Here is a 57,671-nt window from a genome sequence, read left to right as displayed (position 1 = left end):
CAATACATTCTGCAAAAGGTTTAGAATATGATAATGTATTTATCATTGACCTAATTGATGGAGAATTTCCACAAAAGAGTGTATTAAATTCTTTTGATGAAAAATTATTGGAAGAAGAAAGAAGATTGTTCTATGTTGCAATGACAAGAGCGAAAAAAAGATTGCTCCTATTTACAATAAAAGAAAGAAATAATCTACCTGTTGACCCTTCAATTTTCTACAATGAATTAAAAAACAAATGTTAAAAAAGGAGCTAAGCTCCTTTTTTGTGTATAAATTATTTGTTTTTTGCTGCATTAGTTCCTGCTATAATTCCAAAAACTGTTATATCTGCAATTGATACAGAACCAAGTCTATTATTACCATGAATACCACCAGTAGTTTCTCCTGCAGCATATAATCCCTTTATTATTTTTCCGTTTTTATCCAATACATTTGCGTCTTTATTTATCTTAAGTCCACCCATTGTATGATGAACTGCAGGAACAGCTTTTAAGCAATAGAAAGGTGCTTTATCTATTTTAAAACCTAATCTTCTAAGATTAAATAATGTATCTTTTCCATTTTCAGAATCTTCATTAAATTTATTTATTGTCGCTTTTAAATTTTCTTTATCTATTCCAAAAAAATCTGCCATTTCATCAATTGAATTCACCTTGCAAAGTTTTTTACCTTCTATTAAATTGTTATATTCAACTTCATGAGTAGGCAAAATATTTGATTTTTTCATGGATTCTTCGTCCCATATTTGATATGCAACATTATCTGTTTGAGACTTAATTCCCATTGAAATTTCTCTTCTAGTCCCTAACTCTTCTACAAATCTTTTTCCTTCTTTATTTACTAGTATTGCACCACCAACGAGTCTTGTATCTCCGGTATATAAAAGTTTACCTGTTTCAACATCACAAACTGGATATAACTGAATTTTATTTAAATCTATGACATCAGCTCCAATAGCTTGTGCCATTTTTATACCATCACCTGTTGATCCTGCAGAATTTGTTGAAAGAATTTTATCATCAACTTCTTTATCATTATCGTTAAGCATTTTTTTGTTTGCTCCAAAACCACCTGTTGTTAAAACTACTGATTTTGCATTTACAATCAATTCTCCAGTCTTTATTTTAGCTTTAACTCCTGTAACAGCATTATCCTTTGTGATAAGCTCAAAAGCATTAGTTTCTGTTAAAATTTCTATTCCCAACTCCTCAGCTTTTGCATGTAATTTATTAATCAATTCTTTTCCGGATTGTCCTTTAGGAATTAAAGACCTCTTTACTGAATGACCTCCAAAAAACATAAGTTCATCAGTCCACTCAACATTAACATCATCTCTTAACCATTTTGCACCATCAAGTGCATTATTGGCTAAAACATCTATAAGTTCCTTATCTCCTCCTGCTTTTTCGACATCTTTTTTAAATAAATCAATACTATCCTTTATATTTTCTTTTTCCTGCAACCAATTCATTGGAGCTGAATACTCAGCACCGGAAATTAAAGTATTCCCACCTATTAACGGCAATTTTTCTAAAATTACAACATTAGCTCCTGCTTGTTTAGCTTTTATTGCTGCAATTAATCCCGCTCCACCTGAACCGACAACAACTACATCAACATTCATTTCCTTCGTTTCAAATTTTTCATTCATAGTAGGATTGTTTTTAAGAATTTTTTTATAGTCAAGACCGGATTTTTTTATTGCATCTGCAAGAGCCTTTATAAAAGCTTTTGAAGAATAAGTCGCTCCTGTTACTTCATCTAAATTGAAATCTCCTGAATTAACTTTTTCAATTAATTTTTCAATAGCAAGTTTTCCTACATCTTCCGTTTCAACACTTTCTTTTAGTGATACTTTTTTTATTTTATTATTTTCAAAACTTACATCAATAACAACATCTCCATTATGGCCTCTAGCTTTTCCTTCATAAGTTCCATTTACTGCAGATTTACAAGAAGTTAAAAATAATACAAAAATAAGTAAAAATGATAAGACTCTAAATAATTTTTTCATAACATCCTCCAAGACTCACTAGAATAATCACAGTGAAAATAAATATTCCTATTTAATTAAAATTATTTTTATATTCATTTAATACATAAAAAATTTCGTCAATATCAGTTAAAGTATTTATAGTATTTTTCACTTTGTTTGAATCTTTAAAACCTTTCAAATACCATAAAATATTTTTTCTCATCTCTCTTATAGCTATTCTTTCAGGTTTAAATTCCAACTCCAATTTATAATGTCTTTTTATAGTGTCTATAACCTCTTCCAAAGTTGGAGAATAATATTTTTTAGTTAAATTATAATCCTTAATTTGTTTAAAAATAAATGGATTTCCAAGAGAATGTCTTCCAATTGCAACTGCGTCAGCTCCTGTTTCTTCTTTCATTCTAACATAATCCTCCACACTACAAACATCTCCATTACCCACAACTTTTATAGGAACATGATTTTTCAAAATTTTTATAGAATTCCAATCAGCTTTCCCAGAATAAAACATTTCTCTAGTTCTAGCATGTAATGTAATCATATATGCTCCTGCTTCAACAATAGCATCTGCAACTTCTAAAAAATTTTTATTGTTGTCATCAAAACCCAGTCTGATTTTAACACTTACAGGAACTTTAGAATTTTTTACCATAGCTGAAACAATACTCTTCACCTTTTTAGGGTCTTTCATCAAGTAACTTCCCTCGTGATTTTTAACAATTTTTGGAGCAGGGCATCCTAAATTCAAATCAAGTTGATAAATATCATCTCTTTTATTGAATCTAGTTTGTATTATTTCTTCCATGATATTCTCATCACTTCCAAAAACTTGTAATCCAACAGGGCCTTCTCTTTTATCAATATAAGTTATAATTGAAGTTTTGTCATTATCATAGTATAAACCCTTTATTGAAACCATCTCTGTAAAAGTTAGACTTGCTCCCATTTCACTTGCTAAAATTCTAAATGCAACATCACTAACTCCTGCAAGTGGAGCTAAATAAATATCTCCGCCCAGCATATTATAACCCCTTTTTCATCTTATAGATTTCAAGCATTCCATCGAGGGTAAGTTTTTTATCTATAATATCTATTTTATCTATACCTTTAGAAATCAAACTGGAATATCCACCTGTTGCAACAACTTTTAACTTAGAAACATCAAAATTCATCTCTTTTACGACTTCATCAATTAATTTTTCAATAAGTCCAATATAACCAATTACCATACCAACTCTGATATTATCCATTGTATTTTTAGCAACAATCCTGTCAGGTTTATAAAGTTCAACTCTTGGTAGTTTTGCAGTTTTTAAAAATAGTGCTTCAGATGAAATTCCAATACCTGGAATGATAGCTCCACCTTGATAGACCGAATTTTCATCAACTACATCAAAAGTAATTGCTGTCCCAATATCTATAATTATCAAAGGAACTCCATATTTTTTTATTCCTGCAACAGAATTTACAATTCTATCTGCCCCTATAGTTTTAGGATTATCATGATTTATTTTAATTCCTAAATCACAATTATCATCAATAATTATAGGCTTTAAATTAAAATATTTTTTTATAGCATTTTCAATTGAATGCATAACATCAGGAACAACAGATGCTACAACAACATCATCAATTTCAGCTTTTTTAATATCATTAGCATGTAATATCTCTGTAATGGACATCGCATACTCATCACTTGTTTTATTTTTTATCGTGTTGAGTCTAAAATCACAAATTAGTGAATACCCTTCATAAACTCCCAAAACAATATTTGTATTTCCAACATCTATAACTAATAACATATATTTCTCCAAATCACTAATAAATTTTTTCAATTACTTATTTCAATCTAATTTTAACATTTTTTGTATTTTATTACAATTATTTTGAATATCAATTTTCAATTCCTAGTCCATTGCAATCAAAAAACGACTAAGATTAAATCTTAATCGTAAAAGTTTATAAAATAAATATTAAATTACAATCCGCGTTTGAAAAATTTACGAAATTCTGATACTTCTGCTCCACTTTGTGTAATTGCAACTGAATACTTCGCACCTTTTCCAATTCCCGGCTCATATGTTATAGGTTCAAATTGATAATGAACATTTTCTTTATCAGCAATACAATATCCAATAGCTGTTTTTATAGTTGAACCATTTTCTTTATTAAAAAATTCTGGTTCTGAATATTCTGTCAAAGTGGCATTTACATTTATTATAACAACTTCGCCTTCCTTGTAACCTACAATAAAATTGCTATGTTTGGTAACTTCTACAATAACTGCATTAGTATAATTTTGCATATGACAATATATTAATTTATATTCATCACCATTTGGAACACAAGAATTAAAAATTTCACGCATTCTAGCCTTGTTCTTTCTATTATCTTCATCACTTGCTCCCGTTAGAGCTTTTTTAACTATATCGAATAATCCCATTTTTACCTCCTAAAAATTGTATTTAATAATTTTCCAACTAAATTATATCATTTTATAAAATTTATTTCCATAAAAAATAAGAAACAAATATAAATCTGTTTCTTATTTAATATTAACTATTTATTTTTATTTTTTATAGATGCCTTTATAAATCCATCAAATAACGGATGAACTTTATTTGGTCTTGATTTAAATTCCGGATGGAATTGACAAGCTACAAAATAATCGCTACCAGTGTATTCGATAATTTCAACCAAGTCAAGTTCAGGATTTATGCCTGAAAAAATAACGCCTGCTTTTTCAAGCTCTTTTCTAAATTTATTATTAAATTCATATCTATGTCTATGTCTTTCTTGAATAATTTCAGAATTATAAAGTTCTCTAGCTTTAGTATTCTTTAAAAGTTCACAATCATAATTTCCAAGTCTTAAAGTTCCCCCTATATTTTCAACATCAAATTGATTTTCCATCAAATCTATAACAGGATATTTTGTAGTATCATCTTTTTCAGTTGAATCTGCTCCTTCAAGATTTGCAACATTTCTAGCAATATCTATAATTGCAATTTGCATTCCAAGACATATACCAAAATAAGGAATGTTATTTTCTCTTGCATATTTGCTTGTAGCAATCATTCCTTCAATTCCTCTACCTCCAAAACCGCCTGGAACTATAATTCCATCAAGTCCTTTAAATACTTCTTTAGAATTTTCTGCAGTAACTTCTTCAGAATTTATCCAACGAATATTAATCTTATGAACATTTTTATATCCTGCATCTATTAAGGCCTGGGAAACAGAAAGGTAAGCATCATGAAGCTGAACATACTTACCAACAAGTCCAATTTCTAATTCTGTTTTTACTGTTCGATAAGAATCAACCATTTCTTTCCAATTATTCTTTATTATTGGTTTTCCTTCCAGACAAAGTTTATGTAAAACATAATCATCTAAACCTTGTTCATGTAATCTAACAGGAACTTCATAAATAAAATCAACATTTTCAGATTGAACAATTGCACTCTTTGGAACATCACAGAAAAGACTGATTTTATTTTTTATCTCATCAGAAATTTTCTCAGGACTTCTAACGACAATTATATTTGTCTTTATTCCTTGACTCATAAGCTCTTTAAAAGAATGTTGAGTTGGCTTAGTTTTTAATTCGTCTGACCCCGGTATTGTTGGAACTAGTGTAATATGAATAAATAAAACATCTTCTTTTTTGTTTTCAGCATGAATTTGTCTAATAGCTTCTATAAAAGGAAGTGATTCAATGTCTCCTACAGTTCCTCCTATTTCAGTTATTATTATATCAGCTTTACTCTCTTCAGCAGCCTTATAAACATATCCCTTAATTCTATCAGTGATATGAGGAATAACTTGAACTGTTGAACCGTTATAATCTCCTCTACGTTCTTTTTGAATTACTTCACTATAAATTCGTCCTGTAGTAACATTACTTCTTTGAGTAAGTTCTTCATCAATAAACCTTTCGTAATGTCCTAAATCCAAATCAGTTTCTGCACCATCTTTTGTTACAAAAACTTCTCCATGTTGATAAGGACTCATAGTACCCGGGTCAACATTAATATAAGGATCAAATTTTTGCATAAAAACACTAAATCCTCTATCCTTTAAAAGTCTTCCCAAACTTGCTCCACATATTCCTTTACCTATTCCAGAAACAACTCCTCCTGTAATGAAAATAAATTTACTCATCATATCCTCCTAATTTAATACTCTAAACATTTCTTCATAAGTTGGTATATCCCAATTTTCTCTTGAAACATTTGATTCAATTTCATCACTGATTTTCCTAATTTCTTCCAAATTTTTTGGAACGAATTTATGTAAACTAATTACTCCATCAATTCCTTTTTTACTTATAACTGTTTTTTCAAACTCTTTAAATTTTTCAAGTTTAACAAATAATCCTTCAAGTAAATTATTTAGTTTGTTTACTCTTTCATTAAGCTTTGCATTTTTTATTTTCTCATTTAAAATCATTTCAAAGTTAAGTTCTTTTATACAAGATGGAATAACATCTTTATTAATCATATTAACCAATGTTTTCATCTCTAACATATAAGTATTTTTAATATCTTGAATACAAACATCATAAACAGCACCCAATTCTAAATCATTTAAAATATCATTTTTCAAAAGAACTTCATATTCTTTACTTTCCTTAGCATATAACAAAGCATCTAAATACGTTCTATTATTTTTTAACCCTCTTTTTTCTGCCTCTTCAATCCATTCTTTTGAATAATTATCTCCAGAAAATAAAATTCTTTCACTTTCAATAAAAATTTCTTTTAAAATATTTTTACAAGCAGAAATTCTCCCAGTCTTATCTTTAATATTCTCAACTTTTTCCAAAATATTTTTAAGCTCTGATCCTACAATTGTATTTAAAATTATATTACAATCTGCCGCACTTTGCATTGATCCTAACATTCTAAATTCAAATTTTCCACCTGTATAAGCAAATGGCGATGTTCTATTTCTATCATCAGTATCTCTAGGTGCAAATTCCAAATTACTGATATTAAAATCATTTAATTTAATAGAATTTTTAACTTCCATTTCTAAAATATCGTATAAGACATTTTCAATTTCATTTCCTAAATATACAGATACTATTGACGGCGGAGCTTCATCTCCACCAAGCCTTAAATCATTTCTAACACTAGAAGATGACACCCTAAGTAGTGAAGAATATTTATTTACGGCAGAAACTGTAGCAACCATAAAAATTGCAAAAATTAACCTATCTATTTCATTATCATCTTTTGGTAAATTTAGTAAATTTTTACCATAATTTGTAACTAAAGACCAATTATTATGTTTACCACTTCCATTAACATTTTTAAAAGGCTTTTCATGTAATAAACAAACTAAATCATGCTCATAAGCCGTATTTCTTAAAACTTCCATGACAATTTGATTGTTATCTACTGAAACATTTACCGTATCATATAAAATTGCAACTTCAAACTGTCCCGGAGCCACCTCATTATGTTCAGTCTTTGAATTTATTCCCAATTCCTCTAATTTTTTATTAATACTATTATAATAATTCATAACCCTTTTAGGAATCGAACCAAAATAATGTTGTAATAGCTCTTGATCCTTAGGTGGCATTTCTCCAATTAATGTTCTTCCTGTATTTATAAGGTCAACTCTTTGTTCATAAAATTTCCTATCAATTAAGAAAAACTCTTGCTCTAAACCAACTTTAATTCTAACTCTAAAAATCTTTTCATCTGAAAATAAATTATATAAATCTGTAGCTTGTTTTGATAAAAAGTCCATACTTTTTAAAAGAGGAGCTTTTTTATCCAAACTTATTCCATCAAAGGAAACAAAAATTGAAGGAATATATAAAATATTGTCCATTATAAAAGCATTAGCAGTACAATCCCAATATGTATAACCTCTAGCTTCAAATGTAGATCTCATTCCACCATTTGGAAAAGACGAAGCATCGGGTTCACTCTTTAAAAGTTCTTCTCCTGAAAATCTAACTATAGGCAAATTTTCATTTGATTTACTTATGAAACTCTCATGTTTTTTTGCTGTATTACCATTCAATGGTTGAAACCAGTGACAATAATGTGTCGCGCCCTTTTCAATCGCCCACTCTTTCATTGCATGTGCAATTATATCAGCACTGTCTTTATCCAACAATTCTTCCTTTCTAATTGCATTTTTCCACTTTAAATATATCGGATATGGCAGTTTTCTTTTCATTGCACTTTTGTTAAAAGTAAATTTTCCAAAATCTTCAATTCTGCTCATAATTTCCTCCTATAAAAAAATTGGTCTTCTTTTTACCTCTAAATAGAGAAAAAAAAAACCAATTTACTAAATTTTTTATTTATTTAATTATATCTTTGTCCGACTCACACTAATATAATAGAATATTTTTTAATTAATGTCAAGTACCAAAGCAAAATTATTTTAAAAATTAAATTCTTGATCTCAACTTTAGTATTTTGTTAAGTCTTAAAACAGAATAAATATAAGAAGCAAGTCTCATTGTTACACCATATTGATTTTGTATTTTTATTATTTCATTATATGCAAGCAACATTTTATATTCTACTTTATTCAAAACATCATCTTCAGTCATATCAATACCGGATATATTTTGAACCCACTCGAAATATGAAGCAATAACTCCACCTGAATTTGCCAAAATATCTGGAATAACTACAACATTTTTTTGTATTAAAATTCTATCTGCTAGATAATTTACTGGACCGTTCGCTCCTTCAACAATTAATTTAGCTCTTATTTTTTGAGCCTCTTCTTCAGTAATAGAATTTTCCAAAGCACATGGAATAATTACATCTACATCTAAAGAATAGAACTGATCAATAGAAATATGTTTAGCACCTTCAAAATCATATAATGTATGATTTTTTGAAAAATGATCAATTAATTCTGAAACATTAAAACCATTTTTATTATAGATTGTATAAACGCCTTTTTCTTTATCATATTCTGAAATTGATAAAATATTTCCACCCATTCTTTCTAAATGTTTTGCTGTATTAGACCCTACATTTCCAAAGCCTTGAATAGCAATTTGTGATTCTCTTATATTTATCCCCATTTTTTTAAGAGCTTCTCTTGTCATTACAGCAACTCCTACTCCTGTTGCTTCTTTTCTCCCATAAGAACCACCAAAACCTAATGCTTTCCCTGTAAAAGTTGCAAGAGTATTGTTTCCGGTTAATTTTATATACTCATCTAACATCCAAGCCATAACTCTTTCATTAGTATTTACATCCGGAGCTGGAATATCAAATCTATCTCCAATATATTTATACAATTCTTTTACATATCCTCTTGAAAGTCTTTCAAGTTCATTTTCGGATAATTCATTTACATCCACAATTATCCCACCTTTTCCTCCACCAAAAGGAAGATGAGTTGCAGAACATTTTAAACTCATCCAAATAGATAAAGCTTTAACTTCATCAACATTTACACTAGGATGAAATCTAATCCCACCTTTATATGATCCCATAACATCACAATGTTGTGAACGATAACCTTTAAAAATTCTAACTTTTCCATTATCCATCTTAACAGGGATATTTATTTCTATAGTTCTTTCAGGCTCTTTTAAAAGGTCATATAAACTATCATCTAAATTTAATAATTCACAAGATTTCTTTAAAATCTTTTGAACATTTTCTAACGGATTAACATTATTCATACTATTCTCCTACAAGTAATTTTCCCATTCTAAATATAAATTTTCTTTTTCTTTTATCAACTCAGATAAATCTTGACTAATCTCTAAAAATTTATCTTTATCATTAAAAATTTCCGGATTTTGAATATCTTTGTTACAAATTTCAATTTTCTCTTCAATTTCAAAAATTTTATTTTCAATTTCCTTTAATTTTTGTTTTTTTGCTCTTTCTTGTCTTTCTACTTCTCTTTTTTTCTTTTTCTCTTTCTCAATTTCAGTTTTTGAAATTATCTTTTCTTCCACTTCATCTTTTTCGTTTAACTTTTCTAAAAAATAATCATAATTTCCATAGAACTCAGTTATTTTACCATCTTCCAAATACCAAATTTTATTTACCACCTTATTTAAAAAATACCTATCATGAGAAATGGTAAGAACAGTTCCAGAATAATCTACAATTGCCTTTTCCAAAACCTCTTTACTTTCAATATCTAAATGATTAGTCGGTTCGTCTAAAAGTAAAAAATTGGATTTGGATAACATAAGTTTTAAAAGCTCAAGTCTTGCTCTTTCTCCACCACTTAATTCTCCAACAGACTTAAATAAATCTTCATCATAAAAATTAAACTTTGCAAGATGACTTCTAACTTCAAAATTATTCATCTTTGGATATGCATCCCAAAATTCATCCATAACAGAATTTTGATTACTCAGAGTTTTTTGTTCCTGATCATAATAACCTACCGATACTCTAGCACCTAAATCACAACTTCCTTTTATAGCCTCTAGATTATTACAAATTATTTTAAATAAAGTTGTCTTACCAACTCCATTCTTTCCAACAAGACCAATCTTATCTCCCTTATAAATATTTAAATTTATATTATCAAATAAAATTTTGTCATTAAAACCCATTGATAAGTCTGAAATTGTCAAAACATCTTTCCCAGATTCAACTTCTGGAACAAGTTTTAATTTCATAGAATTTTTATAAATTTCAGGGTTTTCAATCAAATCAATTTTATCAAGAAGCTTACGTCTTGAACTAGCCTGCTTTATAAATCTATTATTTCCATAGTTTTCAAATCTTTGAATAATTTCTTTCTGCCTAGAAATCTCTTTTTGTTGTTTTTCATAAAGATGTCTATTAATTTCAAAGTCTTTTTCACGTCTTGAAATATATTCATCATAACCACAATTAAAACTTTTTAATTTCTTATTTTCTATTGAAAAAATCCTATTACAAACAGCATTTAAAAAATATCTATCATGAGAAATTATAAGACAACTTCCTTTATATTCTCTAAGATAAGACTCCAAAAACTGGATTGATTCTATATCTAAGTGGTTTGTTGGTTCATCCAATAAAATTAAATTTGACGGTTTAAGCAAAATTTTTGCCAAATGTAATCTACTTTTTTGTCCACCACTCAAATTATTAACTGATTTAGAAAAGTCCTCCTCTAAAAAGCCAAGTCCAAACAAAACTCCTCTAACTTTTGAATTATACGAATATCCATTATTCTCTTCAAAATAATGTCTTTTATTCTCATATATATCAAAAAGTTTATGAATTTCTTCTTCACTTAAATTTTGATTTCCCATTTCAACTTCTAATTCTCTAATTTCTTTTTCAAGTTGTATAATATCTTTAAAAACTTCTAAACATTCCTCATAAACATTATTATCACTCTTATAAGAAATATTTTGTCTTAATATAGAAAAATTTACATTTTTTGCAAAATTTATTTCTCCACTATCAACGGATAATTCTTTAGTCAAAAGATTAAATAGTGTAGTTTTTCCACTACCATTATCTCCTACAATTCCAACTTTATCTCTATCAGAAATTGAAAAAGTCAAATTTTCTAATATATTTTCATTCAAAAACGACTTCGTTAAGCCGTTAATACTTAAAATAACCATAAAACACCCTTTTAGAAAAAGAACTTGGATTCAAAAGTACTAACCTTTCCAACTGCTAGTAAAACACTAAAATAAATATAAGCAGTTTGATGCCAAAGTATTGTAACATCCAACATTCCATGTAAAATTACAACAACAGTTAAAGAAACAATTAGTCTAAACAAGTTTCTTTTTCTTATGCTGTAAACTTTCTTAAATATTCCTATAAAAAGAGGAAGAATTATAAAATTTCCTATAATACCAAAATTAATTAGTAAGTCAAGCAAAATATTATGGGCATGATTTGCTGGATGTGTAACCCAACTTGTGTTTTGATAAGCCATAGGTCCACTTCCAAATAAAAAAGTATCTTTAAATAATTTTATTGAATTTTCCCAAATAATTTTTCTAGTTCCTAAAGAATTCCCTATAAATTCATATCTAGGAAAAATTCTATTTGAAAATATCATAAGAACAACTATAACAATAGTAAATACTCCCAAAAATGCAAATACCTTCTTATTGTTTTTTGTTAAGGAAAGCACCAGTGTTGCAATTAGTATTGTCGGCAAGGCTGTTCTGTTTTCAGTTAAAAATAAAACGATAAATGCAAGTGTACTTACACACAAAAAATACAATCTATTATTTTTATTTTTATTAGATAAAAAGTAATACATCGCAATTATAATTATAAACTCACAGATTGTTGCATAATAATTCGTATTGAAAAATGATGAAATCGGTCTATGTAGAGCCATATATTCAATAAACTCATACATTTTTAAATTCATACTGAATTTTTTATATAAAACTGAAAGAATCGTTAAAATAAAACAAAATATCGAAACAATCATATATAAATTTATAATTCTTGAAAATAGCTTTCTATTAATAACGGATCTATAATACATAAAAAATATAGAAAATTCAAATATAATTATTGATACTCCTATACCATATAAATTTTGTTTAATAATTGATACACAAAATATAAGCCCTGTAAATACCAAAATATTTTTAACATAAGGAGTTTCTTTTAAAACAGGAATAATTTTTCCACTAACCAATAAATAAAAAAATAGAGCATTAAATGAAAAAACTAAAAAATAAAATGGTAAAAATACAGTAAATGAAACTATTAAAATTAAAAGTTCATCTATATTCAGGCCATATTTTTCTAAAATTCCATTAATATAATTCATATATCTTAAGCCTTTCATAAGACAGTTTAGCAATATTGAAAAATTGTAATAACTTTTAACTCAATTTATCTGCAAAAAGTTATACCCTTTAATAAAACTTATTCCAATTATAGCATAAAACAAAAAAAAATCAAGGTTTTTTAAATACACCTTGATATACTATAGATTTATCTTACACCAGGATAATCTTTTAAGCTATTCATATAATATGTAAGAGTCAAAAGACTTCCGTCTAAATGAACATTTTCAAGAACAACATTTCTTGGTAATTTTAAATCAATTGGAGCAAAATTCCAAATTCCTTTTATCCCACAAGCAACTAATTTATCAGTAATTTCTTGTGCAGGTATTGCAGGAATTGCTAAAATTGCAATATCAACTTTTTCTCTAGTAACAACTTCTTCTAATTCTGAGATATCTTTTACAACGACATCATTTTGTTTGCTTCCAATAATCTCTGGTGAATTGTCAAAAATTCCTACAACCTTAAAACCTTTCTTTTTAAAACCGCTATAGTTTAACAATGCACTACCAATATTACCAAAACCAACAATAGCTACATTATAAGGTTTATCAACCCCCATAATTTTTTCTAATTCAATTTTTAACTCTTCTACATTGTATCCATACCCTTGTTGACCAAATGCGCCAAAGTGATTCAAATCTTGTCTAATTTGTGATGCAGTCAAGCCAGTAATTTTACTTAGTTCTTGAGAAGATACTCTAATAATTCCCTTATCCCCAATAAGTTCTAGATATCTATAATACTTAGGTAAACGTTTTATAACTGCAACAGAAATTTTTTCATCCAACATAATAAACCTCCTACCATTTTTGTTTTCAACTATTTGTATTAATATGTAAAATTAAAAAACGTAATCTCGTTTTAAGTATTATAACACCTATTCAAATTTATTGCAATATTTTTTACAAAGTTTTTTAGAATGTATAACAAATTTCTTTAAACTTTATCACTTTCTTCTCACCACAATAAAAATTTTTCATAAATTATAAACAAAATATCTTGAAAAATGTAAAAAAAAGTTCTAAAATATAGTTAATAAATTTTAGGAGGTCAACTTGAATAACTTTGAAATAATAAAAGAATGTCCGATATTTAAGGACTTTTCAATAGACGAAATAATAGAAATATTTTCAGTAGTATCTTTTTACGAAAAAAATTATAAAAAAAATGATATTATACTCGCTGAAAATACAAAAATAGAATATTTTGGAATAATTACAAATGGAAAAATAGCTTTATCAAATTTCGACTACTTTGGAAATAGAAATATTTTAAATGTTTTTGAAAAAGAAGATTCCTTTGCCGAGGCTTTGGTTTCATTAGAAATTCAAATCCCCCATGAAGTAATTTCTCTAACAGATTCATCTATTGTATGGATTGAATATAAAAGTCTATCAAAATCTCTATATTATCAAAAAATTTTAAATAATCTTTTAAATATAATCTCTACAAAAAATTTAATTTTAAATAAAAAATTACAAATACTATCAAAGAGAACTACTAGAGAAAAAATTTTAGAATATCTTGCAACTCAAAAAAAGTTACTATCAATAGATAACAACTTTGAAATAAATCTAAATAGAAATGAAATGGCAGACTACCTTGCACTAGACAGAAGTAATCTTTCAAGAGAACTTGGAAAATTAAAAAAAGAAGGAATCATAGACTTTAAAAAAAATAAATTTAAATTACTATAAAAACATTGTATATTAATAAATTAAATAATTTTAACCTCATCTATATATTGACTTTTTTACAAAAATATTATAATATTCTCTTTGTGATATTCATTATCGTAATGTAAAAATATATGGAGGTTTTATGAAAACAAAAAGAATTTTAAAAATATTTATGGTATTTTTATTTGTCTTTTCTCTATTAATACCAAATTTTTTGTCAATAAACAGTCATACTGTTACTGCAAATGATAATAGTATAAATGATGACTGGACAATTGACGATTTTATAATAGAAAATGACACTATTTACGGTTTTTCTAATAAAGGTGTTGAAAAACTTAAGAAGAATGGAAAAGTAATTTTACCTACAGAGAAAAACGGTATAAAAATAACAAAGGTAGCAAGTTTTGCTTTTCACCCAGATAAAAAGAAAGAAATTGAAGATTATATCGGTCGTGAAGGTAAGAATGGCGAAAAAAATAATAAAGATGTTGATGGAAATGAAATTCGTAATATAGGAGAATCATTTAACAATACACTTATTAAATCTGTTACTATTCCTGATGGATATAAATACATCGGACAAGATGCCTTTGATTTTAATGAGAGTTTAAATGAACTTAAACTTGCATCTACTATAACAAGAATAAGTGATTATGCCTTTGCACATATAGCATTAGACAAAAGTTTGGAATTGCCAAGTGAATTAAAAACTTTAGGCGACTCCGCATTTATGGAAAGCCAAATTACTGGAACTCTTATTCTACCAGAAAAATTGGAAAGTTTGGGAGAAAGAACTTTTAAAAACAATAAAATTTCAAATATTGAATTTAAAGGCGAAAAAATTGCTGAAATTGGAGAAAAAGTTTTTGAAGATAATAGACTAGAAAGCATTAATATTCCAAACAGTATAAAAAAAATAGCATCAGATGCATTTAACGGCAATTATGGAAATGAAGAATATAACTATATAGTTACACTTTGGACTGAACATAAAAATAATCCAAATAAATTATTCGGAGCTTCTTTTTATGTAGATCCATCTGATGATTTAAAAGTTAAAAAACCTGAAATAAATTATAAAGTTTGGGAAACTACCGATTTTAAAATTAATAAAAATGTAATTGAAGGATTTTCTAATAGAGGTCTTTTAAAAGTTAAAAAGAATAAAAATTTAAAAATTCCAAGTGAATATAATGGCATAAAATTAACAAAAATTGCAGATGATGCTTTTAGAAACATTAATTTTAAAAATGAAAGTCTTAAAAAATATGACTTGGAAAGTGTAACCTTACCTAATAGCATAGAAAAAATCGGAAATTTTGCCTTTCAGTCAAATTATATAACAGAATTAGATGTTCAAGACTGTGAAAATTTAACTGAAATCGGAAAAGGTGCATTTATGAATAATAAGATAAGTACACTAAATTTAAATGATGGCTTAAAACTTATTGATGATGCAGCTTTTCATATAAACAATTTAGAATTTGTATTTATTCCTAAAAATGTTGAGAAAATTGGAATTTCAGCATTTAGAAACAATAAAATAAATATGCTTTTGATGAATTCAGAAAAACTTTCAGAAATTGGAGAAATGGCATTTCTAGGAAATGCTATAGATAAAGTTGATTTAACTCAAACTCAAAATTTAAAAATCATAGGAGTTCAAGCATTTGCAGGTAATTTAATCACTTCAGTTAATTTACCTTATGGCATTGAAGAAATAAGAGAAGAAGCATTTAGGAAAAATTCAATAAAAGAAGTTATTTTCCCAAATTCACTAAAAAAAATAGCTTTTAATTCATTTGATGAAAATCCAGGAAATTTAGAATATAAAAAAGTTTTAGTTGAAATTACCGGTGGAAATATTAATAAAATTCCTGATGGAAATAATTTTATTGTAAATAAAAATACATTGGCCAAAGATAGAACTGAACTAAAAAAAACTATTGAAAGAATTGATTCTTTAAAATTAGATGAATTTCAAGAAAAAACAAAAAAATTATTTTTGGATGTAAAAAAAGAAGGAGAACTTCTCTTAGAAAAAACTAATTTAAGAGAAGGAGAAATGCTTAAATATATTTTTGAAACTAATTTTTTAATTGATAGATCAGATATTGATATTTTATTAAAAAAAGCTAAAAAAAGTCTTTCAAATGGTAATGAAAAATCAAAAAAATTGTTAGAAGACAAAATTAATTATGCTGAAAAATCATATAATAACAGTGCATTTGATACTAGAAAATTAAAAAGACTTAAGAAAGAATTAAAATTTCTTACAGACTTGGTAAATGGAGAAGGCGAAATATCAAAAACTGTTATGTTACAAGGTCATCATAAATTAAATAGTCCATTACCTATACCATCATATCATATAGGTGTTAATGTTTATTTTGACAAGAACGGTAAAATTTTATATGTTTTGGATATGAGCTACAATATAGGAAAAGGAACCTTAAATCAATATGGTACGGAAGTGGAAAATGTTGATGAGGATAACGAAGGATATCACAAGTTAGCATTGGATACTTTATCAGATTACGAAGGATTAGACTATAGAGAAATTTTGTCCGGAAATGTTGATTCAATTGGTAATATCCTAAAAGTTGAAAAAGCAAAATATCATAGAGAAGGCATGTTTGAAGCAATAAAAGATGCTTGTAAAGATTATAAAGAAAAAGTAATCCGAAACGAAGAATATGACATAACTGTAGTTTCGTTAGGAGAAACAAAATTTACAAATCTGAAGCTGAGTGTTGAAAAAATAAATTCAGACAATATAAAAAATCTACAAAGTAATTTTTCAAATGCCTTTGACATACAGTTTAAAAATTTGAATGATAAAACAGTTGATATGAATGGTAAGTTTAAAGTAATTTTAAATAAAAAATTTAATGATGTTAAAGCTGTTTATCACATTTCTGAATCCGGAGAATTAACTTCATGTAAATTTTCTCAAACTAAAGAAACTGTATCATTTGAAACGACACACTTTTCAAAATATATCATTGAATATAACAAAACAAAGGAAAAAATTTCTGAAGGCAATAACTCAGGTTTAGACAATAACAGCAATAATAATATTTCTAGAAATGATACTAATACAAAAGCTAATACAAAAAATATGGGTAACAAACTACCACAAACTTCTATTGAAAAAGCATCAATATTGGTAGTAATCTTAAGTATAGTAGTTTCCATTTGTATTTTTGTAAAATCAAGAAAATATAATTAGTGATAAAGAAATTAAAACTGACCTCAAAATTAAAAACAATTTTTTGAAGGTCAGTTTTTAAATATAAAACTATATATAAAATGTGTTATAATGATAAAAACATTCTTTTAATTGTGTTTATTTAATTGATTGAGAATTGCTTATATGGTGGTGTATGATGAATAAAAAAGAAAAAATAATTCAACTATGGTTTGATATGTGGATAAAACAAAAAGATTTAGGAATAGATGAAATTTTTACAGAAGATGTTATTTACACAGAAAGTTGGAGCCCCAAATATGAAAATCGTGAAACAGTAAAATTATGGTTTAATGAATGGAATAATCGTGGAATTGTAATAGATTGGACAATTAAACAATTTTTTCATAAAGGTAATCAAACTATTGTAGAATGGTATTTTAAGAATAAAATGAATAATGGAAGTATCGAAGATTTTGACGGGATTTCTCTTATTGTATGGACTGATGACAATAAAATAAAAGAATTAAAAGAATTCGGCTGTAATCGAAACAACTATAATCCTTATCAAAATGGAAAAATACCAAAATTTAGGGATGAAAAAACAAATTGGTTTTAATCATTTCCAACTCAAATAATTAAGAATAATTTAAAAGGAATGTCTCCTATTAATTGTGGATTACATTCCTTTAATAATTTCTGTATTTTTAAATCCAGTTCAATTAAATGACTGCTTTTTTTTATTTTAAGTATCAAAATCCTACATACTATAATTCTTTAACTTTTTCAATCCATTTGTTAAAGTTCGTCTTAAATATTATAGCTTTGCTATATGGAAGATATATCTCTGCATTACCAATAAATTCTTTAAGAGTATTTAAAGTTGTCTTAACATTAGTAGATCCAGATGTTGAAAAAGGAACCACCTTTTTTCCATCTAAATTATAATTCTTTAAATAATCTAATACAATCATTGGAGGTTTACTAAACCAAATTGGATAGCCTACTAAAACAACATCAACATCGGAAATATCTACTACTGGAGCTACATATTTTGCAGTTACGTCCTTTTTCTTTTCATCCATTGCTCTTCCAATAGCCTTAAAATATGAACCATAAGAAACCTCAGGTTCAATACTTATCATATCACAACCAAGACTTTCTTGTATTTTTGTTGCAACTTTTTTAGTTTTTCCACTATTTGAATAATAAAAAATAATAGCTTTCATATTTACCTCCTTATTTTCTGTTAAATTCAACTATTTGTAAAAACAACTTTACTATTTCTATTTACCTAAGATTTATAATTAAATTCAGCTAATATATACCCATATTTAAAATATTTTTATTCAAGTAGAGATTCTGAAACATGTTCAATATCTGGATAAATAAATCCTTTTGTTATTCCTAACTGTTCTAGTTCATTCCTAATTGCCCTTTTATCTCCACCATTAATTTTAATACAATTAAAATTAATCTCATATCTTTCCTTATTTTTTTCATCATACTTTTCAGTTTTCAAAACTAAATTAAGTTCGGAAATAGAATTACTTATTTCTTTTTGGATTTCTCCTAAACTTCCTTTTGAATTAGTATATTTAGGAAATATAAAAGCTCCTTGTTGTTGTCTAACTCTATCTGTTGTTTTAGCTGGAAGAACTAAATGAGACTTACTCAAGTCTTCAAAAATTCTTATTGGATAAATCAACTTTTCCTGAACCTTTGCTCTTTGGTTTAGAACTTCCATAAATTTTTTAACTGATTCTTTAACTTTATCATCTATATCAGATATTTGCATAAATTCATCTAAAGAAATATTACGCAATTTATTAAAATTCTCTTTAAGCGATTCACAAGCTAAAATAAAATCATCAATTAAAGATTGCCTCATAAAATTTAAAGCACATTTTATAGCGATTGTATGGCCTGTATCAAATTTTTCAGTTTCTGGATAAGCATGATAAATATAAATATATCCCGGTTCATTATCATCTTTTTCTACAGCAAAATAAAGAGCAATCAAAGGGCTTTTAGTAATATCTAACATTCTAGTTACTGCCCCATAATGTTGTAATTCAGATATCATTCTAACTAAAGAAGTGTTCTCGCCATAATCATCTTTTCCTAATTCATTTAACAATGTTCTATAATAATATTCACTTCCGTTTTTTACCAATTTTTCTTTTCTATATAATGTAGGAACACGATAATTATAGAATTTACTTTCTCCTCTAAAGTATAAATGCTCATCTTTTATCATATCTTCAACATTAATTTTTTTACCCTTTACTTTTTCGTTAGATTCCTCTAACTCTTTTTTTAAAAGCTTTTTATGTTGCAAAATATCTCTAAGTATAGTACTAACATTTCTTCTAACAATTGTAACATTTTTATCCATAAATAATCACGCTCCTTTGTTTAGTTTTTAATTTATTATTTAAAAGTTCCATCTACAATTCTTCTATAATTTTCTGGATTGGTATCTCCTTCGGTATTAATTAAAAGGATAACTGAATTTTCATCTATTCTAATTTTTTTCTTCATCTCTTCCATAGAAGGTTCTGCCAAAACTCCAAGTAATGCACCCATTGTTGAAGCACCTGATTCTCCAGAAATAATTTTTAAATCTTCCCCTTCATTAAAAGCATAGGCTCTCATTCCATCAACTGCCATTTCATCAGAACCGGAAATGTAAAAATCAGTATAATTCCATATAATTGGCCAAATAAGACTACAAGTTGTTCCGCAATTCAATCCTGCCATAATAGTTGTTGGAGCTCCACCTACAGAATAAGATTTTCCATCTCCTATCTCAGCAGAACGATAAATACAATCGGCAACATTTGACTCCACAATAGTAAATATAGGTTTGTTATTTTTATAATGTTCTACAAAATATGCAATCATTCCTCCAGCCATTGAACCAACTCCTGCCTGTAAAAAAATATGTGTAGGAATGACATTTAAGTTTTCTAACTCTTCAGTAATTTCATAAGCCATTGTGAGATACCCTTGAATAATCCATGTCGGAATTTTCTCATATCCATCCCAAGAAGTATCTTGAATTAATATCCAACCATACTTTTTACTAATTTCTAAAGCATATTTTACTGTATCATCATAACTTAAATTTGTAATCTCTACCTCTGCTGGTCCAACTTTACGAATTGCCTCTGCACGAACTTCTGCTGTTCCATAAGGCATATAAACATAAGCTTTACATCCAAATATTCCTGATGCCCAAGACACACCTCTACCATGATTTCCATCAGTACATGTTACAAACTCAATCTTTTCAAGTCTTTTTTTATACTTTTCAGATAACAAATCACTTAAACTTGTAGTATCAGGATTAAGACTTAATTCATCACATAAAATTCTAAACATTGCATAGCTTCCACCTAGCCCTTTAAATGCATTTAGTGAAAAACGCTTTGATTCATCTTTTACATAGATTGCACCAACATTCAACTTTGAAGCCAAATTAGAAAGACAAATTAGTGGAGTTTTCTTATATTCCTCAATTTGTTTATGAAATTTTAATACAGCCTTCGCCTGTTCTTCTCCATATAATTTTATATCCAATTCCTTTTTTGTATTTGAACTTTCAAGAACTTTTATCTTTTCAAATTTACTATTCATTGTAAAATAACTCCTTTTTTGTCAAAACATGCCATATTGTTTTGTTTTCAAAACCACATTTTAAATATAAATTTTCAGGATTACTTTTATTATTTATTTTCCCAGAAACAGTAACAAAATCTGCTTTTTTCTTTAATCTATACAATAATTCATTTACAATAACTGTTCCAAATCCTTTTTTTCTATAATCTTTTGAAACTTGAATCCAATCCAAATATCCCTCTTTTATTTCATCATCAAATTCAGCAATTCCTGTAGCAACTATTTTTTTATTATATTTATCAAAAATACAAATCCACAATTCCTCATCATATACTATACGATTTTTATAAGACTCTAATTCTTTAATTGTTATTCCCTCATCATCATAACAACTATTTATATGAATGGCAAATTCTTCAATACTAGATTTGTAAAAAATAAAATTCTCAGGAAGATTACATAAAATAATATTATTTAAGTTGTGAACTAATTTAAAATAAATATCATCATTAAAATCTTTTAATAGCTCTTTTGAAAAATACTTATCATTAATTATTTTCATATTATCTGGAACTTTGAATTTTTTACTTTTCCAGTATGACAAAGCAGAGTATTCAGTTGGGTTTTCTAAATATTTTTTCTCGCTCATTTTACCTCCTATAAAAATATTAAAGTATACATAGTATTATTCCTATTCTTATACCTTTTCAATCAAAACAACCACTTCACAATGTGCTGTTTTACTAAACATATCGCAAAGCTTTACTTTCCTTAAATCAAATCCACCGTCAATAAAAAGTTTTAAATCTCTTGTTAATGTTGCTCCGTTGCAACTTACATATACAACTTTTTTTATATTACTTTTGATAATAGTATCTACAACCTTTTTATCTAGTCCTTTTCGTGGAGGATCTACGGAAATTATATCAATATTATTATTTTTTAAGATTTCCTCAATCTTTTCTTCACTTTTTCCATATAGAAACTCAACATTTTTCACATCATTTAGTTTTAAATTTTCTTTAGCGTCTTTTACTGCATCTTTTACAATTTCTACACCGATTACTTTTTTAAAATTTTCTGAAAAATATATACTTGTAGTTCCTATTCCGGAATATAAATCCAACAAATTCTTATCTTTATTTTCTCCTAAAAATTCTTTAGCTATTTTATATAAATTTTCAGTTTGAAATCTATTTACTTGGAAAAAGCTCTTTGGGGAAATATTAAATTCATATTTTCCTATTTTATCAGTAAAATTTTTCTTTAAGAATATTAACTTACTTTCTTGTCCCATAATTATACTTGCTTTTTTAGGATTTATATTTATATATCCACTTACCAATTTTTCATATTCACTTAAACTTTTTACAAAATTTTGAGCTTCTACTATATTTTCTTTTACAACAACTGTAATCATAATTTCAGAATTGAAATTTGACCTTATACTGATATTTTTCAAAATTCCTTCGTCTGTATTTACATCATAGGATTTAATTTTAAATTGTTTTAATTTTGCTTGTAAAAATGATAAAAATTCATTTATGCTCTCATTACTTAATGGACAATTCTCAAGTTTAATTTTACTTTCCCCATTATCCACACAGTAACAAAGTTCAAAATTTTCATTTGTCTTTAATTCAATTTTATTTCTATAATTTAAGTTATTTTTATTCTCTAAAATTTCAACATCTTCTAATTCTATACCTGTATTTTTTCTAAGACTGTCTAAAAACATCTTTTTCTTTAATTCAAGTTCTTTTTCATATTTTAGATTTATAAAATGATAGATATCTGTTAGTTTTTCATCGTATAAATTTTCTCTATATTCACTATATTTCAAATATTTTTTTACATATCCGTTAGAAAATTTTTTCTTTTTTTGTGTTATTTCAACATCGACAATATCTCCAACAAGTCCACCTTTTACAAAAACTATTCCTTCTTCACTTTTTGCAACTCCAAGTCCCTCATTGGTATTATCAATTATTTCTAAATTTTTTAATTCCATTATTTTCCTCTTTGTCTTGTAATTTCATATAATCCAAGTTTTGTAAATCCGTGAAAATTCCAAATCTTATTGTCAAAGATTTGTATTTCCTTAATTTTTTCTTCTAAAATTTCTTTTTCTTTTGTTTTCATATTTATAAAATCTACAATTATTATCCCTGAAATATCTCTAAAAGAAATCTGTCTAATAATTTCTTCAATTGCTATTAAATTTACACTTAAAGCATTTTTACTTTTATTTATTTCACTTGTTTTTTTCTTTGAATTTACATCTATTACTGTAAGAGCTTCCGTTTTTTCTATAACTATATTTATATCTTCAACTTCAATTGTTTTTTTATTTAATCCCTCAAGATATACTCCAATATTGTAGTCATATCTTGGAGAATATTCATCATTGTATTTTAATTCATTTTTCAAAAATTTATTATCTTTAAAACTTTTATATAGCTCTTTATCATTTAATATACAGGAATATTTTTCATTTTCAAATAAAAAGTCCTCTAAAAAATTCTCCTTTTTGTAAATTAATTTAGGAACAGGTAAATTATTTAAACTATCCACTATTTCTTGCATTTTTTCTACATTTTTTCTTATATCATTCAATAAAGTATATTCATCGCAATCGACACTTTTTGTTCTCAATTTTACTGAAAAATTTGATTTTATATTTTTTATCTGCTCCAAGTCAAAATTATATTCTTTTAATTTTTTTGAAATCAAAATATCTTCTCTATTTTTGTAAGATATAACTGAAAACATTGAAGAAACAGAAAAATTCATTGAAACATTAGGTGCTTTTTCTCCTGCATTAATTTTGTAAATTTCAACAAATATTACATCTCCAACTTTTACTTCTCCAATAGTATCTTTGAAGTCTAAAAATCCATTTTTTCCATTTTTAAGTTCTACAAAAAAACATTGTAATGCATCAACTTTTTTTACAACCCTTGCTCTATATATGTCTCCAATTTCAAAATCACTAAATTTTTTTAAGAAATAGGCGTTTAATTTTGAATTTATAACTTTTCCATATTCAATTTTTTCTTCATCTTTGTATATAAATAAATAATCTTTCAAAACTTTCTCCTATTCAACATATTCAAAATTATTCTTTTTATATAGAATTTTTTTCATCAACCCACAAAAATATACACAAAAAATATAATTAAGCTGTGCGAGATTATAATTATACTCTAAAATTAAATTTCTATCTTCTCTTATATTTTTCTCTTCACTTAAAATCTTCAATTTTTTAAAAATTTTATTAAATTTATAATAATAAAAACTTTGATGTATCACTAAAATAGAAATACTAACTAAAAACATAATATTAAAAAATAATTTAATCATAAAAACTCCATAAAAAAAGAACTTGGTTTATCCAAGTTCTATTTTACCATAAATTTAACTATAAGTTAACTGCTTTCTACATATATCCCATTCCAGGATTCATTCCGCCAGGCATTTGTCCCATTGGTTCATCTTTAGTTACATCTGCAACTGCAGCTTCTGTTGTTAAAACCATTGATGCAACGCTTGATGCATTTTGAAGAGCTGATCTTGTAACTTTTGTAGGGTCAACAATTCCACTTTCAAGCATATTTACATATTTTTCACTTAAAGCATCAAAACCAATTCCAGCTTCCGCGTTCTTAACATTTTCAACGATAACTGAACCTTCTAAACCTGCATTAATTGCAATTTGCCTAACTGGTTCTTCAAGTGCTTTAACAATTATATTAACACCTGTTCTTTCATCTCCATTAGTTTCTTCAAGAAGTGCTTTAACTTTTGGAATTACATTTAACAATACAGTTCCACCGCCAGGAACAATACCTTCTTCTACCGCTGCTCTTGTAGCTGCAAGTGCATCTTCTATTCTTAACTTTCTTTCTTTAAGTTCTGTTTCAGTAGCTGCACCAACTTGAATTACTGCAACTCCTCCAGCAAGTTTAGCAAGTCTTTCTTGTAATTTATCTCTATCATATTCAGAATCGCTTATTTCTATTTGATTTCTAATTAAAGCAACTCTTTCTTCTATAGCTGATTGTTCACCTGCTCCATTTACGATAACAGTAAGTTCTTTTCCAACAGTTACCCTTCTTGCTTTACCTAACATTTCAATAGAAGTTTCTTTTAATTCATATCCTAAATCTTCTGAAATAACTGTACCACCTGTTAAAATTGCAATATCTTGTAGCATATCTTTTCTTCTATCACCAAAAGCAGGTGCTTTTACAGCTACACAGTTAAATGTTCCTCTTAATTTATTAACAACAAGTGTTGCCATTGCTTCGCCTTCTACATCGTCAGCAATAATTAAAAGTGGTTTTCCTTGTTGAACAATTTGTTCTAATACAGGTAAAACTTCTTGAATATTAGTAATCTTTTTATCAGTAATTAAAATATATGGATCTTCAAGTTCAGCTTCCATTTTTTCAGTATTAGTTACCATATAAGGAGAAACATATCCTCTATCAAATTGCATACCTTCAACAACTTCTAAAGTTGTTCCCATACTTCTGGATTCTTCAACTGTGATAACACCATCTTTTCCAACTTTTTCCATTGCATCAGAAATTAATTTTCCAACTTCTTCATCAGCTGCAGAAATTGATGCTACTTGAGCAATACTTTCTTTTGTTTCAACAGGTTTTGAAAATTCTTTAATTCCTTCAACTGCCTTTTCAACTGCCTTTTTAATTCCCTTTTGAATAATCATAGGATTTGCTCCGGCTGCAACATTCTTTAATCCTTCTCTAATAATTGCTTGAGCTAAAAGTGTTGCTGTAGTTGTACCATCACCTGCAACATCATTTGTCTTAGTTGCAACTTCTTTAACAAGTTGAGCTCCCATATTTTCATAAGGATCTTCCAATTCAATTTCTCTTGCAATAGTAACACCATCATTTGTAATAAGTGGTGAACCGAATTTTTTATCTAAAACTACATTTCTTCCTTTAGGTCCAAGAGTAACTTTAACTGTATCTGAAAGTTTATTAATACCAGCTTCCATTCCTTTTCTTGCTTCTTCATTAAATTTAATTTCTTTAGCCATTTAAAAAACCTCCTAATCTTCAACTACTGCTAAAACATCAGCAATTTTTACAACAATATATTCTTTTTTATCAAGTTTAACTTCAGTTCCTGCATATTTTGAGAAAATTACTTTATCTCCAACTTTAATTAAATCTTTTTTATCTTCATCTTTTAAAATTTCATCACCAATTGCCAAAACTTTAGCAACACTTGGTGCCTCTTTTGCAGAAGTAGGAAGAACTATCCCAGAACTTGTCTTTTCTTCTACCTCAACCATTTCTATAACTAATTTATCTCCTATTGGTTTTAATTTCATAATATCCCTCCTATTAAAGTTATTAGCAGTCTATTAACTTGAGTGCTAATTAATTACAGATATATTATACCACATAAAATATAATTTATAAACATATTTAGAAAAAAATTTTTTTAATCAAAAAATTTTATTTAAAATAAACTTATTTACAAAAAATCACTCAAATACAGATTTTAATCCATATTTGAGTGATTTAAATTTAGAATATTAATTAAATTGTAAAATTAATTATTTTTTTCTCTCTTTTCTTCTTTGTTTTCATCTGATTTTGTTGGTTTATCTGTATTTAATTTTTCTTCATTTTTCTTTTCATCAACTTTTTTATCTTCAGACTTTGTAGTAGAGTTTTTAGTTTCTTTTTCAGATTTATCTACACTTGGAAGTTTTTTATCTTCTTCATTTTGTTTAGGTAATTCTGTAGCATCTTCCTTTTCTTCAGACTTTTTCTCATTTGAATCAGCTTTTTTTGGAATTTGTGGAAGTTTCTTTTTATATCTAATTTCTCCATTTACCTTTTCAAAATCAGCTAAACTGAATGTATATGTTTCTCCATTTGCATAAACATATGCAATATCACCTATAGTATAAGCATCCATTTCATCTTCTAAATTATACACTTTTCTAAGATATTTCAATACTTCTTCTCTATCAACAGTTACTTTTGATTCAATATCTTTACCAGGATTTTGAATTATATATTTCAAAGCAGCTACTATTTCTTTTGCTGTACAATCTCCATATTGACCTGCTTTTGCATTTTGAATAATTTGTTTTATAGTTATAGCATGATAGTGATTTCCATGTAACCAGTAGAATATTCCCTTTTTCACTCCATTTGAACCATAAACAGGTAATGTTGTATCCAAATCTCCATAATGTCTCATCGCTCTAAGGTTACTGTCCAGATATGGGATTACTTTGTCTTTTATTTCAGCTTTTACACTTTCATAAGTAAATAATTCTTTTTCATCTACACCTATATCTGAGTGATCACTTCCCTCTTTAATATATTCAGCATTAGGATAACGGCTTCTAGGGTTTTCATGAACAACTCCAACTTCCTTATCTCCCACATATAAATGCCAATGATCTCCATGATCTACAATTTTTGTTACACCTTTTGGCCATTCAAATGGTTTTTTATTTTCGTCTCCATGACTTCCCTTATATTCGCCAAACTCAGCTTCAGGATAAAGAGATCTCGGGTCAGTATATGTTATTCCTTCATTTCCTTTTGAATCATAAATATGATAATGGTCTCCATGTTTTAAAATTTTTACTATATCATATCTGTTAACAGGATCTTTTCCCAAAACATTTATTATATTTAAATTTTTTCTAGCTTCGTATAATTTCTCACTAGCACTTGGAACATTAGGTTTCTCACTTGGTTTTTCTTTCTCTGTATTATCTTGTGAATCTCCGTGATTTCCTTGATATTCTCCGACTTCTGCATCAGGATATTTTGAGGTTGGATCTGTGTAGCTAATATATTCTTTACCACTTGCAGTATAAATGTGCCAATGATCTCCATGTCTCAAAATTTTTACTACTCTATCCTTTTTCTCTTCAATAATATTTGCATGTGAATAGTTATTTGAATTTCTTCTGTTTCTATGTGAATTATGTGAACCTACATAAGTTCCTACTGTAATATTAGGAAACATACTTGATGGATCTTCATAAGTTAAATATTCATTCCCATCAGCTGTATAAACATGCCAGTGATCTCCATGTTTTAATATTGATGTTACATTTAATCCTCTTAATTTATTTCTTGAAACAACACTAACAAGAGATAATGAATTTCCATTTCCCAATTTTGAAGGATCTGTATAAGTAATATGTTCTTTACCGTCTTTAGTAAACACATGCCAATGATCTCCATGTTTATAAGATCTTACAATATCATCTTTTTTTATTTCAGCATCAATTAAAACTTCTGTTGTTTCATCTTTTTTATATTTCGTTTCTTTTTCGACAAATTCAAAGTTTTTAGAAGTACTTTGTTTTGTTTCTTCCTTTTTCTTCGTACAACTTGCAAGTAAAACTGCACTACAAACTAAAATTAAATTCATTTTTGTAATTTTCTTTTTTAAATTTTTACTCATAATCTCCTCCTATTCATTAAAAGATTTAACTAAAGCTTTTAAATTTAATTCCATTAATTTTAAATATCCCATTTTAATTTCTTCATCTGTCAAATTTTCCATTGTGTATAAAGTATCAGTCTTTGTGTTTGTGTTTTTAGCAAGAGTTTCTGCAACTTTTGGAGTTGCTTTTCCTTCAAAGAAAATTGTATTTATCTTATACTTCTTAACAAAGTCGGCAATTTTTTGAAGTTGCTTTGCTGATGGTTCATCCTCTGGTGATATACCTGTTACTGCAACTTGCTTTAATCCATAATCATTTGCTAAATAGTTGAAAGCAGCATGACTTACAACAAAATACTTTTGTTTACTCTTAACTTTTGAAAGCTCTGTTTCAAATTTTTTATCTAAAGCTCTAAATTCATCTTGTGCTTTTTTTAGATTTTCCTTGTAATAAGCTTCATTTTCAGGGTCTATAGAAGAAACTTTTTTATAAATAGTGTCAAGTTGTATAATAGCATTTTTTACACTAAGCCATGTATGTGGATTTGTTTTATCATGTCCATGTTTATGATCATGTCCGTGTTTATGATTATGTCCATGTTCATCGTCATGTTTGTCCCCATCTTTATGTTCTCCGTGTTCTTCTTCCTCTTCCAATCCATCTCCACTTTCTAACAAAGTCAATCCTTGTGATAGATTTAAAAATTTATTTTTATCCTTAACAGTATCTTCAATAGCAGAAATAAAAGACTCCATATTTGCACCATTATAAATAATCAAGTCTGCTTTTACAATTTCCTGCATATCTCCCGCTTTAAGTTCAAAGGAATGTGGTTCTTGATTTCCTTTTATTATTGTTTTAACCTCCATTTTATCCCCAACAATTCTCTTTGTAAGATCTGTTACAGGGAAAAAAGTTGTATAAATAACTTTCTTATTTCCTTTTTGTTCTGTAGTTTTTTGCTCTTTATTTTTTTCATCTTTATTTGATGAACAAGCAACTAAAAACATACAGCTAATCATAATAATTGAAATAATTTTTTTCAATTTTATATTCATAAATAATCCTCCTTAAAATTTCTTTAATGCAAATAATTCTTATTTGTGTTAATATTATACTACTATTAATTTATTTTTGCAATAGCTAAAATCAAAATTTTTGTAAAAAAAACTACTTAATTGAAAAATCAAAAAAGTAGTTTTTATATTTTTATAAATCATCTAAATCGTCATCAATTATACTTGATTTTGAATATGCTGAAGGCTTTGCTTCAAAGAAATCTGTCTTTATCGCATTTGGATCAGAATATTCACTAACCCACTTCATACTTTCAGGTTCTTCATCATAACCATCATAAAGTTTTCCAAAGTTTAAAGCTGTACTTCTAAGGTTTCCAAGATATTTAATATAATCTTCAACCATTTGCATTGTAAGACCAGGAATGTTTTCTCCCAAAACATATTTCCCCCAAGCAATTTCTTGTTCTACACCTGTTTTAATCATATCTTTATATACAGCAACTTTTTCTTCTGTAAATAATTCTGGTTCTTCATTTTGTAATTCTAAAAGCATTTTTTTGAATAACCAAAGATGTGTATTTTCATCTCTGTTTATATATCTGATTTCTTGTACTGAGCCCGGCATTTTCCCATTTCTTCCTAAATTATAGAAGAACATAAATCCTGAATAAAAATAAACCCCTTCAAGAATATAATTTGCAACCATAGTCTTTACTAGACTGTATGGATCTTTATTTTCTTGGAACTCATTATATAAATCTCCAATGAATTTATTTCTTGCAAGAAGATGTTCATCATCTCTCCATTGATATAAAATATTTGTTCTTTCTTCAGGAGAACATATACTATCTAACATATATCCATAACTTTGAGAATGAATAGCTTCTTGATAAGCTTGGATAGTGAGACAAAGATTGATTTCATTTGCTGTAATATACTCTCCGATATATGGAAGATTAGCAGTTTGAATGCTGTCTAAAAATATAAGAAAACTTAAAACTTTATCAAAAGCAGTTTTTTCATATTCATCCAACATTTTATAATCTTTTAAATCTTGGAACAAATTTATTTCTTCCGGAATCCAAAAATTATTCATGGCATTACGATACCATTCAGTTGTCCAAGTATATTTTACATTGTTAAAATCATTCAAATTTGTTGTATTTCCATTTATCATTTTTCTTTTTGATAATTCAATATCGCCATTTTCATTAAATAGAGCTTTTTTATTTAATTCCATAATCTCTCCTTCCTATGCTGAACAGCTATCACATTCTTCAATATCTAAACTCTTACTTCTTATATAGTAAATACTCTTTAAACCAACTTCACAAGATAAAATCAAAAGTTTTAAAATTTGACTCATCTTATAATCTGTAGTGATATAAAGATTTAAACTTTGTCCTTGATCAATATGTCTCTGTCTAACTCCACCCGCTTTTATAGACCAAGTTTGATCTACTTCGTGAGCATTTTCATATAGCCAAAAAGTTTCAGGAGTTAAATCAGGAGCAACTCTCGGAATAATTGAACCTTTTTTCTCTTCAAGGAAATATCTCATCATAACAGGATCTACACCTGCTGTAGTTCCTGCAATAATTGAAGTTGAACCTGTAGGAGCTACTGCTAAAAGATAAGCATTTCTAAGTCCGTTTTTAGCAACTTTTTCTTTCAGTTCAATCCATTCCTTAGAATTATATTCTCTTTTTTCAAAATATTTTCCATTTTGCCATTCTGAACCTTCAAAATACTTATAACTTCCCTTTTCTTCAGCAATTTTTGAACTTTCTTTAATAGCAAAATAATTTATTTTTTCATAAACTTTATCCATAAATTCTAAATGTTCTTCAGTTTGCCACATAATTTTATTTTTTACAAGAGCATGATGATATCCGCTTGTTCCAAGTCCAATTGCTCTATATTTTGAATTTGTTATTTTTGCAAAAGGTGTTGGATAGTAGTTTAAGTCAATTACATTATCTAATGCTCTAATCATTGTAGAAACTACAAATTCCATTTCTTCATCATTTTTTAGGTCAATATTTCCAAGAACTAAGCTCGCAAGGTTACAAACTACAAAATCTCCTGCTTTAACATCAGTTACAACATGATCTTCTCCATCTATTTGTAAAATTTTATCTTCAACATCTAAAATTTCTTTCATATTTTGCATTATTTCTGTACAAAGATTTGATGAGTAAATCATTCCTTTATGTGAATTTGGATTTGCATTATTTGCATTATCTCTATTAAAAATAAATGGAGTTCCGGTTTCAACTTGACTCTTTAAAATCAATTTAACTAAATCCTTAACAGTTAAAATTCTTTTATCAAGTCTTGGCTCTTTAATACAAAGTCTGTATTTTTCTTCCCACTCTTTTCCATAAAAATCTTCCAAGCAAAAGCCCATTACTTCCTTTACTTCATGTGGGCAGAATAAGTACCAATTAGAATTGATATTTTCTTTTGCTAAACGCCAGAATAAATTAGGGAAACAAATTGCAGGGAAAACATCATGAGCCTTCATTCTGTCATCTCCATTATTTGTTCTAAGGTTTAAAAACTCAGGAATATCTCTATGCCATACATCTAAATAAACAGCACAAGAACCCTGTCTAACACCTAGTTGATCAACTGCAACTGCTGTGTCATTTGCAAGTTTAATCCATCTGATAACACCACCTGCAACACCCTTAAATCCACGAATATCTGAACCACTTGCACGAACTTTCCCAAAATATAGTCCCATTCCGCCACCATGTTTAGAAACTTGAGCAAAATTGTCTATACTTCTGTAAATTCCTTTTAGTGTATCAGGAACGGTATCTATGAAACAAGAAGAAAGTTGATGGAACGGCTTTCTTGCATTTGACATTGTAGGAGTTGCTACAGTTGCCTTTAAATTACTAAGCACGTCATAAACTTTTTTTGCAAAAGAAACTCTATCTTTTTCAGGAATTGCAAGATGCATAGCAATGCCCATAAACATTTCTTGCATTGTTTCAATTACTTTTTTATGTGAATCACAAATTAAATATCTCTTATATACTAAATCTAAAGATGAATAAGTAAATAACTCATCTCTACTGTTATCTATATACTTTTCAAGCTCGTCAATATCATCACTTGAATAATTTTCTAAAATATATTCTCCATATAAACTAGCTTTTGTTAAAACTTGTATCTTTGATTTAAAATCAACAATATGCCATTCTTTCTCATAATTTACAATTTCATTATGAATTTTATAAGCATAAATTCTAGCAGAAATATACTCCCAATTTGGATTTTCCTTTGAAGTTAATTCGGAAGATGCCTTTATCAAAAGCTCAACTTTTTCATTCAAAGTTGAATTTGGTTTAACAAAAGACAAAAACTTTCTACATAATATATCAAGCTCATAACCTTCTGTTGAAAAATCTTTTTGAATTTTAGCAAGAACTTCAATTAAACTTTCATCTTCAATATATTCTCTAAAAGAATTTAATTCTTTTCTTAATGAATTTCTCTTTTCTCTATATAAGATATAGCTTTTCAAAGTTTCATAATGATTATTCTTAGTTAAAGTCTTTTCAACATAATCTTGAATTTCTTCAACACTTATACTTGAATTTTCTGCCTTATCTTGTAAAATACTTTCAAAAACCTCTTCTGCCAATCGTTTTGAAAGTAACTTTTTATCTTCATCACCAACACTAATAAATGCTTTATAAATTGCATTTTCTATCTTTGAAATATCAAATGATACTTCTGATAAATCTCTCTTTATAATCCTCAACAAAATCACCTCCGCAAATTTATACCCATTATAAAACAAAATATATATAGAAATTAAATTTTATTTTTAACTATATATAGTATGTTTTGTGGTATTTCTAAAAATATTTTGGTGGATATAAAAATATTACTATTAGTAGTTAAAAAATTTTTTAAATTTTTTATAAAATAAATATAAAATTCAAAAATATGATATAATAATTATGATGAAAAAATTTTTTATGAAAGGAAAATTAATGAGACTTAGAAAAAAATGGTGGGCAGTCCCGGAAATGAAAGAAAATGCTCAAGTAATATTTGATGCAGAAAACTTAAAAGGAAAATGGAATGAAAAATTTAAAAACAACAATCCTATAAATCTTGAACTCGGTTGTGGAAAAGGAAAATTTATAAGCGAAATTGCTGATATTAACAAGGACATTAATTACTGTATATTGGACTTGGACACAAATGCTATTGTATATGCTACTAGAAAAATCAGAGACTTAGAATTATCAAATGTTCGAGCAATTCCAACAAATATAGAAAAAATAGATGAGTTTTTTAACGAAAATTCTATATCCAGAATTTACATAAACTTCTGTAACCCTTGGCCAAAGAAAAGACATCATAAAAGAAGATTAACTCATCCTAACTTTTTAGCAAAATACAATAAGTTACTTATAGAAGAAGGAGAAATTCACTTCAAAACAGATGATGACGATCTTTTCGAAGCAAGTTTGGAATACTTTAACGAAAATGGATTTGAAGTAATTCTAATCACTTATGACTTAGCAAACTTTGACTATCCACAAAATATAGAAACAGAATATGAAAATAAATTCAAATCCTTAGGAATAAAAATAAAATTTTTAATAGCCAAGAAGAAATAATTTTAAAAAAACATACAAAAAGACAGCAATTCATACAATTGTTGTCTTTTTAATTTATACATATTTCAATTATAAAGTTTTTAATTTTTCAATTAAATCTTTAAAACTTCCTTTTTCACAATTTACTTCACATTCAGGATAAGTATAAAGATAATCCGTTACTAAATAACAATTCATCCCGGCACTACTCGCTGCAAATATATCCTGCCTTTCATCATTTCCAATCATCAAACAGTCCTTAGGTTCAACATCCAGTTTTTCACATAAATCTAAATAATATTTAGGATTCGGCTTAGAAAAAGAACTATTACTATAATGAGTAACATAATCGAAGTCATCAATATCAAGTCCTGTCCATTTCAATCTAACTAATGCATCTATAGGAAAAACCGGATTAGTAGCAAGAACAACTTTCCTTCCATTCTTCTTCGCAAGTTCAACTGCAACTTTTGCTAGATTATTTTCAGTTGAACACTTCTTTAGCTTAGTGAAAAACTCATTTGCATAAAATTTTTGCAATACTTCTTTCACATCAGATAAATCAATATTTATAATACTCGTAAACTTATCCCAAAAAGCATCTTCATTAGTTTTCTTCCCATCATTTTTAATTATTTCATGAGTCGCAGTCCAAATAGCTTCAACAAGTTTCTTACTTTCAATATTATAAACAGAAAACACTTTTGACAATTCTGTAAAATAAATATCAACAAATAATTTCTCATCCAAAGGAAGCAAAGTTCCATCCAAATCAAATAATATAGCTTTCATTTTTCCTCCTTAAATATTATTAATTACATCATAAATTATGTAAAAAATAACATTAATTTAAAACTTAAAATCTTTTAAGTAATATATATTATAACGATTTGTATATAATTTTGCAAATGATAAAAAAATATTACTACCACATCCAACAATTCCGCCAGAATTAGAACACAATAAAATATTTCTAAGACTTTTTCTGCTTTTTAATGCCCAACTTCTTCATCATTTTTTTCCCAAGATCTGAATCCGAATTTGACGATATCGTTTCTTTATAATGTTTTTCATCGTTTTTCATCCATTCTTCAACGAATTTACCATAAAACTCTGTTTCTATTTTTACCCTATATCCAATTGAATAAATACCAGTAAACATCAACATGCAATCTTCCTTAGAAATTTTGTAACGTTCAACTAAGTTGTCTAAAAAATTTTTAGTGTATTCTTCTCCAAATTCAAGCAACATTCCACGCACAGGCCATTTAAATGAATCTACATGGCCAGTATAAAATGCGCAAACACATTCTCTTGCAACATGTTCACTTACAAGAGATGTAGATGCCAAAAATCTATTTTCTATATCACCCATACATACTATACAACATCTTTTACGAGGAATCTTCTTTGGCATATCATCAGTATCACAAGCCAGCCATTTCTTAACTGCCATTTCTTCTTCCGGTGAGCACTCACCTTTAAGAAATTCCCTTTCATAAGAATACCTATGAATTTTTTCAAATATAAATTCTTTTCCGTAACCAATTTTAGCTAATTCGAGTAAAAAATGGAAACTTGTTCTGTAAGATTTATTTTTCGCTGTTCTATATACTTTTTCTGCAATTTCAGGATTATTAACAATAAGATTTTTTAATGCCTTTTCTTCTTTTGTAATATAGATATTTTTTGATATAAGTTCTCTTAGAGTAATTTCCTCTTCACTCAAAATTTCTTTTTTTTTAAACAAATTAGTAATTAAATTTAATAATTTCATATAAACTCTTTTCAACTCCTTATATCCTACTTTAAATTGAAAGTAATTTCTTATAGTATTGCTCTCTTATATCATCACTTGTAAAAGAGATTTTTTCAAAATGAGAGAGTGCTTCTTCTTTTAAATTTAAACGATATAAGATGAATACTCTTAAGACTACAAGTTCCGGATTAATAAATCTATAATAATAATTTTCCATATTTAAGTCTATTCTGCTCAGTACAGACTCTAATGTATTTGTAGCATTGTAATATCGTTTAATAGTTGGAAGCAATGCTTTTAACTTTTTTTGAAAATCTTTTGTCATATCTACGATTATATCTTTAGAATTATTTTCATTGTAATAAATCCTAGATACAATAACTCTATCATATGCTTTTCTTTTTCTTTCACTTCTACCGCTACTGTCGTAAAAATCCTTTGACACTTCGTATATATGTGTAAAAACACTTTTATCTGTTCTTGTCCAGACAACTTTACCACGAGAGTACTTCGGCATAAATTTAAAATTCCATCCCCATTTAAAAGTTGCATAAGCACTATTTATCCAAAAGAATGAAAGCACCTTCCTCATTCCCATACTGTTATATTCACTTGCCCATAAATAATCTCCAATTTGCTTCATTTGTAACTCTTTTTCAATAATCGGAGTAATATGTTCTCTAATAAGCACTTTCCATTCTGCTGCAGAAAGTTCAAAATACTTACTTGATGTAAGTTCGACTTTTTTAGGCAAATCATTATTTTTAAAATTACCAGTAAAAAAACACTTTATCTTCTGTATAAATGACAATTATATTCCTCCTCACTTAATCATTCAAATGTATAAAATAAAATTTCCACAACAAAAATCTTATATTTTACAAAATATTAACATTTCTATCAATATTTATAATAAACAATTCATATATTATTTAGCTGATAATTCACTCAATTTCTATACTATATTTCAATTCCAATAGATTTCTATTAAAACTTTTAATTTATTTACTAATTGTCTATATTATATCATATTTATATTACAGTATGTTTCTATTTAAACAAAACCCAAATGGATATGGTTCTATTATCAAACTTTCATTTACATTACAGTATGTTTCTATTTAAACTTTGATAAAGTGGAAGATATTTCGGAACAATTTTTATTTACATTACAGTATGTTTCTATTTAAACGCAGTAACAAGTGGAAAACTACTAGGAGCAACAAAATTTACATTACAGTATGTTTCTATTTAAACATAAAATCAGTTAATGATACAGTTAATCATCAAACATTTACATTACAGTATGTTTCTATTTAAACTTTGTTGTTTCTTTAAAGCCTAATAACAAGTAAAAAATTTACATTACAGTATGTTTCTATTTAAACAAAGTTATTTTATCAAAACAAGCCCATTTTTTCCATATTTACATTACAGTATGTTTCTATTTAAACTAGAAACTCAACCCATTGGAAAAATACTGAAATTCTAATTTACATTACAGTATGTTTCTATTTAAACTAAAATCAGAAATATAACTGAATATGGGCTTGCTCTATTTACATTACAGTATGTTTCTATTTAAACTATATTAAACGATTTAAAGAATAATGTTGATGTTAAATTTACATTACAGTATGTTTCTATTTAAACGGAAAAATTTTAACTCTTGAAGAACTAAAAGAGATATTTACATTACAGTATGTTTCTATTTAAACAATTTAAGAGTTTTATTTGCTTTTATATATCCTTCATTTACATTACAGTATGTTTCTATTTAAACTAGGAATGATAGAAAAGCAAAGTTTGATATAAGAAATATTTACATTACAGTATGTTTCTATTTAAACTATTAAAAAACAATGGATATTTACCACTAATAGAATATTTACATTACAGTATGTATCTATTTAAACATAAAAGCAGAATACAACGTCAACATTTATACAGCTATATTTACATTACAGTATGTTTCTATTTAAACTATTTTGAACCAACATTTTATGTTGGAGGTCGCAACGGTATTTACATTACAGTATGTTTCTATTTAAACGAAGATACTAGCTACACAGAATACTTGCGGTATTTGATTTACATTACAGTATGTTTCTATTTAAACTGTGTGATGATGTTTACAGTCCTTTATCGCTTTATAATTTACATTACACCCTTGTGTCAAGTATTGGATACATATTTTTTCAAATTTCCAATCAACTTTTTTTACTCTATTTTAACTTTAAAATTGGATTTTTCAAGAGCTTGTTTATCAGGTCTGCATATACTACTTGGTCAACTACTTCCGATATAGTTGTGATTCTTTGCCCTGCATCTTTGGAAGATGCTCCACAGTGGTATATCCTCTGCTTATCTGTATTCCAATCTATGATAATATACCTGTCATGGAACTCTCCACCGGATTTTTGAAACTTTATCTTTCTAAACGGATATTCTTTGCAAAAATCTTGGTATTCAAGGGTATGAAGTCCTTTACCAACATTGTCGCTGAATATAGTTATTTCTACCGATGAGGGTATATCCTTTAACAGTACAAGTGTCTTAACTCCGATATAGTTATCGACGATATAGATACTCTTTTTCGCTATGCTGTAAATGTCCTTATAAGCAAGATTCGCTTCAATCGGCTCTCCATTTAAAAGCAAAAATCCATATTTTAGCTGAGGATTGCTAAGATCAAGAATTAACTCGGACAGTTCAGATTTATGCACAACATTACCTAAATTGTCCACCAATCCTGCCACCTTATCTTCCACATTCATTAAATCCCGTCTTAAATCTTGCATTTCTACGACATTACTTGTTATCTGCATGGAAAGCTGTAAAAATTCTCTTTGTCCAATCAAGCCTTGGTTTTCCACAATATAGTCTTTCATCTGCTTAAAAGTACGTATTAAGGCTTTACTCTGCTTGACCGCAAGCTCTCCTTTAAGAACCGTCATCAGCATGTAGATTCCGGCTTCACTAAAAACATAAGGTAAGTATCTTCTTCCTCCTGAACCTGTTTCCGATTTTGAGGTCGAAATTTTCGACCTCAAATTTTCCCATTCCTCTTTTGTAAGTTGAAACCTGAAATCATCGTCAAATTTCTCAATGTTATTTTTGACCTGCTCATTAAATCTTTTTGTTTCATACCCATAAATCTCTGCCAGTTCAAAGTCAAGCATTACTTTCTGTCCCCTTATGATATAAATTTTTTCTGCAAGGGATTCCTGATTTACAAGCATAATTTCGTCTTTTTTATCCATCTTTTCCATTCCCTTTCTCAAATTTCCAAATAATCTCCACCTTGTCTTTATCATAAACATAAATCCTGTCTATGACTTCGTTGATCCAGTCTAAAACAAGCTCTCCTTTTGTAACCGCTTCTCTTAGCTTATCAACATTAAGGTTATGTCCTGAAGATGTATTTTCTTTTATCTTGTCCGTAATGATGGCTATTTCCTGTTCTGTATTTTTAAGTTTTTTGCTTAAATCTTCTTTCTTTGATAAATATGCTTCCTTATCTATTTCGTCCTGTTTATGCTTTTCATAAAGCTGCATTTTGGAAACCTGAATCTTTTGCTTTTCCGCTTCCAGTCTTTTCTTCCTGTCAAGCAGGCTTTCACAAATGCTTTCCATAACTTTATGCTCAATCTTTCTTGTCTGTTCTTTTTCAAGAAAGCTCTCTGTATAAAGTTTAATCTCTTCTGAAACAATATCTTCCAGTGTTTCTGCTTTTATCTTCCCTTTCATGCAGCCACAGTCTTTTGCTTTGTACCGATAGGGACAGCAATATCCATCTGTTTTTCCATAATTAACTGTATAAGTCATTTTATGATAGCACTTACCACAATAGACTTTGTCTTGAAGAATATGAAAATGCTTCCGCTCTCTACTGATTAGTTTTGCATTGCTGTTTAGCATATCCTGAACCTTACCAAAATCTTCTTTAGAGATAATAGCTTCATGCATATCTTCTCTAATTATCCAGTCTTTGCTATCAACCCATTTCCTATTATCAGAACCAACTTCCTGTACCCTTGTCTTTCCACCAACAACAGCTCCTGTATAAACTCTTTGTGTTAAAACATATCTAATAATCTGTCCTGTCCATACTCCACTTCCTCTTTTAAGCCCTATATGTTTTGCCGGCGTCAGAACACCTCTATGATTAAAATCTTTAGAAATGGAAAGCATACTTTCACCACTAAGGTATCTTTCAAAGACTTCTTCAATGATGTTTCTCACTCTATCATCGACAAGTAGCTGATGATGGTCTTTTTCATCTTTTACATATCCATACGGTGCTTTTGAACCGAAATAATACCCTCTATCTTGTCTTACTCTTACTGATGAACTGATTTTTTGTGAAATGTCCTTGGAATAGTAGTCGTAGACAAGATTCTTAAAAGGAATTTCTAAACTACTGATTCCATTCTCATTGTTATTACTGTCATAATTGTCATTCACAGAGATGAAACGAACCTGCATAAAAGGGAATATCTGCTCAATATATGCTCCGGATTCAATATAATCTCTTGCAAATCGTGATAAATCCTTTACAAGAATAGTTCTTATCTCATTTTTCTTCACAAGACCTATCATCTTTTGAAATGCAGGACGATTAAAATTTGTTCCGGTATAGCCATCATCAATGTGTTCTCTTATCTTCACTCCAGTAAATTCTTCTCTTGAACTGATATAGTCTTTTAAGATTTCTCTTTGGGAAGTAATGCTGTTACTTTCGTCTTTTAAGTCGTCATCTTCTAAGGAAAGTCTTAAATAAAAATCTACTGTATTCATATCAGCTCCTCCTTGTCTTTCTACCGAGTTTTTCAGTAATCACAGGATTTTCTTCAAAATTAAATTTGATTTCTATTGTGTTATCTTTCCCTATAAAGATCTTATCAATGATGCTATCTACAAAGTCTTTATCCCATTTCTTTGTTTTACCTTTAAAAAGTGCTGTAAGGCACTTATGCCTTTCTTCAAGTTCAAATACTTCTTTTTCAAAGATAGCAACTTGTCTTTCTTTTAGACTTTCGAGTTCTGCTTTCTTTTTACCCAGAAGTCCTTTTTCCCTTTCAAAATCTTCTTTACTCCACTTGCCCAAAACATATTTTTCATAATACTCACTTTGAAGTCTGCTCAGTCCTGAAATTCTTCTGCCGATTTCTGTCAGTTCTTTTTCCTTTTTCTTATCCATCTCTATTTTAAGATTGTCATAAGCATTCAGATAAGCCTTATAACTTTTACTGTTATTAAAAAGAATAGCATCAAAGGCTGCTTTAACAGTTTTTTCAAGAGTAGCCTCTGTAATAGATGTTCCGCATTTTTCTGTTGTAAATTCTCTGAACCGATTACAGCTAAAATAAAATACAGTTTTCTTACCACTTTTTTGCCTGTGTACGCTCATTTTTCTCTTGCAAATCCCACAATAGAGTTTTCCTCTAAAGGCTGTATCATCCTTAGCATTCTTATTTTCTTTTCTGCTATTTTTAATGGAATTAGATTTTGAGGAAATTTTCTCCTGTACCTTTTCAAATGTATCAAGCGAGATAATTGCTTCATGGGCATCTTCTGTTATTGTCCAATGTTCTTCGTCAAGCCTTTCTCTCTTTTTACCTTCAAATAAATGCTTTTGATTTCTGCCTTGAATGAGTGTTCCTGTATATACACGATTTTTAAGCACTTGTAATATTGTTGTCGGCATCCACGCTCTTATAAGCTCATTTTCATCAGCTTTAGCTTTTCCAAACTTCCTATAATCAGTTGCTATATATACTTTCTTTTCAAACAGTAACTTTGAAATATCAAGTGTACTAAATCCCTTCAAATACGCATCAAAAATTTCTTTTACGATGGAAGCTGTATTTTCATCAACATATAACCGTCTTACTCCATCTTCATCTTTTCTTGCTGTATAGCCATAAGGAGCCGCACCACAGATGAATCCGCCTTGTTTGATCCTCATCTGATGAGAGCTTGATACTTTCTTTGAAATGTCTTTTGCATAAGTTTCATTTACAATATTCTTCAAGATTACCTCAAGAGATTTATTGGGATCTTCCATGTGAAAGGTATCCAGATTGTCATTAACCGCAATAAATCTTACTCCAAGAAACGGAAATATCTTTTCAATGAAGTTTCCAAGCTCCGTATAATTTCTTCCAAAGCGGGATAGGTCTTTTACAATAATGCAGTTGACTTTTCCCGTCCTTACTTCTCCCATAAGTTTTTCAAAGTCAGGTCTTTCAAATTCTGTCCCTGTCTTTGCGATGTCTTTATATATTCCAACCAAATTATGACCATCATTTTTCTTTATATAACTTTCACAAAGAGCAATTTGATTTTCAATGGAATCACTCGGCTTTTCTTTTTTATCTCTTGATATTCTTGTGTAAATCGCTGTTTGAAAACTGTTTCCGCTTTCTTTGCTTAACAGAGCTTCTTCCGCTTTTGCCCGCCTGTTCGCTGTCCTTGCCATCTACACCACCTCCTTCATCAGCTCGGAGGATTGCTTTGTGTAGTCGCTTAACTTATCCAGTATATCTGTAGTTTCATCATAGTTAAAATGGATTTCTATCCTTTTTTCTTCCAAAACATAGATTTTATCGACAAGTCTTACAAGAAGCCCTCTTTCTAAGGTGCTTATATTCCTGTACTTTTTAATATCTGACAGGAAGTTTTTGTTTCCCAAACTCTTTTGATAGAGTCTTGAAATTTCTTTATTCTGCTTTTCTAAAATCAGTTCGCTTTCTACGATACGGTTTGTATAAAACTCTCTCATACCATAAAATTCTTCTTCTGAAATGATTCCCTCTTTTAAGTCCTGATATAGAGCCGATTTCAAAAGTTCAAATTTCGCCTTGCTTTTCTTGGTATATTCCTGTCTTTTATCTATTTTCTTAAAAAGCTCATAGGATACTTCCATGTCCCTTACTTTTTCCGAAATGCTTTCATACTTTCCAAGAGAGTTGATATAATGGCGAATCATCTCAAGTACGCTTACTTTTAAATCCTCCTGTTTGATTGAGTGCCTGCTGCACTGTTTTCCTTTGTTGTATTGGGAGCAGATATAGTAGACAGTGGGAGTTTTCCCTCTCTTATCAACTTTCTTCGTCATCTGAGCATTACAGTCCTTGCAAAATAAAAGACCTGAAAACAAATCCGCTTTCTCCCCAACATTTTTTGCCTTTATATCACATTTCAAAAGTTTTTGGACAATTTCAAAGTCATAAATATCAATAATGGCTTCATGATTATCCTCAATTTCAATCCAATCACTTCTATCCTTGGAAACCACTTTATCCAGCTTATAATTTATCTTTTCCCGTTTTCCCTGTTGCAGTGTTCCGATATAGACCTCATTGGTTAAAATGCGATTAACTGCCGGCGTATCCCATTTGGCAACCGCCTTTGTGCTAAAGCCTGTCTTATACCTGATACCCTTTGCTTTTTTATGCTCCATCGGGGATAATATTCCGTTATCATTTAAGTGTTTGGCAATCGAGTAGGAGCTGTACCCTTCAAGCTTCATGGAGAAGATTTTCTGCACCACATATTCCGCTTCTTTATCAATTACTATTTTGTGCTTATCTTCCTTATCTTTTTCATAGCCGTAAGGAGCATAGTTTGATATAAACTGTCCCTGTTTTCTCTTTACCTTGCAGACACTTCTGACCTTTGCGGAAGTATCCCTACAATAATTGTCATTGATGAAGCTTTTAAACGGAATGACCAAGTTCTTTTCCGTTTCACTGGCTGTATAGCTGTCATAATTATCATTTAGGGCAATAAATCTTATATCAAGAGTGGGAAACACTCTTTGCAGGTATCTTCCGCTATCAATATAATCTCTGCCAAATCTGGATAAGTCTTTTACAACAATGCAGTTAATTCTCCCTGTGATGACATCTTCCATCATTTTCTTAAATGCCGGTCTTTCAAAGTTTATCCCTGAATATCCGTCATCGACATATTCTTCTATCAGCTCCATATCCTCATTTTTATCAATGAAGTCATTAATCTGAAGTCTTTGGTTGGAAATGCTGTTGCTTTCCACCTTAAAGCCTTTATCATATTTTTCATCATCTTGTGATAATCTAAGATACATGGCAACTTTGAGAACATCTGTATCTAAATTGTTTTTAGACATAACAAAACCTCCAAACTTTCATATTCTTTTTTAAGGAGAAATATGATAACTTGGAGTCTTTCAGCTCTTATGAAGTTGTATCCCTATTTGATTCGTATTATACCATAGATTTGTAAAAAAGTCTGCCCCTTTTATCATATTTTAATCAAGAAGCATTGCTTTCTTTTTTAGGTAAGACAAAAAGCAATCCTCCAAACTTCTTCCATTCTCTGCATAGCTACATTTAACAATGACATTTCCGACTTTCATAAAGTACATGGAAAGCGGCTCTGCATTTTTCTTATCTTTTATATTTTCAATATCAGGGACAATTTTCCTGTCTATCTCTTCCGCTGACATGTTTTTATATCTTGCTAATTCTTCTGCATTCATAAAAAAACTCCTTTCCCTGTTGTTTTCTTTTTTAAGTTTTATGACATTGGTAGGTGTCTTGGCTGACAACATAGGAATCTCACCTCCGCCCCTTATTCGAGACGAGCCGGCATAAACTGTTGAAGTATCATTATCACCGCCTGTATCAACGAACAGACTGCCACATCTGTTTTTTATGTAATCTTATTTATCGCTCACTTTCTTATTTCCTTGGTTTAACCAGTATTCATAAAACCGAAATCTCTCAGCAGAAAGGTCTTGGCGTAAGTCATAATTCTCCACAAGCAGATAAAGTCCTACCTTGGTCTATTTAGTTGTCAAAGAACAAAATATTTGAAAGGGATCTTTCTTTCTATTTTCCAATTTGCCATAGCAACCTATCTCTTGTTTAAAGAAAGTAAAAGAGGTCAAACTCCCCTTCACTTTATATAAGGAAAATTTGACCCCTTTGGTTACCGAAATTCTAAATTTCTTCGATAAATTTTTTCAGCTTCTCTAAGATTTTGTTTCTTTTCTTAATCAAAGCCGGGTGTGTGATACTCTTTAACTTTGCTACCGAACGGACTGGTTCATCATGAAAGTACAAACGCTCTATGATGTCCTTTTCTTCTGCATTGAGCCTTGATATAGCGTTTCTGACCGCTTCAATCATCATCTGTGTTTCCACAATCTTTTCCACATCAATGCCTTCATCAACAATGTTTTCATAGAAATGTCCATCATGGTCTAATGATGAAAAAAAGAGCAAGTGGTTTTTCCTGTCCACCTGCTCCAAATATTTTTCATGCTCTTTCTCACGCCAGTAGACCTTATATATCTCCTCACTGACTTTCACCTTTTGCCCATTGACATAAAGGTAGTATTCTTTTTTCATTTCAAGTCCTCCATTCTTTTTCTGTCTGCTTGTTTTCAGGCAAAAAAAGGAGGACTCCTGCACTTAAGCATAAGAAGTCCTCTAAAATGAAAGGAACTTGTTCTTCCTTTAAATGTATTAAATTGTACTGAATAGTGTTTGGAAAGCTGAACAATTATGAAGCCTATTGAAAAAAAGATTATGCAAAATATTCTGACTTTCATCTATTAAATATAAATTTTTTTTCATTTTCAACCCTCCATTCCTTACAGCTAAATTATGAAATACACCATCCTTCCGCTGATTCTTTTATGTTTATAAAATTTTTATAAATACCATCTTGATTAATCAGCTCAAGATGATTACCTTTCTGAACTACATCACCATTATCAATAACCAATATCTGATCTGCATCTTGAATTGTTGCTAATCTATGAGCAATAACAATTACTGTTTTTCCTTTTGTTAGTGAGCTTATTGCATTTTGAATTAAATGCTCATTTTCCGGATCAACACTTGCTGTAGCTTCATCAAGTATTATTATTGGAGAATCTTTTAAGATAGCCCTTGCTATTGAAATTCGTTGTTTTTCTCCTCCCGACAAGGTAGCCCCGCCATCGCCTATGATAGTGTCATATCCATTTGGTAATTTTGAAATAAATTCATGGCAATGTGCTTTTATGGCTGCATTTATTACTTCATTATCAGAAGCATTTGGATTACCAAATAAAATATTATTTTTTATTGTGTCATTAAATAAGTACACTTTTTGAAATACCATTGAAATATTCTTCAAAAGACTATCACAGGTTATATCTTTGATATTTTTATCCCCAACGGTTATAACTCCACTATTCACATCATAAAATCTTGCAATCAAATTACAAATTGTTGTTTTTCCACTTCCTGAAGGACCTACAATGGCTGTGGTACTGCCTTCCGGAATATAAAAAGAAATATTATTTAATATTTGCTTTTTGTCATAGGAAAAACATACATCAGAAAACTTTATGTCATGTCTTTTTAACTCTATATTCTGCCCGCCTTTATCTATAATATCCGCCTTTTCTATTTTTTCTAATTTATCTAATGTTTTATTAACAACCTCTATTACATGAATTGCATTACTTAATGGCTCTATTTGGCTAAACATAACAAACGAGAACATATCCATCATAAGCATAATGTTTACATCCATTTTTCGGGTATATGTTAAATATGCACTAACAGCTATAATTCCAACTGAGGCGGCTTTTAATACAAATTGGTGCAAACAATTATATGGGCAATTTTCCAATTCAATTTTAATATTTACATCTTTATGATTTTTATATGCTTTCCTAATACCTTGCACAGATACGCCTTCTTGTTTAAATGCTTTTATAGTCTGCATCCCTCTTAAAAATTCAATTGTATTTTCTACTATGCTGTCTTGAGCCTTTTGATGAATGGAAGCATTTTTATCACTAATTTTAGCCGCAATGTATAAAAATAAAGCAGATAAAACTATACCGCTTAATGAGATAATTCCCGCTAATGGACAATAAAACAGCAAAAACAATATCATTACCAAAACCGTAATATATCCATTTACAACTGTATTAATCATATTCATAGACAACATTTCTATAAATGATAAATCTGTGGTTACAGCAGAAGATATTTCTCCCATATTGTTGCTGTTAAAAAAGCCAAGCGAAACTCTTTTAAATATATTTCCCAAACGAATTCGTTGTTCTGCTGTGGCTTCACAACCAACACTTTCCTGAGTAACAGCTCTTAAATATGAAAATAAGAATCTTCCTCCAATTACAAGAATCATCAATAGAAAAATATAAATAATTTGATCATTGTCAAAAGTTCTAATTCCTTTGTAATCGTCAAAAACCAATCCCAGCCCATATGTCGCAAGCATGATCGGCAGGGAAGTAAAAATACTATTTATAAAGGCATAAATAAATCCGATATAAACTCTTTTTTTATATTTTCCAGTCCAGCCTATGAGCCTCTTTATCATTCCAAACATTACAATACCTCCTTCCTTTTTGAATTTGCTGACCAGTTTTTCGCTCCAATATGAGATAGCCACATATCATGATACAGTTCACAATTTTGCAACAGTTCTCCATGAGTTCCCATATTATCAATTTTTCCATTATTCAAAACTATTATTTTATCTGCATTTTTTATTGTTGATAATCTATGAGCAATTACCAGCAATAACTTCCCTTTAGATAATGCCGACAAGGATTGTTGTAATTTACTCTCGTTTTCCGGATCAGTAAATGCAGTAGCTTCATCAAGTATTACTATTGGAGAGTTTTTTAATATCATTCTTGCAATAGAAATTCTCTGTTTTTCCCCTCCTGATAGCTTATTCCCGGCATTTCCAACAACTGTATCATATCCACTTTCCAATTCTTTTATAAATTCATCGCAGCAAGCTAGCTTTGCAGCATTAAAAACTTCTGTATCTGAAGCATCCGGATTACCAAGGCGAATATTTTCTTTAACAGAGCAATTAAATAAATAGGTGTCTTGTGTAACAAAACTAATTAATTCATTCAATTTTGAAATGGATATATCTCTTATATCCACTCCACCTATTAATATACTCCCCTCATTTGTGTCCCAAAATCTTGCTATTAATCTTGCTATTGTACTTTTTCCGCTTCCGGAAGGACCAACTAAAGCTGTAAACTCATTCTTTTTAAAAATACAATTTATATCTGATAGAACTTTATTGTCTAAATTTCCATCATATGAAAATGAAATATTTTTCAGTTCAATTGTATTGTCTTTTATCTCAATATCTTTTTCTGAGTCGCTTAATACCGGTGTTTCAAGTTCACTGCTTACATCATGCAAAGCATACTCTATTGCTTTAGCTTCATTAATGTAATTTGTAAAGTTCATCATAGGTCCGACAACACCTAATGATAAGATCAAACATATGACCAGATTTTGTGGAGAAATTTGCCCATTTACATAAAGGATTAATCCTATTGGTAACACTCCTAAAAAAGTGGATGGAAGAACAGAATTACCAAAATTCATGTATTTCCAAACACTTTTGTACCATGCCAAAGTCGAATTTCTAAAAGTTTTTATTGCATTAACAAATTTATTATATGAAGTTGTTGATTGGTTAAATGCCTTAATCACTTCAATTCCTTCTACATACTCAACAATTACACTATTTACATAATTACTCGTTTCCATATATTTGGCATACTCCGAGTTAAAGTTCTTCATCATTATCATATAAGAAGTGCCGGCAATCGGTACTGTAATCAGCATTGCTAACGCCATTCTCCAATCAATAAATGTTAAATATGCAAATACACTTATTGAAAGAGTAATATTAGATATACATTCCGGTATTACATGTGCTAAAGGAAGTTCGATTGTTTCTACTCTATCAACTATTACACTTTTAAGCTTTCCAACAGATTCTCCCATTACATAGCCAAGTGGTGCTTTAACAAATGTCCTTGCCAAACTAAGCCTGATATTTTCCAATATGTTATATGCAGACAAGTGTGATAATGTAGTTGAAATTCCATGGAATAAGTATCTGACAGCATATCCTGAAACCGCCGCCAAACAATAATATGCAATCTGATTTAAAGAAATACTCCCATTAACAAACAATTCAATTATTTTATATGCACACCAATATGGTACAATTCCCGCAAAAACACCAATAATAGCACAAATTACTGATAATAAAATTTTCCATTTGCATTGAACTGCAAATGAAAGAGCTATTTTTATCCAACTTTTCTTCTTCATTACAGCTACCCCTCCTAAAAAATAAAATAGAACCATGATTTTGTTCATAGTTCTATTTTATAGATTTCTAATATATTTTGCTCCCCTGAATAGCTATATATTACTCTGTTTGGATATTTATTTTTCTATATTCCATCGGGCTTTTGCCATAGTTCTTTTTAAAAACCTCTGAGAACTTACTCACATTAGTATAGCCAACTTTCCCTGCTATTGCTGTTACACTTTCATCCGTTTTTAACAATAAGCTGGCTGCTACATTCATCTTGTAACTACTTAAATATGAGTATATCGCCTCCCCATATACACCTTTAAAGCACTTTTTCAAAGCTGATAATGATAGATCATACATTTTTGCTAATTCTGTCATTGTATAGTGCTTATCTAAGTTATCTGTAATCAAACTTTTTATCTCTTTAATTTTTTCCACTTGTGATTTGTAGAAATACTGTTGTGTTTTGTTTACTTGCGTTAGATCAATAGATTTTAACAAAATAAACAGCTCTATTATTTTTATTTGTAAATATTCCTTCTTTACTTTGTCCGGAAGCATATATAACTCTCCAAAAATATGATTTATCATTGCCTCCTCGTGTAATACAAATGGAGTATTGTCTGATAAAAACAACTTCTTAATCTCCATAGTATTAATATTAAAATAACCTAAAAGCTCATTCAATCTTCCCTCTACATTCTCTGACAAGGAAATATTAATAGTTATTCCATGGAAATGTGATAATGGAAAACTACAGGTACTATATTCTGAATCCAATTTTTCAATTAGAACATCTCCCGGTTCTAAATATAAATATTCTCCATTTATAGTTTCTGATTCAATTCTTCCTTCCTTACAGTGATGTATGCTAAGACAATTATTTTCTGATTCTATGCGTTTTGAGTTTACGGTGGCATGAAAATTATTATACATCACCGAAATTCCCGGAAAAACCTGATAACAGATTATTGTCCCATTTCCTCTATCTTGTTGCATTTCATATACTGCACAAACTCTATCTTCGCAAATTTTATTCATACCTTGCTTTAACATGAATTGATTTATTTCAAGCAAACATATCACCTCAGTTCAAAAAATATTCTTTTAATTTTACAAATCCCTTATCGTCTAAAAGATACTGTTCTTTTATTCGTCCTTTATCCATTTGAATCACATAGTTACAACAGGTAGCTATAAATTCATAGTCATGAGTAATTATTATAACGGTTTTCCTTTTATCCGCTAACTTCTTGATTTCATTAGCGACCTGTATCATATGGCTTAAATCTAAACCGCTCGTAGGCTCATCAAAAATCAAAATATCACGATTTGATGTCAAAGCACTTGCAATTGCAACTCTCTGTTTTTGACCGCCTGATAAAGACATCGGGTGTCTTTCTCTTAATTCCAGTAAATTAAGTTCTTCCATTATACTTATTATATCATTCTTTATAGTTTTATCTGCCCCTAATAACAGTTCATCTTCTACACTTTCTGTAAATAGCTGATGATTTGTGTCTTGCATCACCATATAGCAATTACGCAATCTGTCCTTTTTCTTTAATATTTTATCATTATATTTAATTTTACTTCTATCTTTACTTTCCAAGCCACATATACAGCGTGCAAATGTAGATTTCCCTGCACCATTGTCTCCAATAATTGCCACAACATTATTTAATGGAAATTGTAAATTTTCTATATCAAGTATCATTTTGTTTTTCTTATAAGCAAATTTCAAATTTGATAGAATAAAAGTTTCCGTTCCGGTCAGTTTTCTTACCTCTATCGGATACTTACTTAAAGTAAACGGTCTTATTTTAGATTTATGTTGCTCATAAAACTTGCTTTCATCATCATAGCAATCAACTATTCTACCTGATTCCATATAAAATATGTGATCCAGTAAACCCTGCAGATAATATAATCTATGCTCTGCAATAATAATAGTTTTTCCTTGCTTTTTCCATAACTCTATTATATTCCTTAAATCTTTAGTAGACTGTTTGTCAAGATTTGAGGACGGCTCATCCAAAATTATAATATCAGGATCTGTAACAGAAACTGAAGCACAAGCAATTTTTTGTTTTTCTCCTCCCGATAAGGAAAAGATATTTTCCCCTAACAAATTATCTATATTAAAAAGTCTGACCGTTTTCTTTATCTTAGAAATAATTTCAGTCTCAGAAACTCCCTTGTTCTCACTTGCAAAAGCTAATTCACTTGTCGTATCTACAGTGAAAAATTGCGTTTTAGGATTTTGAAAAACACTTCCGCTAATATTAGATATATCTTCCAAACTGCATTTATCCGAATTAACACCATTAATGTATATTTCCCCTACTATATTTCCTTCATAATAATTGGGTATTAATCCATTGATAAGCCTTCCTACAGTAGATTTTCCACATCCTGAATCGCCACAAAATAATACCGTTTCTCCTTTTTTGATAAAAAAACTAATTTCTGATATGCTGTCTTTCTTCTCACTTACATTACCGTAACTAAAGCTTACATTTCTAAATTCGATCATTTATTCTCACCATCCTCATTATAGAAAGATAAATCCTAAGAAAAGCAATGATGAATATATTATTAATAACACATCTAAAAGTTTAAATCCAATTTTACATATATTGGTTCTCTTTCCTGATGAATCTAATCCTCTAATTAATGCTGAAGCTGATAATTCTTCTCCTATTTTTGTAATCGAAATCATAAGTGGCACTAACCTGTATTCCAGCATTTTAACAGGATCGCCACATAAATTAATGCCTCGCATTCTCATTGCATCTTTTATATATGAGTATTCTTCTTTTATTGTAGGAAAAAATCTGAATACAACGGAAAGTGGGATAATAATTTTATCAGACAAATGCATTCTCTCCATTGCTGCTATAAACTCACTTACTGTTGTTGTACTGATAAAATAATACCCCATAATGAATCCCGGTAGAATTCTTATATATATACCTATTAATGCTCCCAAAATAAAAAAGCCTAATCCTGACAATATCGGAAATATTTTTAGTTCCAATATGAAAAGGATACTATATGTTATTAAAAGTCTGCAAACTATATTCCACTTTTTATCAATGCTTAACAACAATAAAGGTAAGATAAGCGTTGCAAAGCGTATATAATACATTATTCCTACTGAACTACCGGCTGTCATTATTGTGGTAACTATTATCATTAAAAAAATTTTGGTTCTTGGATCAAGAGATATGGATTTTTTGCTTTCAAATATATAATCTATCTCCATTTTCATTATACTATTCCTGCTTTTTTGAAATGTTTGTTTAAAACAGCTCTGCCTAATATTCCGCCTAAAATTCCACCAACAAAACAAGAAAGTACAAAAACCGGAAGAACCCAATTTGGAGTAAGTTCCGCTAAAGTTTTTGCATACTCCGCTCCATATCCTTCTGATACAGTTTTCAAAAACTCACTTCTCATAAAATATATTCTTGCAAAAAATCCACTGCTTAATAATGAAAAAAAAGAATATCCTAATATAATAAATTTTATATCTTTATACTTACCTGCTCTCATAACAACATCAGCAAGTATTCCACAGATAACACAGCAAACCAAAACTAAAATGCCACTACCCATAACCATAAATAATATTCCTATGATTATTCCTGTTAAACTAACCATTCCAAATTTGTTTATTTTAGTAACATAAAGCATAAACGGTATTCCACATACAATTGGTGTAAGGATTCCCAGCAAAATCGTAAAAATAGGAATGTATCCCAACATCATAGTTACAAAATATAAAACAAAATAAATTGCAGTAAAAATTCCCACATTTATTAAATCTTTAGAGTTTAATTTGTTGTTTTGAGATTCTTGATTCATAATAATACCTCCATAAAATTTACAAATAATTAAGTTAGATATTGCTAACTTATAATTGTTCTCATTTTACAGGAATATTCTTTGTGTCGCTACTCTAAATAGTTATATTATACTCCAAATGGTTTTATTTTGTTCATAAAATCATATCAATATCTGGTTTTATATGTTATAATAAAGTCCAAATATGCTTAAAGCTTTCTATAAATCATTCTTTTGTAGCAAGCACAGTAAGTGTACGGACACTTACGGAAAAATTGATGAAGCAGCCCTTTGGGATCTGCTTCTTTTTTTATCAATTTTTAGCTTGTTAGGGAGACCCTAAGACCCCGAAATACATCTAAAGGAGGAAATACCTATGGCAAACAGAATACGAAATGAACGACTTGAAATTAAGTTGACCAAAGAAGAAAAAGCTCTTTTTGAGAAAAAAAGAAAACTTGCAAAGTGCAGAAATATGAGCCACTTCATTCGCAAATGTGTTTTGGAAAAGGAAATTTATCAGTTAGATTTAGAGCCTTTCAGAGATTTACAAGGCTTACTTTCCAACGCAACAAACAACATCAATCAGATTGCAAAGCGAGTAAATTCGACCGGTGTTATCTACAAAGAGGACATAGGCGATATGAAAAAAGAGATTGAACATTTCTCAAAAGAACTGTGGCAAATTCATTCCTTGCTTCTAAACAGGACTTCCGGAGGTGATTAAAATTTATGGCGATTACAAAAATACACCCTATAAAATCAACCCTTCATCTTGCTATTGACTATATTGTTAATGGAGATAAAACAGATGAACAGCTTTTAGTCAGCACGCATAAATGCCATCAGTCAACTGCTCATACTCAGTTTTTAAGGACAAGAGGGGATGCGGGAACTAAGGGAACTGTCCTTGCAAGACATCTGATTCAATCTTTTTTACCGGGAGAAACAACGCCTGAAATGGCACATCAAATCGGTCTTGAGTTATGTAAAAAGATACTCAAAGATGAGTATGAGTTTGTGTTATCGACGCACATAGATAAAGGACATATCCATAATCATATCATCTTCAATAATGTAAATATGGTTACCGGCAAGTGCTATCAATCCAATAAGAAAAGCTATCATAAGATCCGTTACCAGAGTGATAAGCTATGCAAAGAAAACAACCTTTCCGTCATTGATGAACACTATGAAAGCTTTAAGAAAAAATATAAGATGAACGGTAAGTCTTGGTATGAAAATGAGCAAGCAAAGAAAGGTACTTCTTGGAAAAGCAGGTTACAATTTGATATTGATCGCATGATAAAACAGTCTAAGGATTGGGACGAATTTCTAAAGAAAATGGCTGAGCTTGGCTATGAAATAAAGCATGGCAAGCACATCGCTTTTAAGCCGAAAGATAAACCGAGATTTACAAGAGCTAAGACGATTGGTGAAGATTATACTGAAGAACGATTAAAAGAACGCATAGCAGAAAGGGAAATGATTAAGACTCCTCCTGTTAAAAAACGCATCGGAAATATCATTGATATGAATACCAATGCTAAAGTCAAAGAGAGTAAAGGCTATGAATACTGGGCAACGAAACATAATCTTAATACGATGGCGGAATCCGTTATCTTTATCAGAGAACATGGCATAAAATCTGTTAAGCAACTTGATGAATTTATTCAAAAAAGTGCTGATGAAAGACAAAATTTACAGGATAAAATCAAAGCGATTGATAAGGAAATGGAACAGTTATCCGCTACTATGGAGCAAGTTCATACTGTAAAAAAATATCGTGCCTATTACAAGGAATATAAGGCGAATCCGTCTGATAGGGCATTTTTTGAGGAATACAAAACTCAGATTACCCTCTATGAAAATGCTCTTTCTGAACTTAAAAAGTCTTATTCCAAGCTTCCAAATTCAAAGGATATTTTAGCTGAACTTGATAAATTGCAAGAAAAAAAGAATACCCTGATGAAAGAGTATTCTTCCTCAAAATCTGCTATGGACGAGCTTTACAAGATACGAAAAAATTACAGAATCTACATGGGTAAGGAGATGGAGAGATAATCTTTATCTCCTTTTTTTGAGCAACAAAAAAGAGATGGTGCAGCCCTAAGACCACACCGACAAACATTTATCTCTCCGTTTCTTTTGGTTTTTCTTTACTCTCTTTCGGCTTTTGCTTATCTTCTGCCTGATATTCTTTGATAGCACCAAGTATGGATTTTTTATCGTTTTCTTTCCCTTTTTCAGAGCCGGTTAAGGTATTTAACTTGGCTTTCATTTTTTCAATATCTGCTCTAATCTGTCCTGATTGTTCCCAAGAATCTGCATAAAATAAGTCTTTTTCTCTTTCTTCTATCTCACTTTTCAGTTTAGCAATCTCTTGACTTTTATCCTGTCCTTTCATCTGTTCTTTCACCTTTAAGAGCTTTGAGGATAATATCCTTACATTGCTATGCTCCTTGCCGTTATCATCAATAGAGGTTCTAAGCTGTCCGAATAGCTTTACGAAATCTCCCTGTTTAAAGTCCTTTGGAATATCACTCTTTTCTCCGTAGGCGGAGCAATTATGATACACCTTATTCCCCTTATCATCTTTAGAAACTACGGAGAAATTTGCCACCTTAAAGGCTTCTCCGTTCTTATTTTCTCTTTCGATTACATCTACATTGCCTACAACATTTCCGACAATATTTACAAGGTCATCTTTCTCCTGCTGAACATAGGGCAGGTCTTTTATCTGTCCCTGTTCTCTTAAATCTTCAATCATGTAATCGAAATCTTCATGAAGCAGATTGATGGTGTCATTTGCCATATAGGCATCATATAGCTTATCCAAAGCACTCTCATCGTTAATGCCTTTTTCCATGCTGATAACCGCCTTCACAAAATCTTTGTGGTTATCCTTTGCCATATCTTCAATCCTATCCCTTATTGTTTTGTAACCCATGTTTTTATATCTCCTTTCATGGTAAAAGGGAGCTGTTCGCTCCCTTATCTTGCATATTCCTGTTCTTTTGTAGTTTGTTTCTCTTCCGTTTTGCTTTCACTTTGATAAGCTCTGATCTGTCCTAAAATAGACGGTTTATCTTCCGTCCTTTGAAAAGTTTCCTCTTTTGTATGAAGATTATCTTCCACATCATAGGTTGATTCAAAGTAATCACTGTCCCTGAAATCATTGTCATATCTGTCGATGATACCGTCATTATCTAAGTCCTTTGCAAGCGGATCATAGAAGTTTCCTTCATCATCAATATCAAGTCCCGTTGCTGCTCTTAAATCTTCGGAATCCACATAGATTAAATCTTCAAAAGAGGATAGCTCAATCTCATTTTTCATGTTCTTTAGAGCTTCAATCTCTCCTTTGTTCTCATAATCAAAGCTCTCAGTCTTGATTGGTATATCATCAATGTACTGCGTCCATGTCTTATCCTCTAAGTTCAGTTCGTACTGAATCCCATGCCTTTCATCAGGAGTATTAGTATAGGCAATCCCGATATGCTTTAAATCAGGGTATAACTTGTCAAACTCATCATAACTGTGGTTTTCTTCATACTCTCTGTTACAGAAGTCAATAATCGCTCGTTTTACATCTTCCACAAGGGGATTGTCATTTCTCTTTTCTTCTACCTCTCCCATATCGAGCAGCTTATTCAGTTCGGCAAGCCTTAATACTTTAGTTTTTAGTTCATCTGCCTTTTCAAACGGCTTTTTAAGTTCTTCTTTGGCATTTTCCAGCTGTTCTTTGGTGCTGACGAGCTTTTCTTCAAGTCTATTTAATTTCTCAGGCATTTTCTCAAGAGCATTATCCAGTCTTGTTATATTACCGTCTGCACTTGTGCCAAGCTCTCCTGAATGCTTTGCAGCACCGTTTAAGCTGAAGTTATGCTCATTGGTAAAGAAGTTATAGCTGACCTCTAAATCCATATTTCTATACTTTCCTATTATCTTACTTTCGTTGATTTTTATAGTCTTGATAGCTTCAAGAAGTTTTTCTCCTGCTAATTTCTTATCAGTAATCTTTTCTCCCAAAATGGTAATGGAAGTAAATTTATTTTCGCCTTCTCCTTGCGGCTCTACATCAGCTATATCTTTCTTTACAGCTTCAATCAGCTTTTCCGTTCTTGTGATTTCTTCCGGATAATTTTTAGCAACCTTATCCTCTAATCTATAACGGTTGGACTTGTAGTTTGCTTCCAGCATTTTAAGTTTTGTAACCTCATTGTCCAAGTCCATCTTCTCTTTAATCTTCGGATCGCCAGTAGCCAACGCTTTAATTTCTGCATAATTAAGGGAACTTTCGTCCACATCTTCCGCCACTCTGACAGGTGTTTTACTGGTCATTATCTGAGAAATGAACTTCTGCTTATTTTCAATCGTCTGCCACAAATATGCATCAAAGGTGTTCTCCGTAACATAGCGATAGATATTTACCTCTTTATTTTCATTTCCCTGACGAACAATTCTACCCGCACGCTGCTCTAAATCCGCAGGACGCCAAGGCAC

General features: G+C 29.3%; 45 protein-coding genes, 2 pseudogenes and 1 CRISPR repeat array (2 of these 48 cut by a window edge). Of the genes and pseudogenes, 7 read left to right on the top strand and 40 right to left on the bottom strand.

Annotated elements, in window-relative coordinates:
• A protein-coding gene (locus VJI93_RS00475) for an ATP-dependent helicase (RefSeq protein WP_323998521.1) crosses the window boundary here: on the top strand, positions 1–245 show its 3' portion. It extends 1,603 nt beyond the left edge of the window; 245 of the gene's 1,848 nt are visible here — the last part of the coding sequence; the start codon falls outside the window, past its left edge; it ends in the stop codon at positions 243–245.
• A 32-nt stretch (positions 246–277) separates the two neighbouring features.
• On the opposite strand, the gene VJI93_RS00470 is transcribed toward VJI93_RS00475, so the two are convergent.
• The 10 genes from VJI93_RS00470 to VJI93_RS00425 form a co-directional block, all read right to left on the bottom strand.
• On the bottom strand, positions 278–2,017 hold the full coding sequence (locus VJI93_RS00470; RefSeq protein WP_323998518.1) for a flavocytochrome c: 1,740 nt from the start codon (positions 2,015–2,017) through the stop codon (positions 278–280).
• A 52-nt stretch (positions 2,018–2,069) separates the two neighbouring features.
• The gene (gene dusB, locus VJI93_RS00465; protein ID WP_323998516.1) at positions 2,070–3,020 is read right to left on the bottom strand and encodes a tRNA dihydrouridine synthase DusB; all 951 of its coding nucleotides are present in this window, start codon (positions 3,018–3,020) and stop codon (positions 2,070–2,072) included.
• 1 nt (position 3,021) lies between these two features.
• On the bottom strand, positions 3,022–3,801 hold the full coding sequence (locus VJI93_RS00460; RefSeq protein ID WP_323998513.1) for a type III pantothenate kinase: 780 nt from the start codon (positions 3,799–3,801) through the stop codon (positions 3,022–3,024).
• 176 nt (positions 3,802–3,977) lie between these two features.
• Complete coding sequence (locus tag VJI93_RS00455) at positions 3,978–4,442, bottom strand: hypothetical protein (RefSeq protein ID WP_323998511.1); 465 nt, start codon at positions 4,440–4,442, stop codon at positions 3,978–3,980.
• 116 nt (positions 4,443–4,558) lie between these two features.
• Positions 4,559–6,163, bottom strand: coding sequence for a CTP synthase (locus tag VJI93_RS00450; RefSeq protein WP_323998509.1), 1,605 nt, complete (start codon positions 6,161–6,163; stop codon positions 4,559–4,561).
• 9 nt (positions 6,164–6,172) lie between these two features.
• Complete coding sequence (locus tag VJI93_RS00445; protein WP_323998507.1) at positions 6,173–8,248, bottom strand: glutamine synthetase III; 2,076 nt, start codon at positions 8,246–8,248, stop codon at positions 6,173–6,175.
• A gap of 169 nt (positions 8,249–8,417) precedes the next feature.
• The gene (locus VJI93_RS00440; RefSeq protein ID WP_323998505.1) at positions 8,418–9,677 is read right to left on the bottom strand and encodes a Glu/Leu/Phe/Val family dehydrogenase; all 1,260 of its coding nucleotides are present in this window, start codon (positions 9,675–9,677) and stop codon (positions 8,418–8,420) included.
• A 9-nt stretch (positions 9,678–9,686) separates the two neighbouring features.
• Positions 9,687–11,582 (bottom strand): ABC-F family ATP-binding cassette domain-containing protein, encoded by a 1,896-nt coding sequence (locus VJI93_RS00435; protein ID WP_323998504.1) that lies wholly within the window; start codon positions 11,580–11,582, stop codon positions 9,687–9,689.
• 11 nt (positions 11,583–11,593) lie between these two features.
• The gene (locus tag VJI93_RS00430; RefSeq protein ID WP_324009199.1) at positions 11,594–12,781 is read right to left on the bottom strand and encodes an O-antigen ligase family protein; all 1,188 of its coding nucleotides are present in this window, start codon (positions 12,779–12,781) and stop codon (positions 11,594–11,596) included.
• Between the two features lie 149 nt (positions 12,782–12,930).
• Entirely contained in the window at positions 12,931–13,578 is a 648-nt protein-coding gene (locus VJI93_RS00425; protein WP_323998501.1) for a redox-sensing transcriptional repressor Rex, read from the bottom strand.
• A gap of 265 nt (positions 13,579–13,843) precedes the next feature.
• On the opposite strand from VJI93_RS00425, the gene VJI93_RS00420 reads away from it, so the two are divergent.
• The 3 genes from VJI93_RS00420 to VJI93_RS00410 all read left to right on the top strand — a co-directional run bounded on the left by VJI93_RS00420 (position 13,844) and on the right by VJI93_RS00410 (position 18,279).
• Complete coding sequence (locus tag VJI93_RS00420; protein WP_323998500.1) at positions 13,844–14,485, top strand: Crp/Fnr family transcriptional regulator; 642 nt, start codon at positions 13,844–13,846, stop codon at positions 14,483–14,485.
• Between the two features lie 124 nt (positions 14,486–14,609).
• The gene (locus VJI93_RS00415) at positions 14,610–17,702 is read left to right on the top strand and encodes a leucine-rich repeat domain-containing protein (RefSeq protein ID WP_323998498.1); all 3,093 of its coding nucleotides are present in this window, start codon (positions 14,610–14,612) and stop codon (positions 17,700–17,702) included.
• Positions 17,703–17,859: 157 nt separating this feature from the next.
• On the top strand, positions 17,860–18,279 hold the full coding sequence (locus tag VJI93_RS00410; protein WP_040597093.1) for a nuclear transport factor 2 family protein: 420 nt from the start codon (positions 17,860–17,862) through the stop codon (positions 18,277–18,279).
• A gap of 148 nt (positions 18,280–18,427) precedes the next feature.
• Here VJI93_RS00410 and VJI93_RS00405 read toward each other — a convergent pair whose 3' ends face one another.
• The 13 genes from VJI93_RS00405 to VJI93_RS00345 form a co-directional block, all read right to left on the bottom strand.
• Positions 18,428–18,889, bottom strand: coding sequence for a flavodoxin (locus VJI93_RS00405; protein ID WP_323998495.1), 462 nt, complete (start codon positions 18,887–18,889; stop codon positions 18,428–18,430).
• A 116-nt stretch (positions 18,890–19,005) separates the two neighbouring features.
• Positions 19,006–20,058, bottom strand: a complete 1,053-nt coding sequence (locus VJI93_RS00400) for an FRG domain-containing protein (protein WP_323998493.1) — start codon at positions 20,056–20,058, stop codon at positions 19,006–19,008.
• A gap of 35 nt (positions 20,059–20,093) precedes the next feature.
• Positions 20,094–21,302, bottom strand: a complete 1,209-nt coding sequence (locus VJI93_RS00395; RefSeq protein ID WP_323998492.1) for a diaminopropionate ammonia-lyase — start codon at positions 21,300–21,302, stop codon at positions 20,094–20,096.
• Positions 21,295–21,933 (bottom strand): GNAT family N-acetyltransferase, encoded by a 639-nt coding sequence (locus VJI93_RS00390; protein WP_323998491.1) that lies wholly within the window; start codon positions 21,931–21,933, stop codon positions 21,295–21,297. Before VJI93_RS00390 ends, VJI93_RS00395 begins: the two co-directional genes overlap by 8 nt.
• A gap of 48 nt (positions 21,934–21,981) precedes the next feature.
• Positions 21,982–23,295, bottom strand: a complete 1,314-nt coding sequence (rlmD, locus tag VJI93_RS00385) for a 23S rRNA (uracil(1939)-C(5))-methyltransferase RlmD (RefSeq protein ID WP_323998489.1) — start codon at positions 23,293–23,295, stop codon at positions 21,982–21,984.
• On the bottom strand, positions 23,295–24,374 hold the full coding sequence (locus VJI93_RS00380; RefSeq protein ID WP_323998487.1) for a ribonuclease E/G: 1,080 nt from the start codon (positions 24,372–24,374) through the stop codon (positions 23,295–23,297). Before VJI93_RS00380 ends, rlmD begins: the two co-directional genes overlap by 1 nt.
• A gap of 9 nt (positions 24,375–24,383) precedes the next feature.
• Positions 24,384–24,647 (bottom strand): hypothetical protein, encoded by a 264-nt coding sequence (locus tag VJI93_RS00375; RefSeq protein ID WP_323998485.1) that lies wholly within the window; start codon positions 24,645–24,647, stop codon positions 24,384–24,386.
• Positions 24,648–24,723: 76 nt separating this feature from the next.
• Positions 24,724–26,355 (bottom strand): chaperonin GroEL, encoded by a 1,632-nt coding sequence (gene groL / locus VJI93_RS00370; RefSeq protein WP_323998483.1) that lies wholly within the window; start codon positions 26,353–26,355, stop codon positions 24,724–24,726.
• Between the two features lie 12 nt (positions 26,356–26,367).
• On the bottom strand, positions 26,368–26,652 hold the full coding sequence (locus tag VJI93_RS00365) for a co-chaperone GroES (protein WP_323998481.1): 285 nt from the start codon (positions 26,650–26,652) through the stop codon (positions 26,368–26,370).
• 224 nt (positions 26,653–26,876) lie between these two features.
• Positions 26,877–28,763, bottom strand: a complete 1,887-nt coding sequence (locus VJI93_RS00360; protein WP_323998479.1) for a hypothetical protein — start codon at positions 28,761–28,763, stop codon at positions 26,877–26,879.
• A gap of 9 nt (positions 28,764–28,772) precedes the next feature.
• Positions 28,773–29,804 carry a metal ABC transporter substrate-binding protein gene (locus tag VJI93_RS00355; RefSeq protein WP_323998478.1) on the bottom strand — a complete coding sequence of 344 codons (1,032 nt, stop codon included), beginning with the start codon at positions 29,802–29,804 and terminating at the stop codon, positions 28,773–28,775.
• 151 nt (positions 29,805–29,955) lie between these two features.
• Positions 29,956–31,005: a ribonucleotide-diphosphate reductase subunit beta gene (locus VJI93_RS00350; protein WP_323998477.1), complete on the bottom strand. Its 1,050-nt coding sequence runs from the start codon at positions 31,003–31,005 to the stop codon at positions 29,956–29,958.
• A 12-nt stretch (positions 31,006–31,017) separates the two neighbouring features.
• Entirely contained in the window at positions 31,018–33,543 is a 2,526-nt protein-coding gene (locus VJI93_RS00345; protein WP_323998646.1) for a ribonucleoside-diphosphate reductase subunit alpha, read from the bottom strand.
• Positions 33,544–33,778: 235 nt separating this feature from the next.
• Between VJI93_RS00345 and trmB the strand changes: the two genes are divergently transcribed.
• On the top strand, positions 33,779–34,414 hold the full coding sequence (gene trmB / locus VJI93_RS00340; RefSeq protein ID WP_323998476.1) for a tRNA (guanosine(46)-N7)-methyltransferase TrmB: 636 nt from the start codon (positions 33,779–33,781) through the stop codon (positions 34,412–34,414).
• A 69-nt stretch (positions 34,415–34,483) separates the two neighbouring features.
• On the opposite strand, the gene VJI93_RS00335 is transcribed toward trmB, so the two are convergent.
• The 15 genes from VJI93_RS00335 to VJI93_RS00265 all read right to left on the bottom strand — a co-directional run bounded on the left by VJI93_RS00335 (position 34,484) and on the right by VJI93_RS00265 (position 53,186).
• The gene (locus VJI93_RS00335; RefSeq protein WP_323998475.1) at positions 34,484–35,185 is read right to left on the bottom strand and encodes an HAD family hydrolase; all 702 of its coding nucleotides are present in this window, start codon (positions 35,183–35,185) and stop codon (positions 34,484–34,486) included.
• Positions 35,186–35,366: 181 nt separating this feature from the next.
• Positions 35,367–36,170 carry a hypothetical protein gene (locus tag VJI93_RS00330; protein WP_323998474.1) on the bottom strand — a complete coding sequence of 268 codons (804 nt, stop codon included), beginning with the start codon at positions 36,168–36,170 and terminating at the stop codon, positions 35,367–35,369.
• A 31-nt stretch (positions 36,171–36,201) separates the two neighbouring features.
• On the bottom strand, positions 36,202–36,963 hold the full coding sequence (locus tag VJI93_RS00325) for a hypothetical protein (protein WP_323998473.1): 762 nt from the start codon (positions 36,961–36,963) through the stop codon (positions 36,202–36,204).
• Between the two features lie 219 nt (positions 36,964–37,182).
• A CRISPR array of direct repeats spans positions 37,183–38,271; the repeat unit is 30 nt; unit sequence ATTTACATTACAGTATGTTTCTATTTAAAC.
• A 106-nt stretch (positions 38,272–38,377) separates the two neighbouring features.
• On the bottom strand, positions 38,378–39,424 hold the full coding sequence (locus VJI93_RS00320) for an ORF6N domain-containing protein (RefSeq protein WP_021003049.1): 1,047 nt from the start codon (positions 39,422–39,424) through the stop codon (positions 38,378–38,380).
• Entirely contained in the window at positions 39,408–40,952 is a 1,545-nt protein-coding gene (locus VJI93_RS00315; protein ID WP_323998472.1) for a recombinase family protein, read from the bottom strand. Before VJI93_RS00315 ends, VJI93_RS00320 begins: the two co-directional genes overlap by 17 nt.
• Position 40,953: 1 nt before the next feature.
• A complete protein-coding gene (locus VJI93_RS00310) occupies positions 40,954–42,636 on the bottom strand; it encodes a recombinase family protein (RefSeq protein ID WP_323998471.1) in 1,683 nt (560 codons plus the stop codon).
• On the bottom strand, positions 42,637–44,307 hold the full coding sequence (locus VJI93_RS00305; protein ID WP_323998469.1) for a recombinase family protein: 1,671 nt from the start codon (positions 44,305–44,307) through the stop codon (positions 42,637–42,639). It abuts the gene before it with no gap.
• A 141-nt stretch (positions 44,308–44,448) separates the two neighbouring features.
• Positions 44,449–44,679, bottom strand: a complete 231-nt coding sequence (locus VJI93_RS00300; RefSeq protein ID WP_004802629.1) for a DUF6870 family protein — start codon at positions 44,677–44,679, stop codon at positions 44,449–44,451.
• A gap of 463 nt (positions 44,680–45,142) precedes the next feature.
• A complete protein-coding gene (locus tag VJI93_RS00295; RefSeq protein ID WP_006267676.1) occupies positions 45,143–45,553 on the bottom strand; it encodes a sigma-70 family RNA polymerase sigma factor in 411 nt (136 codons plus the stop codon).
• 256 nt (positions 45,554–45,809) lie between these two features.
• Complete coding sequence (locus VJI93_RS00290; protein ID WP_115351894.1) at positions 45,810–47,558, bottom strand: ABC transporter ATP-binding protein; 1,749 nt, start codon at positions 47,556–47,558, stop codon at positions 45,810–45,812.
• Positions 47,558–49,327 carry an ABC transporter ATP-binding protein gene (locus tag VJI93_RS00285; RefSeq protein WP_323998468.1) on the bottom strand — a complete coding sequence of 590 codons (1,770 nt, stop codon included), beginning with the start codon at positions 49,325–49,327 and terminating at the stop codon, positions 47,558–47,560. The genes VJI93_RS00290 and VJI93_RS00285 overlap by 1 nt, the downstream gene beginning before the upstream one ends.
• A 100-nt stretch (positions 49,328–49,427) precedes the next feature.
• Entirely contained in the window at positions 49,428–50,393 is a 966-nt protein-coding gene (locus tag VJI93_RS00280) for a helix-turn-helix domain-containing protein (RefSeq protein ID WP_009082967.1), read from the bottom strand.
• A 10-nt stretch (positions 50,394–50,403) separates the two neighbouring features.
• Positions 50,404–51,852, bottom strand: coding sequence for an ABC transporter ATP-binding protein (locus VJI93_RS00275; RefSeq protein WP_115351893.1), 1,449 nt, complete (start codon positions 51,850–51,852; stop codon positions 50,404–50,406).
• Between the two features lie 18 nt (positions 51,853–51,870).
• Entirely contained in the window at positions 51,871–52,590 is a 720-nt protein-coding gene (locus tag VJI93_RS00270) for an energy-coupling factor transporter transmembrane component T (protein WP_009530396.1), read from the bottom strand.
• Positions 52,590–53,186, bottom strand: coding sequence for an MptD family putative ECF transporter S component (locus VJI93_RS00265; protein WP_323998467.1), 597 nt, complete (start codon positions 53,184–53,186; stop codon positions 52,590–52,592). The genes VJI93_RS00270 and VJI93_RS00265 overlap by 1 nt, the downstream gene beginning before the upstream one ends.
• A 355-nt stretch (positions 53,187–53,541) precedes the next feature.
• On the opposite strand from VJI93_RS00265, the gene VJI93_RS00260 reads away from it, so the two are divergent.
• Together VJI93_RS00260 and VJI93_RS00255 are read left to right on the top strand one after the other, a co-directional pair.
• A complete protein-coding gene (locus VJI93_RS00260) occupies positions 53,542–53,892 on the top strand; it encodes a plasmid mobilization protein (protein WP_022525744.1) in 351 nt (116 codons plus the stop codon).
• A gap of 5 nt (positions 53,893–53,897) precedes the next feature.
• The gene (locus tag VJI93_RS00255) at positions 53,898–55,229 is read left to right on the top strand and encodes a relaxase/mobilization nuclease domain-containing protein (protein ID WP_323998466.1); all 1,332 of its coding nucleotides are present in this window, start codon (positions 53,898–53,900) and stop codon (positions 55,227–55,229) included.
• 298 nt (positions 55,230–55,527) lie between these two features.
• Here VJI93_RS00255 and VJI93_RS00250 read toward each other — a convergent pair.
• Positions 55,528–56,115 (bottom strand): annotated as a pseudogene (locus VJI93_RS00250) (single-stranded DNA-binding protein); the annotation flags it as partial.
• 212 nt (positions 56,116–56,327) lie between these two features.
• Positions 56,328–57,671 (bottom strand): annotated as a pseudogene (locus VJI93_RS00245) (helicase-related protein) (its annotated part continues 7,620 nt past the right edge of the window); the annotation flags it as partial.

The sequence above is a fragment of the Parvimonas sp. M20 genome (assembly GCF_035282425.1).
Classification (GTDB): Bacteria; Bacillota; Clostridia; order Tissierellales; family Peptoniphilaceae; genus Parvimonas.
This window is presented reverse-complemented; position numbering and strand designations above follow the sequence as displayed.

Excerpts from the sequence above, each read along its gene's own strand:
- VJI93_RS00470 (WP_323998518.1), bottom strand. The coding sequence starts at position 2,017 with ATGAAAAAATTATTTAGAGTCTTATCATTTTTACTTATTTTTGTATTA.
- dusB (WP_323998516.1), bottom strand. The coding sequence starts at position 3,020 with ATGCTGGGCGGAGATATTTATTTAGCTCCACTTGCAGGAGTTAGTGAT.
- VJI93_RS00460 (WP_323998513.1), bottom strand. The coding sequence starts at position 3,801 with ATGTTATTAGTTATAGATGTTGGAAATACAAATATTGTTTTGGGAGTT.
- VJI93_RS00455 (WP_323998511.1), bottom strand. The coding sequence starts at position 4,442 with ATGGGATTATTCGATATAGTTAAAAAAGCTCTAACGGGAGCAAGTGAT.
- VJI93_RS00450 (WP_323998509.1), bottom strand. The coding sequence starts at position 6,163 with ATGAGTAAATTTATTTTCATTACAGGAGGAGTTGTTTCTGGAATAGGT.
- VJI93_RS00445 (WP_323998507.1), bottom strand. The coding sequence starts at position 8,248 with ATGAGCAGAATTGAAGATTTTGGAAAATTTACTTTTAACAAAAGTGCA.
- VJI93_RS00440 (WP_323998505.1), bottom strand. The coding sequence starts at position 9,677 with ATGAATAATGTTAATCCGTTAGAAAATGTTCAAAAGATTTTAAAGAAA.
- VJI93_RS00435 (WP_323998504.1), bottom strand. The coding sequence starts at position 11,582 with ATGGTTATTTTAAGTATTAACGGCTTAACGAAGTCGTTTTTGAATGAA.
- VJI93_RS00430 (WP_324009199.1), bottom strand. The coding sequence starts at position 12,781 with ATGAAAGGCTTAAGATATATGAATTATATTAATGGAATTTTAGAAAAA.
- VJI93_RS00425 (WP_323998501.1), bottom strand. The coding sequence starts at position 13,578 with ATGTTGGATGAAAAAATTTCTGTTGCAGTTATAAAACGTTTACCTAAG.
- VJI93_RS00415 (WP_323998498.1), top strand. The coding sequence starts at position 14,610 with ATGAAAACAAAAAGAATTTTAAAAATATTTATGGTATTTTTATTTGTC.
- VJI93_RS00410 (WP_040597093.1), top strand. The coding sequence starts at position 17,860 with ATGAATAAAAAAGAAAAAATAATTCAACTATGGTTTGATATGTGGATA.
- VJI93_RS00405 (WP_323998495.1), bottom strand. The coding sequence starts at position 18,889 with ATGAAAGCTATTATTTTTTATTATTCAAATAGTGGAAAAACTAAAAAA.
- VJI93_RS00400 (WP_323998493.1), bottom strand. The coding sequence starts at position 20,058 with ATGGATAAAAATGTTACAATTGTTAGAAGAAATGTTAGTACTATACTT.
- VJI93_RS00395 (WP_323998492.1), bottom strand. The coding sequence starts at position 21,302 with ATGAATAGTAAATTTGAAAAGATAAAAGTTCTTGAAAGTTCAAATACA.
- VJI93_RS00390 (WP_323998491.1), bottom strand. The coding sequence starts at position 21,933 with ATGAGCGAGAAAAAATATTTAGAAAACCCAACTGAATACTCTGCTTTG.
- rlmD (WP_323998489.1), bottom strand. The coding sequence starts at position 23,295 with ATGGAATTAAAAAATTTAGAAATAATTGATAATACCAATGAGGGACTT.
- VJI93_RS00375 (WP_323998485.1), bottom strand. The coding sequence starts at position 24,647 with ATGATTAAATTATTTTTTAATATTATGTTTTTAGTTAGTATTTCTATT.
- groL (WP_323998483.1), bottom strand. The coding sequence starts at position 26,355 with ATGGCTAAAGAAATTAAATTTAATGAAGAAGCAAGAAAAGGAATGGAA.
- VJI93_RS00365 (WP_323998481.1), bottom strand. The coding sequence starts at position 26,652 with ATGAAATTAAAACCAATAGGAGATAAATTAGTTATAGAAATGGTTGAG.
- VJI93_RS00360 (WP_323998479.1), bottom strand. The coding sequence starts at position 28,763 with ATGAGTAAAAATTTAAAAAAGAAAATTACAAAAATGAATTTAATTTTA.
- VJI93_RS00355 (WP_323998478.1), bottom strand. The coding sequence starts at position 29,804 with ATGAATATAAAATTGAAAAAAATTATTTCAATTATTATGATTAGCTGT.
- VJI93_RS00350 (WP_323998477.1), bottom strand. The coding sequence starts at position 31,005 with ATGGAATTAAATAAAAAAGCTCTATTTAATGAAAATGGCGATATTGAA.
- trmB (WP_323998476.1), top strand. The coding sequence starts at position 33,779 with ATGAGACTTAGAAAAAAATGGTGGGCAGTCCCGGAAATGAAAGAAAAT.
- VJI93_RS00335 (WP_323998475.1), bottom strand. The coding sequence starts at position 35,185 with ATGAAAGCTATATTATTTGATTTGGATGGAACTTTGCTTCCTTTGGAT.
- VJI93_RS00330 (WP_323998474.1), bottom strand. The coding sequence starts at position 36,170 with ATGAAATTATTAAATTTAATTACTAATTTGTTTAAAAAAAAAGAAATT.
- VJI93_RS00320 (WP_021003049.1), bottom strand. The coding sequence starts at position 39,424 with ATGGAAAAGATGGATAAAAAAGACGAAATTATGCTTGTAAATCAGGAA.
- VJI93_RS00315 (WP_323998472.1), bottom strand. The coding sequence starts at position 40,952 with ATGAATACAGTAGATTTTTATTTAAGACTTTCCTTAGAAGATGACGAC.
- VJI93_RS00310 (WP_323998471.1), bottom strand. The coding sequence starts at position 42,636 with ATGGCAAGGACAGCGAACAGGCGGGCAAAAGCGGAAGAAGCTCTGTTA.
- VJI93_RS00305 (WP_323998469.1), bottom strand. The coding sequence starts at position 44,307 with ATGTCTAAAAACAATTTAGATACAGATGTTCTCAAAGTTGCCATGTAT.
- VJI93_RS00300 (WP_004802629.1), bottom strand. The coding sequence starts at position 44,679 with ATGAATGCAGAAGAATTAGCAAGATATAAAAACATGTCAGCGGAAGAG.
- VJI93_RS00295 (WP_006267676.1), bottom strand. The coding sequence starts at position 45,553 with ATGAAAAAAGAATACTACCTTTATGTCAATGGGCAAAAGGTGAAAGTC.
- VJI93_RS00290 (WP_115351894.1), bottom strand. The coding sequence starts at position 47,558 with ATGTTTGGAATGATAAAGAGGCTCATAGGCTGGACTGGAAAATATAAA.
- VJI93_RS00285 (WP_323998468.1), bottom strand. The coding sequence starts at position 49,327 with ATGAAGAAGAAAAGTTGGATAAAAATAGCTCTTTCATTTGCAGTTCAA.
- VJI93_RS00275 (WP_115351893.1), bottom strand. The coding sequence starts at position 51,852 with ATGATCGAATTTAGAAATGTAAGCTTTAGTTACGGTAATGTAAGTGAG.
- VJI93_RS00270 (WP_009530396.1), bottom strand. The coding sequence starts at position 52,590 with ATGAAAATGGAGATAGATTATATATTTGAAAGCAAAAAATCCATATCT.
- VJI93_RS00265 (WP_323998467.1), bottom strand. The coding sequence starts at position 53,186 with ATGAATCAAGAATCTCAAAACAACAAATTAAACTCTAAAGATTTAATA.
- VJI93_RS00260 (WP_022525744.1), top strand. The coding sequence starts at position 53,542 with ATGGCAAACAGAATACGAAATGAACGACTTGAAATTAAGTTGACCAAA.
- VJI93_RS00255 (WP_323998466.1), top strand. The coding sequence starts at position 53,898 with ATGGCGATTACAAAAATACACCCTATAAAATCAACCCTTCATCTTGCT.